The following is a 51649-nucleotide window of genomic DNA, read 5'->3' on the forward strand; positions in this document are numbered from 1 at the left end:
CCACCGGATCGAGGGCCAGGTGGTCTTCCCGGCCGCCGGGTACCTGGAGATGGCCGCCCAGGCCGTCCGGGCGCTCACCGGCGGCACTGAGGTGGTGCTGGCCGAGGTCGAACTGAGCCGGGCGCTGTTCCTCTCCGAGACCGAGCCGGTCCCCGTCCAGCTCGGCTACGCGCCCGAGGACGCCCGCTTCACCATCGCCTCCACCCCGACCGGCGGCGAGCCCGCCGTGCACGCGAGCGGCCGGGTCCGCACCGGCCAGCGCCGCGCCCACGGGCCCGCACCGGACTTCGACGCGCTGCGCGACCGGGGGCGTCGCCTCGACGGCCCCGACTGCTACCGGCGCCTGGCCGAGCGGGGCTACCACTACGGGCCCGCCTTCCAGGCCATCGCCGAGGTGTGGGCCGGTCCCGGCGAGGCGCTCGCCCTGATCCGCCCCACCCCGCGACTCGGCGCCGGAGCGGCCGACCACCACCTCCACCCGGTGCTGCTGGACGCCTGCTTCCAGACCCTGCTGACCACCCGGCTGCACGCCCCCGAGGGCGGCGGCGTCCGGCTGCCGGTCTCGATCGAGGAGGTCCGGCTCGACCCGGTCGGCGACCGGCCGCTGTGGGCGCACGCCACCGTCACCCGGGACAGCGGCGAGGAACTCGTCGGCGATCTCGCCCTCTACACCGAGGACGGCACCCCGCTCGGCCGGATCACCGGCTTCAAGGTCGCCGACGTCGCCCGGGCCTCCGCCTCGGTGGGCCTGGCGACCATCGACGGCTGGCTCACCGAACTGGCCTGGACACGGGCCCCGGCGGCGCCGCTCGACGCGTCGACCGGCGACCTGCTGCTGTTCGCCGACGGCGGCGGCCTCGCCGAGCGGCTGGCCGCCCTGGCGGCCGACCGCGGCGCCCGCTGCCACCTGGTCCGGCCCGGGAGCTCCTACGCGTTCGGCGACGGGGAGACGACGGTACGGCCCGACTCCGCCGAGGACCTCCAGCGGCTGTTCGCCGACCTGGACCCGGCGTACCGGACCGTCGTCCACCTGTGGAACCTCGACCTGCCCGCCCTCGACGCCGCCGAGCCCGGACAGCTCGACGGGCTCGCCACCCTCGGCGCCTACTCGCTGATCACCCTCGCCCAGGCGCTGCCCGCCGCCCGCCCGGACGGCCGGCTGCACATCGTCACCCGGGGCACCCAGGCCGCCGCGCCCGGGGACCGGGTCGAACCGCTCGGCGCCCCCGCCTGGGGCATCGGGCGGGTGCTGTGGCAGCAGGAACTCGTCGCCCAGCGTGGCGGCCTGGTCGACCTCGACCCCTCGCTCGACGCGCGGGACCAGGCCGAGGCGCTGCTCGCCGAACTCGCCGCCCGGGACGAGCAGGAGATCGCCCTGCGGGCCGGCGGCCGGCTCACCGGCCGGCTGCGCCGCGCCGAGGGCCTCACCCGGCCGCTGCCGCCGGTCCTGCGCCCCGACGGCGGCTACCTGGTCACCGGCGCCTTCGGCGCGCTCGGCCGGCTGCTCTGCCGCACCCTGGTCAAGCGCGGCGCCCGGCGGCTGATCCTGGTCGGCCGCACCGCCCTGCCCGAGCGCGCCGAGTGGCAGAGCGTCGACGCGGCGAGCCCCGCCGGGGAGCGGATCGCCTTCCTGCGCGAACTGGAGGCGCTCGGCGCCGAACCGCTGCTCGCCCCGGTGGACGTCACCGACGAGACCGCCCTCGCGGCCTGGCTCGCCGACTACCGGCAGCGCCGATTCCCGCCGATCCGCGGGGTGTTCCACCTCGCCGGGCAGGTCCGGGACACCCTTCTGGCGCAGATGGACCGGGCGGCCTTCGACGCCGGATACAGCCCCAAGGTGGTCGGCGGCCACCTGCTGCACCGGCTGCTGCGCGCCGAACCGCTCGACCACTTCGTGCTGTTCGCCTCGGTCGCCTCGCTGCTCACCACCGCCGGACAGACCAACTACGCGGCCGGGAACGCCTTCCTGGACGCCCTGGCCCACCACCGCCGCCGCGACGGCCTGCCCGCGCTCAGCCTGGACTGGGGCCCCTGGGCCACCGGCATGATCGAGGAACTGGGCCTGGTCGCCCACTACCGTGACGCGCGCGGCATGAGCTCGCTGCCGCCGGAGGCCGGAACCGCCGTGCTGGAGCGTGTCCTCGGGCAGGACCGGGCCCAGCTGCTGGTCGCCACCGTGGTCGACTGGCCGACCTTCCTGGCCTGGTACCCGGCCCCGCCGCCGCTGGTCGCCGAACTCGCGGCGAGCGCCGCCGAGCGGGCCCCGGCCGAGACCGGCGGCTTCCTGGACGCCTACCGCGCCGCCGACCAGGGGAGCCGGTGGGAGCTGGTCACCGAGCGGTTCACCGCCGCCGCCGTGGCCGTGCTGCGGATCGGCGCCGAGCGGATCTCCGAGGACACCAAACTCGCCGCGCACGGCCTGGACTCGCTGCTCGCCATGGAGCTGCGGGCCCGGGTGCACGGCGAACTCGGCGTCGCCCTCCCGGTGGTGGCGCTGCTCAGCAACGGCACCGTCGGCGACCTGGTCGACCTGCTCACCGCGGGCCTGGCCGACCAGCTCGCCGCCGAGGGGAGCCCGGAGCAGGCCGAGGTCGAGCTGTACAGCGACGAGTCCCGCTACCCGCTCACCCACAACCAGCAGGCGCTGTGGTTCCTGCGCCAGCTGCACCCGGACGGCTTCGCGTACAACATCGGCGGCGCGGTCGAGGTGCGCGCCGAACTCGACCCGGAGCTGGTCTTCGCCGCCTTCGCCTTCCTGGTCGCCCGCCATCCCGGGCTGCGCGCCGCCTTCACCGCCGAGCAGGGCCGCCCCGTCCAGCACATCCGCGGCGAGGTCGTCGTCGACACCGGGCTGTTCGACGTGGAGGGCCGTCCCTGGGAGGAGATCCACGAGCTGATCGTCCGCGAGTACCGACGCCCGTACGACCTGGCCGAGGACCCGCTGGTGCGGCTGCGGCTGTTCCGGCGCGGGCCGGACCGCTGGGTGCTGATGAAGGCCGTCCACCACATCGTCTCGGACGCGATCTCCACCTTCACCTTCATCGAGGAGCTGTTCGAGGTCTACGAGGCGCTGCGCCGAGGCCGCACCCCCGAACTGCCCCCGGTGGCCGCCCGCTACCTGGACTTCCTCAACCACCAGAACCGCTTCCTGGCCGGTCCGCAGGCGCAGCGGATGCTCGACTACTGGCGCGGGCACCTGCCGGCCGAGATGCCGGCGCTGGCGCTGCCCACCGACAAGCCGCGCCCGGCGGTGCAGACCCACAACGGGGCCTCCGAGTTCTTCCGGCTGGACGCCGAACTGACGGGCCGGGTCCACGGGTTGGCCCGCGCGCACAACGCCACCCCGTTCATGGTGCTGCTCAGCGCCTACTACCTGCTGCTGCACCGCTGGTCCGGGCAGTCGGACATCGTGGTCGGCAGCCCGGTGACCGGGCGCACCCAGGAGGATTTCGCCTCCGTCTACGGCTACTTCGTCAACCCGCTGCCGCTGCACGTGAGCCTGACCGGGGAGCCGACCGTGGCCGACCTGCTGGCCCGGGTGCGGGAGAGCGTGCTCGGCGGGCTGGACAACCAGGAGTACCCGTTCCCGCTGCTGGTCGAACAGTTGGGGCTGCAGCACGACCCGAGCCGCTCCGCGGTGTTCCAGGCGATGTTCATCCTGCTCACCCACAAGGTCGCCGTGGAGCGCTTCGGCTACCGCCTGGAGTACATCGAACTCCCGGAGGAGGAAGGGCAGTTCGACCTGACCCTGTCCGCCTACGAGGACCGGTCGGACGGCTGCTTCCACTGCGTGTTCAAGTACAACTCAGACCTCTTCGAGCCCGCCACCGTGCGGCGGCTGGCCGCGCACTACCGCAACCTCCTGGAGGCCATGACCCGGGCCGCCGAGGACGAGCCGGTCGGCCGGCTGCGGATGCTGGATGCGGCCGAACGCCGGCGCATCCTCACCGAGTTCAGCGGCGCCGAGCGGCGGATCGACCACGAGGTGCCGGTGCCCGAGCTGATCGCCAAGGTCGCCGCCGAGCACCCGGAGGCCGTCGCGGTGGTCGCCCCCGGCCGGGACCCGGTGCGGCGGCTCAGCTACGGCGAACTGGACCGGCGCTCCCAGCGCACCGCCGCACGGCTGCGCGAACTGGGCGTCGGCGAGGGCTCGGTGGTCGCGGTCTGCCTGGACAAGTCACCCGAGCTGATCACCACCCTGCTGGCGATCTGGCGGGCCGGCGCCGCCTACCTGCCGCTCGACCCCGGGCACCCGGCCGACCGGCTGGCCTACCAGGTGGCCGACGCCGGGGCGGCCCTGGTCGTGGTGGACGAGCGCCGCCCGCTCGCGGCCGACCTGCCCGCACCGCTGGTCACCCTGGAGGAGCTGGAACGGCCCGCCACCGCCGACGGGCCGCTGCCCGCCGCCGACCCGGACCGGCCCGCGTACGTGATCCACACCTCCGGCTCCACCGGCCGCCCCAAGGGCGTACGGGTCGACCACCGCAACCTGGCCGCGGTCACGGCCGGCTGGCGCGAGCAGTACCGGCTGGACACCGAGGCCCGGGTGCACCTGCAGATGGCCGGGACCGCCTTCGACGTGTTCTCCGGCGACCTCGCCCGGGCGCTCAGCACCGGCGGCACCCTCGTGCTGGTCGACCGCGAACTGCTCTTCGACACCGCCCGGCTGTACCGGGTGATGCGCGAGGAGGCCGTGGACTGCGGCGAGTTCGTGCCCGCCGTCGCCCGTGCCCTGCTGACCCACTGCGAACGCGAGGGCGTCGGGCTGGACTTCCTGCGGCTGCTGATCGTCGGCTCCGACTCCTGGAAGGCCGCCGAGCACCAGCGGCTGCGCGCCCTGTGCGGGCCGGGGACCAGGCTGGTCAACTCCTACGGCCTGACCGAGGCCACCGTCGACTCCAGCTACTACGAGGGCGCCGCCGAGGAGCTGGAACCGGGCCGGATGGTCCCGATCGGCCGACCCTTCCCGAACAGCGCGCTGTACATCCTCGACCGCTACGGCGAGCCCGTCCCGGCCGGGGTGCCCGGCGAGCTGTGGATCGGCGGCGCGGGCGTCGCCGCCGGCTACCCGAACGACCCGGAGCAGACCGAACGGCGCTTCACCACCCTGGAGTTCGACGGCACCCCGCTGCGGCTCTACCGCACCGGCGACCTCGGCCACTGGGACGCCGAGGGCACCGCACACCTGCTCGGCCGGATCGACAACCAGGTCAAGGTACGCGGCCACCGGATCGAACCCGGTGAGATCGAGGCCCACCTCACCGCCCGGCCCGAAATCGCCCAGGCCTGCGTGGCGGTCCGGCAGGACGCCACGGGCGAATCCGTCCTGGCCGCCTACCTGGTGCCCGCCGAGGGCGTCGAGCCGGACCGCCGCGAACTGCGCCGCCACCTCGCCGAGCACCTGCCCACCGTGATGATCCCCTCCTATCTCACCGAACTGCCCGCCCTACCGCTCACCCCCAACGGCAAGGTCGACCTCGCCGCCCTGCCGGAGCCCAAGGCCGACACCGGCGGCGAACGGCACGAACCACCCGTCACCCTCTACGAGGTCCGGGTCGCCGAGCGCTGGAAGAACCTGCTCGGCCTCGAAGAGGTCGGCCTCCAGCACGACTTCTTCGAACTGGGCGGCAGCTCGATCCGGCTGATCGAGCTGATCCACCACCTGCAGACCGAGTTCAACATCGGCATCCCGGTCGGCCTGCTGTTCAAGGTCACCACCCTGCACGGCATGGCCCGCACCGTCGAGCAGATCATCACCGGCGAGGTGGCCGGCGGCGAACCCCACCTGTGGTTCAACCCCGAGGCGCCCGAGGACCGCACGGTCTTCTGCTTCCCGCCGGCCGGCGGCCACGGCCTGGTCTACCGGCAGCTCGCCGCTCACCTGCCCGAGCACCGGGTCGCCGCCTTCAACTACCTGACCGGCGAGGACAAGACCGCCCGCTACGCCGACCTGGTCGAGGCGCTGCACGAGTCCGGACCGTACGTCCTGCTCGGCTACTCGCTCGGCGGCAACCTCGCCTTCGAGGTGGCCAAGGAACTGGAGCGGCGCGGCCGCACGGTCGGTTCGGTGCTGCTGGTGGACGCCTACCGGACCCTGGAGGCCTTCGACCTGGGCGAGGAGCACGTGGCCGTCTTCGAACGGGAACTGCGCGAGCACCTGCACCGGCACACCGGCTCGCGGATCGTCGCCCAGAAGACCCTCGAACAGGCCCGGGACTACCTGGAGTTCTGCAGCCGCACCCCCAACACGGGCACGGTGAACGCCCCACTGGACGTGCTCTGCGAGCGCGAGCGCCTCGGCGTGCACGTGGGCGGTGAGAGCGGCTCCTGGCACGGCGCCTCCGCCACCGGCACGGCGGTGTACGTCGGCCACGGCAGCCACGCCGAGATGCTCGACGGCGAGTTCGCCGCACGCAACGCCGAACTGGCGGGCGTCATCCTGGCCGGAGGCACCGCCGATGGCCGCGGCTGACCGCGGGCCGGACTGGACCACCGGGGAGCGGGCCGACGACGGCCCGCCCCGGGTGATCGTGATCGGGGCCGGCCTGGCCGGCCTCGCCACCGGCTGCTACGCGCAGATGAGCGGGCTGGAGACCCGGATCTTCGAGAAGCACGTGCTGCCCGGTGGCTGCTGCACCGCCTGGTCCCGGCACGGCTACCTGTTCGACTACTGCATCGACTGGCTGATCGGCACCGCCGAGGGCACCGGAGCCCACCAGGTCTGGCGCGAACTCGGCGCCCTGGACGGCAAGTCGGTGACCCACTTCGACACCTTCAACCGGGTCGTCGACGAGCACGGCCGGGCCGTCACCTTCTACGGCGACCCGGACCGGCTGGAGGCCCACCTGCTGGCCCTCGCCCCCGGCGACGCCGCGCCGATCCGGGCCTTCTGCAAGGACCTGCGCCGCTTCGCCGCGATCGACCTGCCCTGGGACCTCACCCCGCCGCCGCTGCGCACCACGGCCGAACGGCTGCGCACCCTGCGCACCGTACTGCCCGCCTTCCGGCTGTTCTGGCGCACCGCGACCACCCCGATGAGCGGCTTCGCCGAGCGCTTCCAGGACCCGCTGCTGCGGCGGGCCTTCCCCAACATGTTCCTGCAGGAGCCGGCCGGATTCCCGCTGCTGCCGTACCTGTACACCCTGGCCGCCGCGCACACCGGCAACGCGGGCTTCCCGCAGGGCGGTTCACTCGGACTGGCCCGCTCGGTGGAGGAGCGGTACACCTCGCTCGGCGGGGTGATCGGCTACCGCTGCCGGGTGGACCGGATCCTGGTCGAGGACGGGCGTGCCGTCGGCGTCGAACTGCGCGACGGCTCACGGCACTTCGCCGACCACGTGGTGGCCGCCTGCGACGGCCCGACGGTGCTCGACCGGCTGTTGGAGGGCCGCTACTCCAGCCCGGCCACCGACCGGCTCTACGGTGAACTGCTGGACAAGCCCGGCAACCTCTACCCGGCCGTGGTCTCGGCCTTCGTCGGCGTCGACGGCCCGCTGCCGGCGGACGAGCCGCACAGCACCACCTACCTGCTCCCGCCCGAGCAGGGCGCCCGGCTGCCCGGCTCGCTCCAGCACAGCCTGGTGGTGCAGCTGCGCTCCACCTACGCGGACGGCTTCGCGCCACCCGGCAAGTCGGTGCTCCACTGCACCTACTTCAGTGACTACCGCTCCTGGAAGGACCTGCGGATCCGCGACCGCCGGGCCTACCGGGCCCGCAAACAGGACGTCGCCGCGTTCGTCCGGGAGTTCCTGACCCGGACCTACCCCGGGCTCGGCGAGCGGATCGAACTGGTCGACGTCGCCTCGCCGGTGACCACCGAGCGCTTCACCGGCAACACCTACGGCAGCATCCTCGCCTGGCAGGCCTTCTCCGAGGCCGAGGAGAGCGCCAACCGCCTGGTCAACCGGGACCGGATGCGGCTGCCGGGTCTCAGCGGCTTCTCCATGGCCGGGCAGTGGGCCTCGCTCGGCGGCCTGATCCGCGCCGCCACCAGCGGCCGGTACGCCGCCCAGTACCTCTGCCGGGAACTCGGCCGGCCGTTCCGGGCCTGGCCCAGCGACAACCGGGAACCCTGGCACGCGGGAAAGTGGGGCCGCCTGCCGCACCTCGACCGGGCCACCGTGGGCCGGATGACCGTCGGAGGGCCGGAATGACGGGGACGAGCAGCAGTCGGCAGAGCGTGGTCATCATCGGCGGAGGCCTCGGCGGCCTGTCCACCGGCTGCTACGCGCAGATGAACGGCTACCGCACCCAGGTCCTGGAGATGCACGAGCTGCCCGGCGGCTGCTGCACCGCCTGGGACCGCGGGGAGTTCACCTTCGACTGCTGCGTCAGCTGGCTGCTGGGCAGCGGGCCCGGCAACGAGATGCACCGGATCTGGCTCGAACTCGGCGCCCTGCAGGGCAAGCGGATGCGCAACTTCGACGTCTTCAACGTGGTGCGCACCCGGGACGGGCAGGCGGTCTACTTCTACTCCGACCCGGACCGGCTGGAGGCCCACCTGCTGGACCTCGCCCCGGAGGACGCCCGGCGGATCCGGCAGTTCTGCGCCGGACTGCGCAAGTTCCGGGTGGCGCTGGCGCGTTACCCCTTCCTCAAGCCGGTCGGGCTGATGGGCCGGTGGGAGCGCTGGCGGATGCTCGCCTCCTTCCTGCCGTACGTCAACGTGATCCGGCGCTCGATCTCGGTGCTGATGACCGACTACTCGGCGCGGTTCCGCAGCCCGCTGCTGCGCGAGGCGTTCAACTTCGTGCTGTACGAGAAGCACCCCAACTTCCCGGTGCTGCCGACGTACTTCCAACTCGCCTCGCACGCCGGGCAGTCGGCCGGCGTGCCGGAGGGCGGCTCGCTCGGCCTGGCCCGCTCGATCGAGCAGCGCTACCGGCGGCTCGGCGGCGGGATCACCTACAACGCCAAGGTGACCGAGATCCTCGTCGAGCGGGACACGGCGGTCGGGGTCAGGCTGAGCGACGGCCGGGAGGTGCGGGCCGACATCGTGGTGGCGGCCTGCGACGGGCGGACCACGATGATGGACCTGCTCAAGGGCCGCTACCTGAACGACACCTACCGCCGGCTGTACACCAAGACGCTCGCCGAGCCGGGCATGGTCTTCCCCGGCTACCTGACCGTCTTCCTCGGGCTGCGCCGCCCCTTCCCGGCGGGCGACCCGTGCACCACCTACCTGCTGGAGGAGGAGTTCGCGGCGCGGCTCACCGGCATCCGGCACCCCAGCATCAACATCCAGTTCCGCAGCCGCCACTACCCGGAGCTGTCGCCCGACGCGACCACCGTCGTGTACGCCAGCTACTTCTGCGACATCGCCCCCTGGCGGGAGTTGAGCACCGGACCGGAGCAGGCGCCCCGGCTGCGGCGCGGCGAGGAGCTGCACACCCTGCCGGTCGGCCGGGGCAGGGAGTACCAGCGGGAGAAGCGCCGGGTGCGCGACGCCGTCATCGAGTTCCTGGACCGGCACCACCCGGGGCTGAGGGACGCGGTGGCCGTCAAGGACGTCTCCACCCCGCTCACCCAGGTCCGCTACACCGGCAACTACGACGGCACGGTGCTCGGTTGGCAGCCCTTCGTGGAGAGCGGGGAGACCCTGGAGGAGGAGATCAGGCGCAACGGGCCGGGGCTGCCGGGCCTGGCCAACTTCTACCTCTCCGGGGTCTGGGCGACCACCGGCGGTCTGATCCGCGCGGCGGCCGCGGGCCGGCACGTCGTCCAGTTCATCTGCCGCGACGACCGCAGGCCGTTCACCGCCGCGGTGGACGACAGCGCGCCGTTGCCCACCCTGATCACCGAACCGGTCGGGCCCGACGACCGGCAGTTTGGAGTCACCTCTTGAGGATCGAGAAGTGGATCGTCCACGAGCACGTCGACGGCGTGCCGGACGTGGACCGGATGTACCGCAAGGTCGTCGAGGAGGTGGACGTCCGGCTCGCCGAGGACGAGATGCTGCTGCGCACCCGCTACGTCTCGGTGGATCCGTACCTCCAGGGGATCGCGCTGGACACCCCGGTCGGCGACCCCATGGGCGCCGACTCGATCATGGAGGTGGTGGAGGCCGGGCCGGCCGCGCGGTTCGCGGTGGGCGACCTGGTCCAGGGCTTCGGCGGCTGGTGCAGCCATGTGGTCAGCAACGGCGCCCCCAGGCTCTGGCAGACCGGCACCTTCCCGATGGTCTTCCCGGCCTACCGGCGACTGGACCGCGCGCACTACGACGAACAGTTGCCGATCACCACCGCCCTCGGGCTGCTGGGCGGGCCCGGGATGACGGCCTGGGGGACGGTGGAGAAGTTCCTCGACGTGCGACCCGGTATGACGGTGCTGGTCAGCGGGGCCAGCGGCGCGGTCGGCTCGGTGGTCGGCCAGCTCGCCAAGCACCGCGGCGCGCGGGTGATCGGCACCACGGCGACCCCGTCCAAGGTCGACCGCCTGCTGGAGCTGGGCTTCGACGAGGTGCTGCACTACCGCGACGGCGACGACCCGGAACGGGTGGCCAAGGAGCTGGTCGGGTTCGCCCCGGACGGGATCGACCGTTACTTCGACAGCCTGGGCGGCGGGCTCACCGACGCGGTGTTCGGGATGCTCGCGGTGGACAGCCGGGTGGCGGTCTGCTGGCAGTGGGGGAGTCAGGTGGGCGGCGAGTGGGCGGGGCCCCGGCTGCTACCGATGATCATGTTCCCGCGCACCGTGATCCGCGGCATCTTCTCGCTGGAGTGGTTCACCGAGGAGAACTGGTCGGCGCTGCGGCGGGACCTCGGGGCGCTGGTCCGCAGCGGGGACCTGAGGTACCAGCAGACCGTCCACCAGGGGTTCGACAGCATTCCGGCGGCGTACCGGAGCCTGTACACCGACCGCTCGGCGAGCCGGGGGAAGGTGCTGGTCGAGGTCTGAGCGGACGGCTCCCGCTGAGCGGGGTTCGGTTCCCGCTGACAGAGTTTCAGTGTAGCGATTGACTAGTGTTCTACTAGACCATAACAATTCAGGGGCAGGCCTCAACGATGCGAGGAGATGCCCCGTGATCGAATTCCATGTGGACCGGGCGGACAGCCTCCCGGCCTACGCGCAGCTCGTACGACAGGTGCGGGAGGCGCTCAGGCTGGGTGTACTGAAGCCCGGGGACCGCCTCCCGGCCGTGCGGGACGTCGTCGTCTCGTGCACGGTCAACGCCAACACCGTGCTCAAGGCCTACAAGGAACTGGAGCACGTCGGCTTGGTCGAGGCCCGCCAGGGCTCCGGCACCTTCGTCACCGGCTCGCTCGGCGCCGTCGACCCGCACGACATGGCGCGGCTGCGCACCGGGCTCGCCCGCTGGGTCGCCGAGGCCCGCCAGGCGGGGCTGGAGGACGAGGACGTCAAGGCCCTGGTCACCGCCGTGCTCACCGAGGAGCAGGCCGCCGCCGAGCGGGCCGGCCGGCACGGGGTGCAGGCGTGATCGCCGTCGAACCGGCCCTGACGGTGCGCGGGCTGACCAAGAGGTACCGGGGCGTCACCGCCCTGGACGACTGCACCTTCACCCTCCCGGCCGGCGGGGTGATCGCCCTGGTCGGCGCCAACGGCGCCGGGAAGTCGACCCTGATGAGCATCGTCAGCGGCATGCTCAAGCCCACGGCCGGGGAGTACGCGGTCGGCGGCCGGGTCGTCCTGCTCGCCCAGGACAAGCCGCTCTACCGCGACTTCAGCGTCGCCGACATGCTGAACTTCGGCCGGCACACCAACCGGGTGTGGGACCAGCCGCGTGCGCTCGCCTGGCTGGAGCGCTTCAATATCCCGCTCGACCGCCGCTGCGGCAAGCTCTCCGGCGGGCAGCAGGCCCAGGTGGCGCTGGCCGTCGCGCTCGGCTCCTGCCCCTCGCTGCTCCTGCTGGACGAGCCGCTGGCCAACCTCGACCCGGTCGCCCGCAAGGCCGTCACCGGCGAACTGCTCGGCGAGGTCGCCGAGACCGGGATGACCGTCCTGCTCTCCACCCACGTGGTGGCCGAACTCGCCGGGGTGGGCGACCACTTGCTGCTGCTCTCGCACGGCCGCAACATCCTCGACGGCGACGCCGAGGACCTGCTCGCCCAGCACCTGCGGCTGACCGGCCCGCGGGCAGACCGGCCGCCGGTCGAGGGGGAGATCGTGCACGAGACCCACACCGCCCGGCAGTCCACCTTCACGGTGCGCACCCTGCTCGGCGCGGCGACCCCGCTGGAGGCCCCCGGCTGGACCGGCCACCCCGTCACCCTGGAGGACGTCGTGCTCGCGTACCTCAAGACCTCGCTCGGGGAGACCGGACGATGAGCGCCCCGACCACCACCCCGCCGCCCGCCGCGACCCGGCCCGCCCCCGCCGCCCGTGGCAACCTGTGGCGCGGCATCCTCTGGCTCGCCTGGCGCCAGCACCGCACCGTGCTGATCGGCGCCGCCGTCACGACGGCCGTCATGCTGACCTGGATGGCCGTCAACGCCTCCGACCTGCAGAGCGCGATCGACCTGTGCCACGGGCCGGACTGCGCCAAGGCCGTCGCCGACGAGCGGCTCGGCCGGATCAGGGACGGCGCCGACATCGCCGGCTACCAGCTGAACCTGGTGGTCTTCCTGCCCGCGATGCTCGGTATGTTCATCGGGGCGCCGCTGCTGTCCCGGGAGTACGAGCAGCGCACGCTGATGCTGGCCTGGTCCCAGGACATCACCCCGATGCGCTGGCTGTTCGGCAAACTCGCCGTGATCGGCACCGTCATCGCAGGGCTGGCCGCCGCGCTCGCCGCCGAGTGCCTGCACGTCGCCCAGCTGGTCCACCTTGCCGACCGGCGCAGCCTGTTCGAGGGGACGCTGTTCCAGGCCGGCGGCTGGATGCCGCTCACGCTCGGCCTCGCCTGGGGGATGTTCGGCGTGGCGGTGGGCGCGGCGCTGCGGCGGGTGCTGCCCTCGCTGGTCGTGGTGCTCGGCTCCTTCGCCGGGCGCACCACGCTGATGGAGCAGGTGCGGCCGCACCTGATGGACCCGGTGACGCGGACGATCCCGCTGGGGCCGGACCGGGGCGCGGGCGGCGACCCGTTCGTCCCGGTGCCCAACGAGCTGGTGCTGGACGGCGGCAAGGCGCCCTTCGTGGACGCGGCCGGGCAGGTCCACCCGTACGGCGAGGTGATGTCGCAGGCCTGCGGCAGCATCCCGGACGGGCGGGGGGACGCCTTCTTCTCCTGTCTGAAGCAGCACGGGTTCGTCGGCATGCAGCAGAGCCTGCAGCCGGAGGGTCGGCTGGGGACCTTCCACCTGATCGAGAACGGGATCAACCTGACGCTGTTCGTGGTGTCGCTGGCGGTCACCTGGTGGCTGGTGCGGCGGGGGCGGGCCGCGGCGTAGTCGCGGGGTCTTGGGCGCAGCGCTAGCCGGTGATGCCCGCGGCGCGCAGGCGGCGTTCGACCTGCGCCCACTCGGGGGTGACCGGGGCGGTCGGACGGGTGTCCATGGCCTTGTCCTTGAAGCCGCTGGAGGTGGACACGCAGACCACCGGGCCGTCGCCCAGGGCCTCCTCACCGAGGCTGCGCAGTCCGGCCAGGCCGGCTGCCGAGGACAGCTCGGCCCACAGGCCGGCGCGGGCCAGTTCGCGCTGGGCGTCGGCGAGTTGGCGGTCGTCGACGGTCAGTGCCCGGCCACCGCTCGCACGCACCGCGACCACGCCCCGGTAGCCGCTGACCGGGGAGGCGATCGAGTAGGCGTCGCTCGGGCCGACCGTCACGTGGGCGGCCGGGACGCCTCGGGCGAGCGCCCGGTGCAGCGGGCCGGAGGCCGCGGACTCGCAGGAGAAGACGCGCGGCACCCGGTCGGCCAGTCCGAGGCGGTGCAGCTCGGCGAAGCCCTTCCAGACGCCGAACAGCAGCTCGCCGTACCCGGTCGGCACGAACACCGCGCTCGGCACGCCCACGTCCTGGAAGATCTCGTACGCCACGGTCTTGTAGCCCTCGGGGCCGTACGGGTGACCGGTGTGGGTGGTGGTCAGGTTGCTGACCGGATGCAGGCCGAAGCGCTCGACCACCTGACGCAGCAACGGCCAGCGCGCCTCCCACGGCACCGGCAGCACCACGGCGCCGTAGGCGTTGAGGAAGGCGTCCACGGCGGGCGGCGCGTCGGGGCCGGTGAAGACGACGCAGGGCAGTCCGGCGCGGGCGGCGTAGGCGGCCGCCGAGGCGCCGTGGTTGCCGGAGGACGCCACCGCGATGCCGGGCGCGCCGACACCGACGGCGGCGCTGGTGGTGCAGCGGTTCAGTCGGTCCTTGTGGCTCCAGGTGGGATTGCGGGACTCGTCCTTGAGGTAGACGTCCGGCTGGATCTCCACCAGCGGGGTGGCGCCCTCGCCGAGGCCCGGCGCGAGCAGCGGCGGCAGCAGCGGCGCCCAGCGCTCCAGGCCGCCGCGGGTCTTGACGGGGGCGAACAGGTTGGCCGGGTCGAGCTTGTCGTAGGCGTAGTCGACCTCGACGGGGTAGGAGACGTCCTCCGTGCTGGTCTGCGGGCAGCCTTCGGTGAGCGGTGGCCAGAGCGGGTAGTCGAGGTCGGGGTCGCCGAGAGAGCGCTGACCGGTTGCGAGGGAGTCGTCTGGTGTCATGTAAGTACCCTAGCCGGGCTTCGGGTGCTACAGGAGGAGTTTCTGGCTGCGGGGCGGCGGGGCACACTCATCCGGACATTGACGGCGGGGTAGGAGTCGGAGGGCGTGATGGACAGCGGTATGCGGGCGATGGTCGACGCGGTGGACGAGGCGCGGCGGCAGTTGCGGGAGAACGCGTTGCCGAAGGCGCGGGAGCGCGGGCGGGACAAGGTCCCGGCGGCGGACGAGCCCGTGATGCTGGGCGCGCTCGCCGATCTGGTGGAGGTCGCGGCGGAGCTGGCGGCGGCCCTCTCCGACCGGATGGCCACGCATGAGAGCCCGCCGTTCTACAACGGGGCGGGTAGCCGCCTCAGGGATCAGGCCCGCTATCTGCGGGAGGCCGAGCAGAAGGTCGCCGAGCGGCTGGGCTGAGCGCGCGACGGCCGCCGACGTCCTCCAGGGCGCCGGCGGCCGGTTCGCCGCCTCAGCGGTGGCTGGTGAACTGCACCACCTGCTGGTAGGTCGGCCGGTTCTGCCAGGTGGTCTTGTCGTCCGTCACCCCGCCCAGCGGCCGCTGGATGATGGTGTCGGCGCACCACTGGTCGCCCGCCGAGCAGTCCCCGTCGCCCGGGTAGACCTGGGAGGGGGTCTGGGCGGCGGCCTGCTTGAGGGTGTTCAGCAGTACGCCCCGGCAGGCCGTCAGGTCGCCCCCGCCGCAGAACGGACGGGCCAGCGGGCCGGCCACCGGGTCGCCGAGGACGGACCGCAGGTCCTTGTCCAGGTAGCTCCACCAGCCGTACTGGAAGGCCGAACCCTTGTGCGGAATGGACTCGTTGGCGCTCGCCGGGCCGCCGGCCGTGGCGCCGGTCTGGCCGCCGGAGGGCGACTCGTTGATCTGCAGTGCGCCGGTCAGCGCGGTGAACAGCTGGTCGCCGAGCCCGGGCCGCATGACGCCGTCGGCGACCAGCGGCCACCAGGCATCCATCACCCGGATCGCGGCCGCGTCCGCGTAGGTGTGGCTGCCGGGTGAGGTCTCCTTCCGTTGCCCGCCGTCGGCGAGCCAGGCCTCCAGCTGCTGGAGCGCGGTGAGAGTGGCCGGGTCGGTGACCGGACCACTGCGCAGGACCTGGATCAGGTCGGGCAGGACGTCCTCGGCCCGCAGGTCGGTGAGGGCGGCGCTCTCCATGGCCTGGGTGAGCGAGACCCGGCCGGCCTTGCCGCCGTTGCCGAGCAGGGCCTTGACCCGGTCGTCGAGCAGGTTCCCGCGGTGCACCGAGCCGTTGCCGAAGCCGGCGGCGGTGTAGCCGTCGGCCTGCTTGTTGTTCCAGGAGATGTAGTAGTCCTGGTTGACGGACTGCGGGTGCTCGGCCGGCGGGGTGTACCGGGCGGTGTTGGTGGCCGGGTCGAAGCCGGCCCACTCGTAGGCGGGTTGGGCGAGCACCGGCAGACCGGCGTCGACGCCGGGGGCGCGCACCGGGTTGCTGCCGGAGTTGTAGTACGCGATGTCGCGGGAGTCGGCGTAGAACCAGTTGAAGGTGTAGTTGATGTCCTGCGCCGCCTGCTGGAAGCTCGGTGCGTCGTGCACCGCGCCGGGGTCGTTCAACTCCTGGAAGCCGATGATGGAATCGGCCTCGTGCCGGTAGGTGGAGCGCAGCGAGGTGAACGCGACGGGTGCGCCGCCGACGGTGCCCCGGGCGGTCACCAGGCCGTAGTCGGAGCGGTACATCACCAGGGTGTAGGAGCCGGCGGGGGTGGAGTCGGCGGTGGTCGGGCTCCACGCGTTCTTGCGTTCCAGCCGGTCGAAGGGCAGGCACTGGCCGTGCCAGAGGTAGGAGTTGGCGGCCGTGGTGACCGGCGAGCCGTCGGTGGTGCAGAGCGGGACGGCGTAGGTGTCGGTGATGTCCTGCCCGGCCGAGGTGGCGCTCCAGGCGTAGTCCTGGCCGCGGCCGAGCTGCACGTAGAAGCTCAGGCCGGCGAAGGCCGCGCCGCGCGCGCTGATCCCGGGGCCCTGGATCTCCTCCAGCATCAGCAACTGCGGGGCGAAGTAGCCGGTTTGCGGGCCGAACACGGCGACAGGGTGGCCGTCGTCGGTGTGCGCGCCGGAGACCAGCAGGGCGTTGGACATGCCGTGCTTGGCGGTGAGCAGGTTGCCGGGGAGGGCGCCGTTCGCGGCGGTCGTCGCCGCCCCCGCCGAGCCGGTGGCGTCGTAGATCATCCGCTCGGGCACCACCGAGCCGGGGTCGGGCAGCGCCTGGCCCTGCGGCTGGTCGGGCACGGTGGCGTACGGGAAGCTCTGCCCGTCGTGCAGGGTCTGCACCGCCTCCGGGTCGTCGGCCTCGCGCAGCGACTTCCATACCGCGTCCCCGGCGTCCTTGCCGTAGCGCGCCTCGGCGGCCGACTTGACCTGGGCGGAGGCGAGTTCGTTGCCGCCGCCCGCGCCGAACAGCGCACCGACCACGGAGGCCAGGGCGACCAGGTCGGTCAGCTTGAACGGCTCGATCGAACCGGCGTTGGTGATCGGGTCGACGTGCCCGGTGAGGTCGTACTCGCCGGGGAAGGTGCGGCCGTTGTACGCCTGCGTGACGTACTGGTTGACCCCGTCGAGGTAGGCGTTGGCGTCGGCGAGCGCCTGGGCGGCCCGGCCGCCGCGGGCGGCGAGGGCGTCGATCTGCTGCTGCAACTCGGCCTCGGTGTACGGCGCGGCCTGCCAGAAGCTCTGCTCCAGCTGGCGGTTGGCGGCCGCGCCGCCCGCGAAGCCGGACAGCTGGCCGCGGCCGACGTGCCGGAACAGGTCCATCACCCAGAGTCGGTCCTGCGCGGCGGCGTAGCCGGCGCCGAACTCGGTGCCGTACCGGGTGGTGCCGGTGATGTGCGGGACGCCCGCGGCCTTGTCGCGCACGATCGTGACGTCCGGGCGCGGGGTGGTGGTGCTGGCCACCTGGTCGGCCGGCACGCCGAAGGAGGCGTCGTTGAAGAAGTCGCGTAGCCCGGCCTCGGTGAGCCCGGGATAGCCGGAGGTCAGGGCCGCGTAGGGGCCGAGCTGGTCGTCGGTGTGCGCGGGGCGGCTGCCGAACATCCGGTTGAGCAGGATCTCGGCGAGGGTGGCGTTGCCGTTCTCGCCGGGCGGGAGGATGTCGGTGCAGCGGCCGCCGCAGTAGTCGGTGGCGGCGGCTGCGGCGGTGTTGGTGCCGGTGGGGACCGCGGTGGCGGTGGTGGGGGTGGTGAGGGCTGCGGTGACGAGCAGGGCCGACGCGAGGGCGGCGGCCGGGAAGCGGAGGCGGTGGGGGCGTGGGCGCAAGGCGAGCTCCTCCGTCGAAGCCACGGGGAGTCGACGGTAGGGGTGCTACTGGACGGTTGGCTAGTGGCGTGCATGCCATTTCGTGATTGCTGCGCCGGAGTTGACGGTCCGCAGGGGGTGCGGGTCGGCCGATCGTCGGTGTCGTCGGCTATGGTCGCTCGCGTCGGTGGAAGATCGTCCGTCAATCGGCGGGGGAGGAGGGTGAGCAGGGGTGGAGGCAGACGTGGAGGTCGCGGGGCTCAAGGAGTTGCCGGACGGGCTGACCCATGGGCCCAGTCGGGAACTGCTCGCCGCCGGGGAGCTGTGCTGGTCCTACGCGCACCTGGACCTGCGGGACTCGGGCGCCGATCCGCTTGAGCCCGCCTCGACTCGGTGGGAGGGGTGCGCCGTCCAGGGGGCCGAGGGCCTGTACGTGCTGGGCGAGGCGCGCTACGAGACCTGGTCGGTCCACGGGCCGGTCGCGGTGCTGCTGGACGGCGCCGGCGGCGAGGTGTACCTGGCCCGCCCGGACGACGACGGTGTGCTCCAGCGGGACTTGCTGGCCAGCGGCCCGGACACCCTGATCGCCCTGGTGACGGCGATCGAGGCCGTCACCTCGGCCGCGGCCGGCGAGTACGACCTCGACGAGGGGGACGCGGAGCCGCCGCGCCGTCCGGCCACGGTCACGGAGGTCGTGCGGGTCGTCCGGGAGGAGTTGCGCGAGGCCGATCCGGAGCTGTTCCGGCGGACGGACGGTCAGCCCGCCCACTGGGAGACGGCGCTGCGGATCCGAGCCCTCGGTTGGGGTGCCAAGACCGGCGAGGACGGTGCGCTGGCGTACGAGCTCGATCCGTCGCTGGTCGAGGACCTCGCGACGATCGAGGGCGAGGGCGCGGTCCGCCGCTTCGCCGAGGACGAGCTGCCCGAGCAGCTCACCCACGGCCCGACGCGGCGCCTGCTCACCGAGGTCGGACTGCCCGTCTCCGGCCGGTGCCTGCTCGACGTCGATGCCGAGGGCCCGCTGGGCACGCTGGCGGAGGACTACCCGGAGAACTACGAGCTGGACGAGGACGGCGACATGTCCACCCGTCCGCACCAGGGGGAGTTCCTGGCGGTCGGCGGGTGGATGTACGACTTCGTGGTCGCCCTCGACGGCGCCACCGGGCAGGTCGAACTGCCCGACTGGTGGGACGACGGCGATCCGGCGGCGTACCTGCACCGCGATCTGTCCGCGTTGCTGTACGTGCTCTGGACCTTCGAGCGCCTGCGGGCGCAGCGGCGCGAGGCGGAGCGCCCGCAGCCGGCGGGGACCTGGTCGGTGTTCGACCCGTGTGAACTGCTGGACGGCGCGGCGGAGGAGACCCTGCGGGCCCTGGACCCGGTGGCCTTCGCGAGCGATCGCCACTTCTGGCCGATACGGGTGGATGACGGGCACATGGGTGGCTTGCTGGAGTAGTGGTTTGCGTCGGCAGCCGATCGGCTCGGCTGCCGACCGCAGGCCCCGCCGGGCCGTCAGTCCGGCAGGTGCAGGGCCGGGTCGGCCGGGCCCTGGGTGAGGCGGGTGAAGCGGACCTGGAGGCCGTCGCGCTCGGGGGAGCAGCAGAACGGGCCGGCGGCCGCGGGCGCGTCGGGGGCGAGGGGTGCGAGGCGGACCAGGCGCCAGGGGCCGTCCTCGCAGCGGGCGCGGATGGTGACGGCGTCGCCGGTGCGGCTGGCGCGGACGGTGACGGGGCGGCCGTGCCAGTCGGGGACGGGGGCGAGGGACCAGTCGGAGAGGCCGTGGGTGACGACCGCGCCGAGGTGGGGGAGGCCGTCGCTCATCTCGACTCCGGCCTTGATCCACGTCCGGGGGTCGACCCGGATCAGCAGGCCGGCCTGGTCGTAGAGGGCGGCGAAGTCGGCGATGAAGGTGACCTCGGTGGCGCTGCCCGGCGGGAAGTCGGTGAGCAGTGCGTGGCCGTCGTCGCGGACGAAGCCGTAGCCGGTGGTGCGCCAGAAGTCGCTGCGGCCGCAGGCGGTGACCAGGAGGTCGGTGCCGTCGGTGTGCGTGTGCTCGGGCGGGTTGAGCCAGCTGCCCTCGTGCCAGGGGATGTCGCGGGGCGGGTGCATCGGGCCGTCCTTTCACCGATTGCCGCAAGTTTCGGAAAGAACATCCAAGCACTCGCCCCGCGGCCGGGGGAGGGGTGGGTCCGGGCGTGAGCATCAGCCGGATCGGGTTGCCCTCCTTGTGCTTCAAGGCCTCGACCGGCTTGATGCGGCGGCTACCCGGTGGTGGGGCCGTCCTGGTCGGACTGGCTGACGGCCGCCAACAGGTGGGCCACCAGGGGGTTCCGGTCGTGCCGGCGCCAGGCGACGGCCACCCGGGTGCGGGCGGTGCCGGGCTCGATCCGGCGGAAGGCGACGCCCTTGAGCCGGATGCGGCGGATGCTCGCCGGGGCGAGCGAGACGCCGAGGCCGGCCTCCACCAGCGCGCACACCGTCTGCCACTCCACCGCGTGCTGCCCGATCCGCGGGGTGAAGCCCGCCGCGGTGCACAGGCCGGTGATCCGGTCGTACAGCTGCGGGCCGGCCGCGCGGGGGAGCAGGACGAACGGAGATCCCGCCAACTGGGCGACCCGGACGGTCCGTTGGGAGGCGAGCGGATGTCCGGACGGCAACACGGCGACGAAGGGCTCGCTGAGGACGGTCCGGAAGCGGAGCTCGGTGTCGGTGTCCGGCGGTTCGCGCAGCAGACCGAGGTCGATGCTCCGGTCGTGCAGGGCGGCGAGCTGCGGCGCCGTGGTCATCTCGCGGATGTCCAGGTGCACGCCCGGGTGCCGCCCCCGGAAGGTGTGCAGCAGGCCGGGCAGGACGGTGAGCGCGAGCGAGGCGGAGAAGCCGATCCGCAGCCGTCCGGTCTCGCCGCTACCGACGGCGCGGGCGGCGGCCAGGCCGTCCGCGAGCTCGGTCAGCACCCGCCGTGCGGCGGGCAGCAGTTCCCGGCCGGCCGCCGTCAGCGTGATGCCGCCGGGTTCGCGGTGGAACAGCGGATGCCCGACCTTCTCCTCCAAGCGGCGGATCTGCTGGCTCAGCGGGGGCTGGGCGATGCCCAGCCGGGCGGCCGCGTGGCCGAAGTGGAGTTCCTCGGCGAGGACGGTGAAGGCGTACAGCTGGGGGAGGGGGAGTTCGGGGCGCTGCTCCATACGCCTAGGGATATCACGTCATGCTGATCGGTGTATTGGACATATCAGCGCAGGCCACCTAGCGTTCCGCGCATGACAGAGCGACGTGCGATCCTCAGTGGCTCGACCTTCGAGGAGCAGATCGGCTACGCCCGCGCCGTGGTGGTCGGCGACTGGGTGCATGTGTCCGGCACGACCGGGTTCGACTACACCACCATGACGATCTCCGAGGACGTGGTGGAGCAGGCCGAGCAGTGCCTGCGCACCATCGGGGAGGCGTTGGCCGAGGCGGGGTGCGGCTTCGCCGATGTGGTGCGGGTGCGCTACCTGCTGCCCGAGCGCGCAGACTTCGAGCCCTGCTGGCCGGTGCTGCGCCGCTGCTTCGGGGACGTTCGGCCGGCCGCCACGATGATGGTGTGCGGTCTGGCGGACCCTCGGATGAGGATCGAGATCGAGGTGGACGCGCGGCGGGCCGTCTGACAGCAGGCCGCCGCTCCCCGTAACGGACCCGTCGGGTTTCGGCGACGGGCCCGGACCGACCGTCGGCGTCGGATCCGGGCCCGTCGTCGGTGGGGCGTCAGGCTCGGCCCGCCAGGCGGGCGGTGAGGACCTCGGTGTCCGGGAGGAACCAGATGTGGCCGGCCGCGTTGGACTCGTGGACCAGCGAGCGCAGTGCCGAACTGGCCTCCAGGTGGCGGGAGATGTCACCGATGACGACCAGCCGGACATGGTAGTTGACGAACTTCTGCATGACCTCGCCGGCGAAACCGGTGCTCAGGACGAAGAACCGGTCGTCCAGCCGGTCGGCGGGGACGGCGACGATCTCGGCGCCGACGTAGGTCGCGCCGATGAGATCCAGTGCATCCTGCACGGTGGTGATCGCGGGCCCGGCAGGGTCGCACACGAGCACCTTCACCCCGCTCAGTTCCTGCACTGTGTCTGCCATGGCGGTCTCCTGCCGATCGGGCGTGATGATCCGGGTGGGATCATCCGTGTACGAGCCTCAATCTAGGGGAGGAGGCCCGGCGCCCGGAACCGATTTACCGCCCGCCGCGGCTATCGTCGGGCCCGGCTGCGGCCGGTGGGCGGTGCAACGCGCACCCGCTGGGTGGCGGGCGCCTTCTCGATGTCGTCCAGCTGGTCGAGGATGGTGGCACGCAGGTCCTCGTCGTTCTCGAAGCAGTGGTCGTTGAACAGGGTGTAGCCCGTCCACATCAGGTTGGCGCACACCCGGGCCGGGACCCGCCCGGTCTGGGCGCCCATGCCGACCAGCGCCACCGAGCGGATGCTGCCCGGCGCCAGCAGGTTCTGCCGGTGCACGGCCTGGAAGGCGGCCGCGCAGGCGAGCGCCACGTTCAGCGTCTCGCTCACGTTCTGCGAAGACGACTGCATCGTGGGTGCCGAGATCAGGAACTTCGGGTTGACCGCCCCGGAGGGCACGCAGACCGCGCTGCCCACCGGCAGCGTGCCCGCGTACTTGCTGCGTATCGCCCGCTGCACCTTCAGTTGGATGCCCGCCCCCAGGTGTCGCTTGATGGCCGCGTCCGTCCCGCCGTCCATCCGGCCGCCGGAGTTGGTCGGGCTGACCCAGGCGTCGACTTCCTCGGTCAGGATCGAGCCGTGCCGGATCTCGATGCCGGGGGTGTCGGCGAAGGCCGCCCGCCACGACTCGACCACCGTCGCGTTGAGGTCCGTCAGCACCACCCTGAGCGGGGACTGCGCGCGGTCCGTCGTCATGCTGCAACTCCTGTCGTTCGTCGAGCTGTTTCCCGCTGTCGATCAGGACGTTAGCGCGCACCACTGACAATCCGTCCGGCGCCGGCCGGCCGCCGGGGACTGTCGGTCCCGGCTGCTAGGAATGTGCTGTCCGTCGGAGAGCTGACGGACAGTCAGACTTCATTTCCCGTGATCCGATCCAGCCGGAGTACCACCATGAGCGCTGCCGACACCCCCACTCCCGCCACCCAGTCCGACCCGAACGACCCGCTGGCCCTCGCGGAGCTCTTCCAGGGCGGCGGCGAGCCGTGGCTCCCGCTGCTGAAGCCGGTCATCGAGGCGCAGTCCGAGGCCGCCTCGTTCATCGGCCCGGGCCGCAGTCCGGAGGTCGTGCCCGTCCGCGAGCTGACCTTCCAGGCGCTCAAGCCGCACGCCCCGCACAAGTGGAAGGTCGTGGTCTTCGGCCAGAACCCGTACCCGCGGCCGGAGAGCGCCACCGGCATCGCCATGTTCGACAACACCTTCCACGACTGGAAGGACAGCCAGTTCGGCCGGGTGGTCAGCATCCGCTGCATCATCAAGGCCGCGGCGATGTGGAAGTACGGCATCCCCAAGAAGACGCCGATCGCCGACATACGGGCGCTGCTGAAGAAGGAGGAGACCGTCCAGCCGCCGGAGTGGTTCCAGGCGATGCTGACCCAGGGCGTGCTGCTGCTGAACGCGGCGCTCACCGCCAGCGCCGACGGCGGAATGGGCCCGGACCGGCACACCGGGTTCTGGCGGCCGGTGGCCGAGCGGATCATCGAGGAGATCCTCCGGGCCAAGCAGCAGGCCGACGAGGAGGACCGGGGCGTCGTCTTCGCCTGGTGGGGCGCGCACGCGCGCAGCCTGAAGAACGTCGTGCTGCGGCTGCAGAAGAAGTACCCCGAGGTCGAGGTGCGCCACATCGACCACGCCAACCCGGCCGCCCAGGGCGACATCTTCTGCGACGGGGACCACTTCGCCACCGTGAACGCCGCGCTCGCCTCGCTCGGCGCGGAGGAGATCGACTGGCTCCCCAGCGCGGGCTGGAACGCCGACACGGCGCAGCACGGCGGCGCCGACGGAGGCGTCGCCGAGCGGATGGGCGCGTTCATCGCCTCCACCATGGAGCTGCACCAGCTGTATCTGGACCGACTCGCCGGCGTCAAGGACGAGGGCCTCGAACTCCCGGCGATCAGCGGGGTGTTCGACACGCCGATGATGGACTTCCGCGACGCCGTGGCTCCGGTGGCCGAGCTGCTCCGGGGCCTGGACCGGCACGTCGCGCTGTCGCACGACTTCGGCGAGCGGCGTGCGGACGAGGGGGCGTCCGGCCTGTCCGCCGACGCGATCGCCGCGCTCTACCTCTACACCTGCGAGTCCGCGTTCTACCGGGAGATCAACGCGGTGCTGCGTTCGCCGGACCGCAGCCGGCTGGTGCCGTACCTGCCGTACCTGCGGCTGCTGTTCGCGGCGGTCTCGCAGCTGCCGGCGCGCACCGAGCCGCTCTGGCGCGGGGTCTCGCTGGACCTGCGCAAGCAGTACCCGCTCGGCCGGACGGTGACGTGGTGGGGCGTGTCCTCCTGCACCTCCAAGCTCGGGGTGGCTCAGTCCTTCCTGGGCAGCCGGGGCAAGCGGACGCTGTTCGAGGTGCGCCCGCTGCGCGCGGCGGGCATCCAGCGGTTCTCGGCGTTCACGGGGGAGGAGGAGTTCATCCTGCTGCCGGGCACCCAGCTGGAGGTCACGGACGTGCGGACCCAGCGCGGCGGGCTGTGCACCGTGACGCTGACCGAGCTCGCGGAGGAGCCGCTGGTGTCCTGAGCCGATGTCCTGCGTCGAGCGCGGCCCACTGTTCTATAACCTAGTTAGGATCTTTACTTGGTTAAGTTATGATGGCTCCTCCGAACAGCAGCCGAGCCGACCACGGGGGAAGCGATGACGTCCAGAACCACGGGCCTCGACGCAGAGCTGGCGCGTGAGCGGGCCTACGTCGAGGCCTGCCGGGCGGCGATGGCCTGGCAGGTGGCGGACGCCGGCCACCAGGTCGTCGCCGGAGAGGACGTCTCGGGCGACGGCGCGAGCGCCGAGGCACTCGGCCGCTACCTGCGGACCCGCGCCAAGCGGATGCGGGAGCTGCCGGACAGCCCGTCCTTCTTCGGCCGCCTCGACTTCGACGACGCGCCCGGGGCCGGGGACCACCGAGGGCAGCGTTACTACGTGGGCCGCCGGCGCATCTCCGAGGACCCGACCGTGCCGCCGCTGGTGGTCGACTGGCGGGCCCCGGTATCCCGGGCGTTCTACCGGGCGAGCGCCCACGAGCCGCTCGGGCTCGCGTGCCGCCGCCGGTTCGGCTGGGCGCCGGGGAGCCCGGGCGCGCCGGAGGACCTGACCGGCCTGGAGGACGAGCACCTCGGCCGTGCCGAGGAGGGCGGGCCCAGCGGCATCCTGGCCGCCGAGATCGAGCGCCCCCGCACCGGGCCGATGCGCGACATCGTCGCGACCATCCAGCCGGAGCAGGACGAACTGGTCCGCGGCGAGCTCGGTGAGTCCGTCTGCGTCCAGGGCGCCCCCGGCAGCGGCAAGACCGCCGTCGGCCTGCACCGCGCCGCCTACCTGCTGTACAGCTTCCCGCAGCGGATCCAACGCAGCGGCCTACTGGTCATCGGCCCCAACCGGACCTTCCTGCGCTACATCGCCGAGGTGCTCCCCGCACTCGGTGAGCTGGACGTCTCCCAGCGCACAGTGGAGGACCTGGTCGCCGCCGGCCGCACGGTCGCCGCGGTGGACGGCGACCGGGCCGCCGCGATCAAGCAGGACGCGCGGATGGCCGAAGTGCTGCGCCGGGCGCTGTACGGCCGGATCCGGGCCGCCGGCTCCGAACCACTGGTCGTCCCGGACGGCTCCTACCGTTGGCGGGTGCCCGCGGAGAGGCTCGACCGGACGGTCGCCGAGATCCGCGAACAGGCGCCGCCGTACGCCGTCGGCCGGGAGAACGTCCGCACCCGGGTGATGGAGCTGATCCGGGACCAGGCCGAGCGGCGCTCCGGCGTCCAGAACGCCGCCTGGCAGCGGAAGGTCGGCCGCTGCAGGCCGGTCGCGGCCTTCCTGGAGACCGCCTGGCCCGCGCTGCGCCCGGAGGCCGTGGTGGCCGCCCTGCTCGGCGACCCCGTCGTGCTGGCCGAGGCGGCCGACGGACTGCTCTCGCCCGAGGAACAGGCGGCGATCCTGTGGCGGAAGCCACCGCGCTCGGAACGGAGCGCCAAGTGGTCCGAGCACGACCTCGTCCTCCTCGACGAGGTGGCCGGCCTGATCGAGCGCCCGGCGAGCTTCGGTCACGTGGTGGTGGACGAGGCCCAGGACCTCTCCCCGATGCAGTGCCGGGCGATCGCCCGCCGTAGCACCTTCGGCTCCCTCACCGTCCTCGGCGACCTCGCCCAGGCCACCGCCCCCTGGTCGGCCCGCAGTTGGACCGAGCAGCTGGCCCACCTCGGCAAACCGCAGGCCACCCTGGTGCCACTGACCACCGGCTTCCGGGTCCCGGCCGCCGTGATGACGCTCGCCAACCGGCTGCTCGGCGCGCTCGACGTCGACGTGCCGCCGGCGGTGTCGCTGCGCCGGGACGGAGACGTGGCGATCCGGGCGGTGGACGACCTGGACGACCTGGACGAGGCGGTGGCGGTCGCGGCGCGCGCCGCGCTGGAACGGGAGGGCTCGATCGCGGTGATCGCCGCCGACGGCGCGGCGGCGCGAATCGCCGCCGCACTGGGAACCGCCGGGATCCCGAGCGCCTCCGCCGAGGAGGTCGGCGGCACGGCCCGGGTGACGGTGCTTCCGGCCTCGCTGGCCAAGGGACTCGAGTACGACCACGTGATCGTCCTGGAACCGGCCGCCATCGCCGAGGCCGAGCCGCGCGGACTGCACCGGCTCTACGTGGTGCTGACCCGGGCGGTGTCCCGGCTGGACATCCTGCACTCCCGTCCGCTTCCGGCGCAGCTGACCGCAGGGTGAACCGGTGCCCCCACCGGCCCGGACCCGGTCGTCGCCTCCGAACCGCCTCCGAACCGCCGGCGGATCCGGCGGAGGCGACGACCGGGCGAGGCGGGTGGTGGATCAGAGCACCCGGCGCAGCCGGCCGTGCCCGTCCTCCGCGCGCCCGTACTGGATGTCCAGGAGGTGTTCGTGGATGGCGAGGGTCTGCTTCCCCGGGGGCGCCGGTGCCGATGGTGAACTCGTAGCCCTGGCCCTTGAACGCCGTGATCGGGGTGATCACGGCGCCGGTGCCGGTGGCGAAGACCTCGGTGGCCGTGCCGTCGACGGCGCCGGTGCGCAACTCCGTGAGGGTGATGGCGCGTTCCACCGGGGTGAGGGCGAACTCGGCGGCCAGGGCGAGGACCGAGTCGCGGGTCACGCCGTCCAGGATGGTGCCGAGCCCGGGGGTGACCAGCTCGCCGTAGGAGGTGACCAGGCAGAGGTTCATCGTGCCGGACTCCTCCAGGTCGCCCTCGCCGCCGGTGTCGTCCAGGAACAGCACCTGGTCGCAGCCGTGCTGCCTGGCCTCCATCTGGGCGCCAGGCTGGAGGCGTAGTTGCCGCCGCACTTGGCCGCGCCGGTGCCGCCCCGGCCCGCGCGGGTGTACTCGCCGCTGACCCACAGGGTGATGCCGGTGACGCCGGAGGGGAAGTACGGCCCGGCCGGGCAGGCGATGACCGAGTAGGTGACGTGGTCGGCCGGCCGGACACCGAGGAAGGACTCCGAGGCGAACATGAACGGCCGCAGGTAGAGGCTGCCCTCGCCGTCGGCGCCCGGCACCCAGGCCTCGTCCGCGCGCACCAGCTCCTCGACGCTGGTGAGGAAGTCCTGCTCGGACAGCCCCGCCCGCCGGAGCAGGGGTGGGGTCAGCCGACGGCGGGGATGTCGTGGGTGGCGCAGTGGATGCCGCCACCGCCGGCCGCGATGGCGTCGATCTTCACCGGGACGATCTCCCGGCCCGGGAAGTACTGCTTGAGGATCTGCTGCGCCCGGTCGTCGGCCCGGGCGTCGCCGAACTTCGGCAGATAGACGCCCTTCGAGCCGATGTAGAAGTTCATGTACGAGGAGACGAAGGCGTCGCCGCGCCCGGTGATCTTGTCCGGGTCGGGCTGCTGCAGCTCCACCACCTGCAGCTGCTTGCCCGTCGCGTCGACGGCGTTCTTGAGCACGCCGCGGGCCTGGTCGGCCGAGCGGGACCAGACGTCCGCCGGGCTGCCGGGGAAGGCCTGGTCGAGCAGGACCACGCCGGGGGCGACGAAGCGGGTCAGGCAGTCGACGTGGGCGTCGGTGATGTCCTTGCCCTTGACGCCCGCCAGCCAGATCACCTTGGTCACGCCGAGGACCTTCTTCAGCTCCGCCTCGACCTGGTCACGGCTCATCCCCGGGTTGCGGTTGTCGTTGACCACCGAGCTCTCGGTGACCAGCAGGGTGCCCTGGCCGTCGGTCTCGAAGGAGCCGCCCTCGGCGACCAGCCGGGTCTCGACGCGCTCCACGCCGTACTTGGCCAGCACCGTCCGGGCGACCTTGGAGTCGTTGCCGCGCTGCTGCTTGCCGCCCCAGCCGTTGAAGTTGAAGTCGACGCCCTTGACCTTGCCGCCCTCCCCCACGAACACCGGCAGGGTGTCGCGGGCCCACAGGTCGTCGACGGCGATCGGCACCACCTCGACCGCCGAGCCGCAGGCCTTCTGGGCGGCGTCCTTCTGCTCGGGGCGGGCCATCAGGACGACGGGCTCGCGCGCCGCGATCGCCTGGGCGAGGCCCGCGACGTCCCGGCGGACGTCCGGGAGCTGGTCGCCCCAGACGCTCTCGGAGGCGGGCCAGGACATCACCGTGCGCAGGTGCTTCTCCCACTCGGCGCCGAAGCGGCGGGCGCCGGCGCCGCCCGGGGCGGTCCCGCCGGGCTGGGGGGAGGCCGAGGCGGCGTCCCCGGCGTCGAGGTCGTCCAGTTCGTTGCAGGCGGTCAGGCCGAGGGCGAGGACGCCCGCGCCGGCCAGGGAGCGTATCAGGGTACGGCGGGACATGGCGGTGGTCATACGGCTGCTCCGGCTGAGGGTCGGGGTCGGCGAGGGAGGATGCGGGTGTGGAGCGGGATCACGGCAGCGGCTCGTGCATGGTCGAGCAGTGGATGCCGCCGCCCCCGGTCATCAGCCGGTCGACGTCGAGCTGCACCACCTCCCGGCCGGGGAAGGCCGCGCGTTGACCAGGCTGCTCTCGGTGGCCATCACCGTGCCGTCGACCGCCGTACCCGTCCCGGCGGAACACCGGCGCGATGTCGCGCATCCACAGGTCGTCGGTGGGGATCGCGGTGATCACCTCCACCGCGGAGCCGCACCGGGCCCGGGCCTTGTCCGCGGTCCAGTCGTCGGGGGCGCACATGACCACCGGCTCGAACTCGGCGACGGTGCGGGCGATCAGGGCGATGTCCTCCTGGACGCCGCCCAGGCGCAGCCCCCAGACACCGCGGCGGGAGGGCCAGGACATCCAGGTCCGCGCGTGCGGGACGTCGTCCGCGGGCACCCGGGGGTACGCCTCGGTGGAACGGTCATCGCGGTAGTGGCTCATGAGGGTCTCCAGATCGTGCGACGGTGCCGGGAAGGGCGCGCGGGGCCGTCAGGTCCACTCTTCGCGCCGCAACGCACCGGCGCACCACGGGACCGGGCCGGCGGCAGCGCCCCTCCTGCGGGTTCAGGCTCGCATTGACTGAAAAATCAGTCAAACTCATCGGCGTGCCATGACTCCTCCCATGGGGAGGCCGCACGGAGCGTGACGATCCGCCCGGGGCGGAACCCGATCAGGCGCCGAGCCGGGCCACCTCGGCGTCGATCGCGTCGACCATGAGCGTGCGGGCGTGCGCCAGCGGCAGGCTCCCGCTGAGCCAGCGCGTGCTCAGCCCCTCCAGCAGCGCGGTCAGCCGCTCGGCGGCGCCGGCCAGCGCGACCGCCGAGGACATCGGTCGCACGACGCCGAGCAGTTCGGCGATCTCCTGGACCCAGATCCGGGTGGCCCGCGCGAGGTCCTCGCGCAGGGTTTCGTCGAACACCGCGCTCGCCCGCAGCTCTCCCCAGGCGGTGCTGTTCTCCCGTACCTCGACCGTTTCCTGGAGCTCCAGCAGTAGTGTCTGCTCCAGCTCCTCGCGCGCGGTCAGCGGCGGTGCGTCCGCCGCGCGTTCGGTCGTGTAGCGCTCCGCCCGGTCGTTGATGAACTCCAGCGTCTGCCGGAGGATCCCCGTGCGGTCCTTGAAGTGGTAGTAGATGAGCGCGGTGGACACACCGGCCTCCGCGGCGAGCTCCTCCACCCGCAGCCCACGCACCCCGCGCCGGGCGATCACGCGCGCGGCTGCTTCCAGGATCGACGTTTTACGACTGGCCACGATCCACCACCTTACCCGGGCGGCCCCGGCCAGGATCGGTCCGCCTGTCTGAAGAGCCGGTCAGCCCCGGTGCGGCTGCCCCGGGGCGATGGGGCCCAGCCATGGAAGATCAGAACTGATCAGCTGTCAATTACCGTGCAGCACTATTGTTTTGCTGAGATGAATCCTGCTGGCTTCGCCGTGTGCCCTCGCCCTGCCGGTCGATTCTCGCGGAGCCGTGGACGCGCTCCGGCCCCGCTGCTGAATGCCGAATCCGCCGCGTCGAGGGTCTTCCGCCGGGCGCTTCCGGCCTGCCGGCCGCGACGACGCCCGTACCGCCCGCCTGGGACCGGGTCTGCTGCTCTCCTGACGGCTCAGGAGAGCAGCAGGGCCGTCACAGCCGCTCGGGGACGGGGTTGCCCACGGCCTCGATGGCCCGGCGCACCGGCACCTTCACCAGCACCGCGAAGCCGATCACGAAGAACACCAGCAGCGAGATGATCGCCGAGCGGTAGCTGCCGGTGATCTGGTACGCGAGGCCGAAGACCAGCGGGCCCATCCAGCTGGTGCCGCGGTCGCTGACCTTGTACAGGCTGAAGTACTCGGCCTCCCGGCCCGCCGGGATCAGGTGCGAGAACAGCGAACGGGAGAGCGCCTGGCTGCCGCCGAGCACCAGGCCGATCATGCAGGCCAGGGCGTAGAACCAGGCCGGCTGGTGGGCGGGCATGAAGTAGCCGAGGGCCAGGGTGATCACCCAGCCGACCAGCGAGCCGAGGATGGTCTTCTTGGCGCCGTACCGCTGGGCGATCCGGCCGAGCAGCAGTGCGCCGCCGATCGCCACGATCTGGACCATCAGCACGGCGGTGACCAGCGAGGTCTGGGTCATGCCGAGCTCCTCGCTGCCGAACAGCGAAGCCTGCGAGACGACGGTCTGGATGCCGTCGTTGTAGCAGAGGAAGGCGGCCAGGTAGAGCAGCGTCAGCGGGTGCTTGCGCATGCCCTTCAGGGTGCGGCCGAGTTCGCGCAGGCTGCCGGCGGCGGGCTGGTCGGCCGCGGCGCGGCTGGGCGCGACGCCGGCCCGGGAGGGCAGCCGCAGCAGCGGGACGACGGTGAACAGCGCCCACCACAGGCCGGCCGAGGCCAGGCAGATCCGCACGGCGGTGCCGGAGGACAGTCCCAGCGCGTCGCAGTTCTGGAACAGCGCCAGGTTGGCGATCAGCAGCAGCCCGCCGCCCGCGTAGCCGTAGGCCCACCCCTTGGAGGAGACCTTGTCGCGCTCGTCGGGGGAGGCCAGGCCCGGCAGGTAGGCGTAGGAGAGCGCGACCGACACCGCGTACGAGATGTTGGCGACCACCAGCAGCGCGCCGCCGAGCAGGTAGCGGTCGCCGTCGAGGAGGAACATCCCCATCGTGGCGAGCGCGCCGACGTACGCGAAGCCGCACATCAGCTCCTTGTGCCGTCCGGTGCGGTCGGCGACCGTGCCGGTCAGCAACATCACCGCGACCGAGATCAGCACGGAGAAGGAGACCGTGTAGGGGAAGAACGATCCTGCCCGGATCGACAGGCCGAGCGGGTGCACGTCGCCGGACGCGTCGGCGGCCTTCTTGGCCACCTCGGTCAGGTACGGCCCGAGGAACACCGTCAGGACGGTGGCGGAGAAGGCCGCGTTGGCCCAGTCGTTGATGTACCAGCCGAATTGCATCCGGCGCAGGGAGCGGCCGTCGTCGGCGCTCGCCGGGGGGCCCGCGACGTGGTCCTGCAGGTGGTCCGTGCTGCTCATACGGCTCCTATCGCCGTGCTGGAGCCGGTGCTGCCGTCCGTCCAGCAGCCGCGCTCGCTGAGGACGTCCCGAAGAACGTCGATGCGATCGGCCATGATGCCATCCACGCCGAGGTCCAGGAGAGCCCTGATCCGTGTGGGATCGTCCACAGTCCAGACGTGAACCTGCAGGCCGAGCCGGTGTGCGGTCCGGACGAAGGCCCGGTCGACCACCCGCACGCCCTGGTGCCGCTCCGGCACCTGCGCGCAGATCCCCGCGTACGGTGCCCCGCGTCCGCGCGACAGCGCCCCGGGCAGCACCAGCTCGCCGAGCGAGCGCAGCCGCAGCCGCGCCACCTCGCGCGGCCCGAGCGAGGTGGCCAGCCGGGGCCCGGCGGCGGCCCGGACGGCGGCCAGGCGGCTGTCGGAGAAGCCGCCGACGCAGACCCGGTCCCAGGCGTCGGTCCGGCGGATCGCCTCGACCAGTGGCCCGACGGCCGGCGCCGCCTTGACGTCGATGTTGAACCGCGCCCCCGGGAACGCCTCGAGCAGGTCTTCCAGCAGCGGCACCGGCTCGGTCCCGCCGATCCGGGCCCGCCTGACGCTCTCCCAGGGCAGCTCCGCCACCGCCCCGCTCCGGTCGGTGACCCGGTCGAGCCGGGAGTCGTGGAAGGCCACCAGCACTCCGTCGGCGGTGGCGTGCACATCCGTTTCGAGGTACCGGTACCCGAGCGCCACGGCCGCCTCGAACGCGGCGAGCGAGTTCTCGGGGTGCCCGAGTTCACCACCCCGGTGCGCGAAGGCGAGCGGCCCCGGATGATCGAGGAAGGGGTGGGGGTGGGGGTGCATGTGCTGCTCCGAGCTGCGGGGACAGAAGCGGGCGCCGCCCGTTCCGCCGCCGTCCCGGACCCGCGCGCGTTACAGTATTACGCACCCTGTCAAGCGGTAACGATCAGTGCCCCACGCTCCCCGGGGGAGGGTGGGGCACTGGTGCGGGGCGCTCAGGGGTGGGTGATGAGCACGTCGTTCGGGCGGCCCAGCGAGCTGCCGTCACGCAGGATCACCTCATCGGTGAGCTTCGGCACGGTGACCGGCGAGGGCGGCAGCGGAGCCGCCGGGGGAGTGGGCCGGGGCGCCGGCGGCAGGATGACCTGGCTGCCGAACGCGGGCGGCTTGGGCATGACGGCGCCGGTGCCCGAGAGGTCGACCAGGTCCGCGAGGCCACCGTCGTCGTCCACCCGCGGCACGCCCAGCGGCGGCAGGCCGAGCAACTGGATGGCGGTCTTGGGCAGGCTGACGTGGGAGCACCAGCGCGAGTCGATGCCCGGGCGGACCCGGCCGCCGAACATCAGCAGCGGCACCCGGGGCCCGTAGGCGACCTGGACGCCGTCGGCGGTGTACTCCACGTTCGGGGTGTCGACGTGGTCGTCGAAGCCGCCCCAGTCGTCCCAGGTCAGCATGAACACCGTCTCGTCCCAGGAGCCGGCCTGCACCACCGCGTCGACGGCCTGCCAGACCGCGTCCATGCCGAGCGACACGTCGGCCGTGGGGTGCTCGTCGTAGGGGCCGTCGTGCCACACCATCGACAGGGCCGGCAGCTTCCCGGCGCCCGCGTCGTTGAGGAACTGCTGCGAGGGCTTGGCCGACCGCACGATGTTCGCGGACCCCTTGAGCTGCTGATAGAACTCCACCGGGTACCCGGTGGCGCCGGTGTAGGCCTTCCAACTCAGGTTGTTGTCCTGGGCGTGCCCGGGCAGCGAGGGCAGGTCCCAGACCGGCTGGCTGTTGTGCGGAGGGTTGCGCAGCGTCGGGGACTGACCGCCGGTGATGAGCAGGTGGTTGGGCGTGGAGTTGGTGCCGAAGCCCGAGCAGTGGTTCTCCAGGAACGCGCCGGAGGCCGCGAGCCAGGCGTAGAACGGCAGATCGGCGGTGGTGTCGAACTGCACGTGCGCGGCGGTGCTGCCCTGCTGGGTGAGCCAGCGGTAGTAGGCGTGCCGGTCGTGCGACGGGTCGGCCACCGGGGGGTTGGGCGTGATCGGCCAGCCGGTGGCGACGTTGGCGCCGTAGGGCGCCATGGAGAGGAAGTAGTTGTCGGTGGTGTGGTTCTCCTGAACCATGATCACCACGTGCTTGATCAGACCTGCCGGGGACGTCATGGGGCACTCTCCGCACAACGGGCTTACGTGGACGACCCATTGACGCACGCTCATTCGCCGCGGCCCCGGCTCGCGGGGCCGTCACTCACTGCAACGGCCCAAGCCGCTCCCCGAAGTGCCGGGCCGGCGGCCGCCGTCGGCGGCCCGCCGACTCGACGAGTGGCACTGCGGCGGACCGGCTATGCGCCCAGCACCTGCACCCGGGTGTCCGTGGGGAAGCCGGCGATCGGGCCGGCCTGCCGGGCGAACTCGGTGATGGCGGCGAACTGGTCCTCCGCCAGCCGGAAGTCGAGGGTCTTGAAGTAGCGCTCCAACGAGGCAGCGTCGAACGGTTCCCAGCACGCGGCCTGTTCGGCGATCTCGGGGAGGTGCTCCAGGGACAGGTCGCGGGCGGCGAGCAGGGAGCGGTGCACCTGGCGGACCAGTTCGGGGTGGCGGACCAGGTAGTCGCGGCGGACGGCCCAGACCGCGAAGACGAACGGCAGCCCGGTCCAGTCCTTCCACATCTGCCCGAGGTCGTGGACGCGCAGGCCCAGCCGCTCGGCCTGGTGCAGCGACGCCGTCAGCGCGACGTCCCCGATGACCACGGCCGCGTCCGCCTCCCGCATCATCGCTTCCAGGTCGGGCTGGTGGACCTCGTACCGCGGCGTGACCCGGTACTGCTCGGTGAGCAGGAGCCTGGCCAGGCACACCGACGTCCTGGATGTGGAGCCGAGCGCCACCCGGGCGCCGTCCAGCCGGTCCAGCGGCAGCCGGGAGACGATCGAGCAGGACATCACCGGGCCGTCGCAGCCCACCGCCAGCCCGGGCAGCACCACCAGCTGGTCGGCGTTGCGCAGGAACTCGACCAGGCTGATCGGCGAGATGTCGAGGTCCCCGCGGACCAGCCCGTCGTTCAACTCGTCGGGGGTCCTTCTGGCCAGTTCGAGGTCCAGCAGGGCACTGGTCCGGGCCAGCCCCCAGTACACGGGCAGTGAGTTGAGGAACCGGATGTGTCCGACCCGGGGACGACGGACGGCGGTGCTCGGTGTTGTCTCCACCATCGGAGAGTAGCCCCGTGCCACCCGGACGACGCCGAGGGGGCCACGCGAACGAGTGGCCCCCTCGACCGCTTCTCACCGGTGATTCCGATGTTCGCTCAGATGGTCGGGACGTTCGCGAGGTCGCGGGCCTCGGCCAGCCGTTCCTGGGCCTCGGCCATGTCCTCGGCGGTCGGGGCGTCGTCCTGGGTGAGCTCGAAGCGCCAGTAGCCGCTGAAGTCGATCGACGTCTTGTCCAGCCCCCGGTCGGAGACGAGGTGCCGGCGCAGCGCTCGGACGGCGCCCGACTCGCCGGCCAGCCAGGCGAAGGGGCGGCCGGCCGGGAACTCGGCCGCGCGGACGGTGTCGACCAGGATGTCGCTCCGGCCGGCCTGGACGCCGTCGCGGTACAGCCAGTGGACGGTGACGTCGCCCCGGGTGTCGAAGTCCTGCCGCTCGGCGGCATCGGCGACCTCGATGTAGGCGATCGCCCGGGCCCCTGCGGGCAGGGCCTCGATCAGGGTGCCGATGGCGGGCAGGGCGGTCTCGTCTCCGGCGAGCAGGAGCCAGTCGGAGGCCTCGATCGAGGTGGCGAGCGGGACCGGTCGGGAGTAGATCGCGGAGGGGCCCACCATCCCCAGCCGGTCGCCGGGCTGGGCGGAGCCGGCCCAGCCGGTGGCGGGGCCGGTGTCGCCGTGCAGGACGAAGTCGATCGTCAGCGAGGTGCTGCCGGGTCGGCGGTCGCGGATGGTGAGGCTGCGCATCCACGGCCGCTCGTGCTCGGGGATGGCGAGGAACGCCTGGTACCAGCTGGTCGCGTCGTCCTCCTGCTCGGGGAGGACGGGGGAGCGCTGGCCGGCCCGGGGGAAGCAGAGCTTGACCTGCTGGTCGGGGGTCCGGCCGACGGTGTCGTCCAGCCGGTCGGCGACGAAGGTCACCCGGGCCATGTGGGGCGTGATGCGGGTGATGTCGGTGACCTGGATGAAGGAGACGGGGAGGTCCGCCATCGAATACCCTCCGATCGCTTCGGGATATCCAGTACGGCCGGGTGCCGACTGGTGCCCTTATGGTGTAAAGAGTTGACTCGCGGAGGTTACTTTATGGAGTAAGGGGTTGCAAGGTGGCGGTCCTTGCCGGGCAGGGTGGCGTCCGCCGCTCGACGTGGAACCGGGGCAGTTCACGATTCCCTGTCTGGAAGCCGAGGCGCGGGAGACTTTTGTGGTCGGTCTTTCCCTAGTTCTCGACGGAATCGACGCGGCGGTGCGGAGGGGTGGTCAGTGCAGTAATCCTGTGAAGGCGATCAACGCGACCGCCTCATACCGGTCGGTCGCCCGGTGGCCCGTACGGCGGTCCGCCGCCGCCCCGCCGGCCGGGGGCGGACCGCCCGCAGCGGGGCGAAACCCGGTCGGGTCCTCATTCGCCTTCGGTGAACGCTTCGCGCAGCCGGGCCTCCTCCTCCGCCGAGAGGTTCGTCTCCAGGAGTTCGGCGTGCCAGCCTTCGAACGCGGACCTGACTCGGTCGAGCACGGCGTCCGAGCTGAGGACGAACAGCGCGGAGGTGCCGGGGGTCACCTTCTCCCGCACCTGTCTGATGAAGTCCTCGTCGATGCCGAGGTGAGCGAGGTGACCCCCCAGCGCGCCTCCGGCCGCGCCCACCGCCGCGCCGAGAAGGGGGACGAAGAAGATCATTCCGAGGAGAAAGCCCCAGAAGGCCCCGCCCAGGGCGCCCATGCCGGTCAGGTCGCTCAGGTGGCGGGTCCGGGGCTTCCTGGCACTTCCCGGCCAGGTGATCACGGCGCCGTCCTGGACCTTGATCAGCTCCTGGCGCTGCAGCTTCTTCAGGGTGTCGAGGGCTTCGTCGGCTCCGCTCGCCGTGGGGAAGCGCCATACCGTCAGGGTCGCCATCATGGCCTCCGATCGCAGGGGAACGTACGACGGCCCATCCTCGGCCCGGGCCGCGGGCGCCGCCACGCACGGCCGCGGGAAGGGCGACCCGGACCCACCGGAAGAGCGCGTTCGCCGGGCACTCATGGGTGGGCCGCACGGAAGGACTCCGTCCGATTGACGTGGGTGCCGGGGGACCGCAGCGTGGCAGGTAGCGCTCTCCCGTGCCGGTCGATACCGGCTGGTCAAGCCGCTGCGGCAAGAGTCGCTGAAGGGCCGGACCGGCTGCCCCCGCCGGGGCCCGGCCGGAACCCCTCCCCACGGATCAGGAACTGGTGCAGGCGATGTCGGACGGACGGGCGGCCAAGCGCATTGCGAAGTTCATCAAGCCGCTGCGGGTGAAGCCGGGGTCGCGGGTGGACCTCGCGGCGGACTTCGATCCCCGGTACAAGGCGGGCATGAACAAGCGCGAGGGCGTGGAGCTGCTGCGCACCGGTGTGTCACTGCTCTCGGAGTACCAGGCGCGGCTGGCCGCCCAGGACACCTACGGAGTCCTGCTCTGCCTCCAGGCGCTCGACGCCGGCGGGAAGGACGGCACGATCCGTCATGTCATGAGCGGGGTGAATCCGCAGGGCGTCCATGTGAGCAGCTTCAAGGTCCCCTCCGCGGAGGAGCTCGACCACGACTTCCTGTGGCGGTACGCGCAGCGGCTCCCGGCACGTGGGGACATCGGGATCTTCAACCGGTCGCACTACGAGGAGGTCCTCGTGGTGCGTGTCCACCCGGAGAACCTCGACCGGCAGAAGCTGCCGGAGGAGGCGAAGGGCCAGGGAGTCTGGCTCCGCCGCTACCGGGAGATCAACGACTGGGAGCGCTACCTCACCGACAACGGGATCAAGGTCGTGAAGATCTTCCTGAACCTTTCCAAGGAAGAACAGCGCACCCGCTTCCTGAAACGGATCGACCTGCCCGAGAAGAACTGGAAGTTCTCCGCGGCCGACATCCGCGAGCGCGAGCGGTGGGACGACTACCAGGAGGCGTTCTCCGACATGCTGTCGGCCACGAGCACGCCGCGGGCGCCCTGGTACGTCGTGCCGGCCGACCGCAAGTGGTTCGCGCGCATCTGCGCGGCGGCGGTGCTCGCGCACACGCTGATCGGGATCGATCCGCACTACCCCACGGTCGACGAGCAGGCCGGGAAGGAACTCCTCGCAGCCAAGCGCCGACTGGAGAAGGAGGCTCCCGAGGGTGCCGCGCGTGACCCGTACGCGGCGAACCGCCGGACCGACTGACGCCCCGGCGGACCGGTCCCGGATCTCGAGGGGTGAAGATGGCGGAGCAGGCTGGGCCGTCCGGCCCGCAGGAGTCCCCCGACCCCTGGTACGCGCGTCCTCCCCAGGAGGTCGCGTCCTCGCTCGGGGTGGATCCGGCGACCGGGCTCACCGCGGCCCGGGCGGCCGAACTGCTCGCCTCGACCGGGCCGAACGCGCTGCCCGAGGAGAAGCCGAGGCCCGGCTGGCTGCGCTTCCTCGACCAGTACCGCAGCTACATGCAGATCATCCTGGTGGTGTCGGCGGTGGTCTCGCTGGCGATCAAGGAGCGGAGCACCGCGGTCCTGCTGCTCGCCCTGACCCTGTTCAACGCGGTCGTCGGCCTGCGGCAGGAGGGCAAGGCGGAGAGCGCGATGAACGCGCTGAAGTCGATGATGAAGGCGACCGCGCGGGTGCGGCGGGACGCAACGGAGGCGGAGATCCCGGCTGCACAGCTGGTGGTGGGCGACGTGGTGCTCGTCTCGGCGGGCGACGAGGTCCCGGCGGACGGACGGATCGTCGAGGCCAGCACGCGGCAGATCGACGAGTCGGCGCTGACCGGTGAGAGCGTCCCCGCCGTGAAGGACGCCGGCACGCTGACGGCCGAGCGGCTGGGTCCGGGTGACCAGACCAACATGGCGTTCATGAACACCCCGGTCACGCACGGCAGCGGACTGCTCGTCATCACCGCGACGGGCGCCGACACCGAGCTGGGCAGGATCTCCGGGATGCTGTCGGCGACCGAGAGGGAACAGTCGCCGCTCACCAGGGAGCTCGACACCCTGACGATAAACCAGATGACGGTCGTGGAGGTGCTCAGCCCCACCGACCGCTACACCGTCTCCGGCACCGGATACCGCCTCGACGGGAGGATCCACCACGCCGCGGGCTCCTCGGCGGCCATCGAGGACGCCGTGCTGCCGTACCTGATGGCGAACGACGCGAAACTGGTCGACGGCGAGGTCGTCGGCGACCCGACCAAGGGCGCACTGCTCGTCCTCGGCCACAAGGCCGGGCTGGACATCGAGGCCACCCGGGAACGCCTTCCCCGGCTCGCCACGCTGCCCTTCGACCCGGGCTACAAGCTGATGGCCAGCTTCAACGAGGCGAAGGATGCGGACGGCCGGGCGGTGGTGCGGTGCAAGTACATCCGGTTCGTCCTCGTGCTCCTGGTGACGTTCGTGCTGACCTTCCTCGGTGCCACGGTCTTCAACCTCGCGGCGGGGGAGCCGTTCACTCCGGCGCAGGTCCTGTGGATCCACTTCGTCGTCAACGCCCCGTTCGGCTTCGCCCTGGGCTTCGACCGGAAGAGCCCCGGTCTGATGCGGCGCACCCCGCGCCCGCGCGGGGAGACGGTGCTGACCAGGTCCGTCGTGATCACCGTCGGACTCGCCGGGCTGGCCGTCACGGTCGCGCTGCTCTCGCTGATCAAGCTGGGCGAGGTGCACTACCGCAGCGTGCACGTCGGCAACTCGATCGCGTTCACCGCTTTCGCGCTCTGCCTGATCGTGGCGGCCTACGAATGCCGCAGCGAGCGCGAGTCGGTGCTGACCGTCCGCACTTTCGACAGCCGGCAGATGAACCTGGCGGCCCTGGCGGAGTTCGTCCTGGCGGTGCTGGTCACCCAGACGGACGCGTTCCGCCGGATCCTCGGGACCACGGACATCAACGCCCGTCAGTTCGGGTGGGCCCTGCTGGCCGCGGTCGCGCTCCTGCTGCTGTGGGAGCTGGGCAAGTCCCTGGCCCGCAGGTCGGGGGCCGCCCGCGGTGGGGCGGTGACCGCCCCCAGCCCGTGACGATGTCCGGGAGGAGTCCTGAGGCCGTGCGACGGAAGGAGAGCCATGTCTGCCGGTGGTCCCGACCGAGGGCGGCGCCGCTTGGTGCCGCCCCTGCCGGGACTCGCGGTGCTCCGCGGCTACCGGCGTGACTGGCTGCGGGGCGACCTGTTGGCCGGTGCCACGGTGGTGGCCTACCTCGTGCCCCAGGTCATGGCGTATGCGAGCGTGGCGGGACTGCCGCCCGTCACCGGACTGTGGGCCATCCTGCCCGCGATCGTGCTGTACGCCCTCGTCGGCTCGTCCCGGCTGCTGTCGGTCGGGCCCGAGTCGACCACGGCGCTGATGACCGCCACCGTGATCGGGCCGCTGGCCGACGGCGACACCGGCCGCTACGCCGTCCTCGCCGCGAGCCTCGCCGTGGTGGTCGGCCTGCTGTGCGTGCTCGCGTGGCTGGCCAGGCTCGGCTTCGTCGCCGACCTGCTCTCGCGACCGGTGCTGATCGGCTACCTCGCCGGCGTGGCACTGATCATGATCGTGGACCAGTCGTCCAAGCTCACCGGGGTCGACGTGCACGGGGAAGGGTTCTTCCCGCAGCTGAAGTCGTTCGCGTCGAACGTCACCGAGGCCAACCTGCCGACGGTCACCTTCAGCGCCGCCACGCTGCTCTTCCTCCTCCTGGTGGCCCGTCTCCTCCCGCGCCTGCCCGGCCCCCTCCTGGCCGTCGTGCTCGGCACCGCGATCTCGGCGGCGTTCTCGCTCAAGGACCACGGCATCGCCGTGATCGGGGAGATTCCGGCCGGACTGCCCCACCCCAAGCTGCCGGATCCGACCCAGCTGCACCGGGTCCTGCTCCCGGCGGCGGGCATCCTGCTGGTGGGCTACACCGACTTCATCCTCACCGCGCGTGCCTTCGAGACACCGGGCGAGGCTCGGAGGCCGGACGCCAACCAGGAGCTGCTGGGCCTCGGCGCCGTCAATCTCGGCGCCGGCTTCTTCCAGGGCTTCCCGGTGAGCAGCAGCGCCAGCCGTACCGCTCTGGCCCAGTCGGCGGGAGGGAGTAGCCAGGTGTACGCGCTCACGGCCGGCGTCGGGGTGGTCGCCGTGCTGCTGTTCCTCAGTCCGCTGCTGCACGACACACCGGACGCCGTGCTGGGTGCCCTGGTCGTGTTCGCCGCGCTCCGGATGATCGACATCGCCGGTTTCCGCAGGCTGGCGTCCTTCCGGCGCCGGGAACTGCTGCTGGCGCTGGGATGCCTGGTCGGCGTGCTGACCCTGGACATCCTCTACGGCGTGCTCGTCGCGGTGGGGCTGTCGGTGGTCGAACTGCTCAGCCGGGTCGCGCGGCCGCACGACGCCGTGCTCGGCGTGGTGCCGGGCGTGGCCGGGATGCACGACGTCGACGACTACCCCGAGGCACGGACCGTCCCCGGCCTCCTGGTCTACCGCTACGACTCCCCGTTGTTCTTCGCCAACGCGGAGAACCTCCGGCTCCGCGCGCTGGCGGCCCTGGCCGAACAGCCGGAGCCGGTGCGGTGGTTCGTCCTCAACACCGAGGCGAACGTCGAGGTGGACATCACCGCGTTGGACTCGCTGGACGCCCTGCGGCTCGAACTGGCCGCCCGCGGAGTCGTGTTCGCGCTGGCCCGGGTCAAGCAGGACCTGCGCGACGACCTTGACGCGTACGGCCTGAGCGAGTCCGTCGGCGCCGACCGGATCTTCCCCACCCTGCCCACAGCAGTGGCCGCCTACCGATCCTGGGCGCGGGGCGATGGACCGCCGAACGACGCATCACCTCCATGACCGGTGTGAGCCCGGCCCGTCCGGCGACACGGAGGCCTCACCGTGAACCATCCACGGGAGCTCCGGGATGCGGTGACCTGGAGACGGCGGTGAGCATGGAGGAGCGGCTGTCTACCAAGGCAGGCACCGGGGGTCCGCCGTGTCCAGCGATGCTCGAGCGGACCCTGATCATCGTCGGGTTCGTCCTCGCCGTGGCCGGCATCGCCGTCCTGATCGGCCTGGTCGCCGGCTCCCCGAGCGCCTGGGCGTTCGCTCCCGGTCTGCTGCTGATCGGCCTCGGCCTGGGCGTCATGCTCACCCCGTCCGTGAACGTGGTCCAGTCCGCCTTCCACGAGGAACGGCAGGGTGAGATCTCCGGCCTGTCCCGGAGCATCTCCAACCTCGGCTCCACCTTCGGCACCGCCATCGCCGGCACCATCCTCGTCGCCAATCTCACCCACCACGCCTACGCCGCCGCCATGGCCACCCTGGCCGTCGCCGCCCTCGCCACCGCCACCCGGCTCCCCCGCACCACCCCGACCGCGAACGCCCCGGCCGACGCCCCGACCCGACCGCGAACGTGAACCCCGACCGCGGGGTCACGTCCGCCGTCTGCGCGGCCCTCGTCCCGGCAGACGGCGGGCCCGGTGTCCCGCGGTGGGGTGCCAGCGCGATCGCACGTCCTGGACCAGCTGCTCCCACTCGTGGCGGACCTCGTCGTCCGGGGGGCGGTCACCACGACGGACGCGGCCCAGTTCGTCGTGTACCTCTCGTCCCAGTGCCGCGGATCCGACGATGGTGACCATCGCGCCGAACAGGGCCGACAGCGTCGCGAAGACCGCGCCCGCCGAGCCGTAGCGGCTGGCCTCCGAGCTGAACAGACGGGGCAGGTAGAGCGTCGCGCCCACCGCGTAGACGGCTGTGAGCGCGGCCGCGATGGCGCCGAACGGTGCCAGGGCTGCGGGGCCGATGCGCCTGGCGGACAGGATCCACCCGGTCCAGACCAGGAACGCCCAGGTCAGTGGCGCCATCAGCAGCGCTGCCCCCAGGCCGTACCGCCCGCGGTCGAGGACGGCGTGCAGCGAGATGTCGGCCATCAGGTAAGCCAGCAGGCCGAGGATCCAACGCAAGTCGTTCGGGGTGTTGCGCACGCTGCGCGGTCTGAGGTCCCAGGTCTGCTCGAACATCCGCTGCACCGCCCGGCTGAAACTCAGCAGCGAGATCATCAGGAAGAGGGCGCTCAGGAGGTCGACGCTCGAGTCCGCGCCGGCGGACGGCGACAGGACGTTCTGGACGGCCTGGGCTCCGCCGTCGGTGAGCCCGTAGCGTTTGACGATGTGCTCGGCGACATCGTTCAGCCCGAGGCGATCGAGGATCATGCCGCAGAGAATCGCCAGCGGGACCATGGCCGCCAGCGCAGCGGACGCCAGGGCCATGGCCCGGTCGAAACCGGCTACCTGCTGGAACCGTCTGACGACGCGCAGCACGAACGCCGGACGCAGCCAGAACGTCATCGCCGCAAGGGCGATCTCACGTTTGTGTCGAACCGTCCTGTCCTTCCACGCTCGCGAGATGACCACGCGAGCCTAGCCGGGCGGGTTCCCGTCCGCCCGGCTCCGACACCGCCCCCGCATGTCGCCACGTCCGGGCCTCGGGGCCCGGACGGCCGAGGCCGTCCGCGAGCGCGTCGGCACCGCGCTGCCGGGTACGGTTCGCTGATGCGCGTTCCCGGCCGGGCCGGGCGACGGAGAGGGCTGTGGCATCGGCCCGCCCCGCCCCGCCCCGCCGCGAACGCGGCGCCGATCACGTGATCGGTTCGCGCGCCGGCGGCCGATGCCGTCTCGGCCGGGTGTCGCCGCAGCCGCACCCGGCGCGATCGGGCCTGACGTGAGAGTGGCCGGGATCGGTGTGAGACTTGGGCACGGAAGGGGTGATCCCCGTGTCGGACCCACCGCACGCGTCCACCGGTCCCGACACCGCTGTCGACGAGGCTCGGCTGGAAGCGTTGATCATCGAGGCGCAGACGGCTTTGCCGGTCGAACTGCCCGCCCTGGCGAACCGGTGCGCCGCGGCCCTCGGCCTGGACACCGCGCTCATCTACCTCGTCGACCTGCAGCAACGGCTGCTCGTCCCACTCGACGAGGCCATGGACACGCTGCCGGTGGACCGCTCGCCGGCCGGCTGGGCGTACCGCAGGGTCTCCCCGCAGGTGGCCGCCGACGGCGCGGGCGTGGTCGTCTGGATGCCGCTGGTCGACGGCGCGGAGCGGCTGGGCGTGCTGGCGGTGCGGACCGCCGCGCTCGACGGGGTGCGGATGCGCCGCAGTCGGATGCTGGCCCATCTGGTCGCCATGCTGATCACCTCCAAGCGCACCTACAGTGACTGGCTCGCCTCCCTCGCCCGCACCGCGACCATGGGGTTGCCCGCCGAGATGCTGCGGGCCTTCCTGCCGCCCCACACCGTCGGCAGCAGGCGGTGCGTTTCGACCGCGGTCCTGGAACCGGCGTACGACGTCGCCGGCGACGCCTTCGACCACTCGGTGATCAAGAACGTGCTGCACACCATGATCCTCGACTCCATGGGGCACGATCTGACCGCCGGCCTGACCACGTCGGTCGCCATGGCGGCGGCGCGCAACGCCCGCCGCGCCGGCGGCGCCCCGGCCGACATCGTCGCCTCCGTCGACCAAGCGCTCGCCCGGTGGCTGCCCGACCACTTCTGCACCGGCGTGCTGTGCCGGCTCGACGCGGAGACCGGGGTGCTGCACTGGGTCAACTGCGGTCACCCACCGCCGCTGCTGATCCGTGCCGAGCGGGTGCTCCACGGAGCGCTGGACAGCCCCTCGCAGCCCCCGATCGGTCTGGTCGGCCACCTCGCCCCGGAAACCCGGCAGGTCCACGAGACGACACTGGAACCGGGCGACCGTGTCCTGCTCTACACCGACGGCGTCGTGGAGGCACGCGACACGGACGGTGAGGAGTTCGGCCTCGACCAGTTCACCGACTTCATCATCCGCTCCTCGGCCGCCGGCCAGCGCCCGGCCGAGGTGCTGCGGCTGCTCATCCACGCGATCCTCGACCACCAGCGCAACCGCCTGCGGGACGACGCGACCATCCTGCTCTTCGAATGGCGCCCGCAGCACCCGTGACGCGCTGTCGCGGACGTGCTGTCGCACCGATCCGCTGTTGTCCGCCGCCCTCGGACGCCACCTGCCGCCCTCACTCCCGGCCGTCGGCGCGGCTGGCCAGGGGCTCAGGGGACGATCTTCACCGACGCGGCCCGTGGGTGGTGGAGCCGGTGGAGGCCGGCGTAGGCGGGGCTGCGGGCGAGGAGTTCCTCGTGGGTGCCGTGGGCGGAGAGCAGGCCCTGTTCGAGCAGGACGATCTGGTCGGCGTCGCGGACCGTGAGCAGGTTGTGCGAGATGATGATCGTCGTGCGGCCGGCCATCAGCACACGCAGCGGGCCCATGATCCGCCGGGCCGACTCGGCGTCCAGGCCAGTGGTGGGTTCGTCCAGGACGAGGACGGGTGCGTCCCGGATCATCGCGCGGGCGATGGCCAGACGCTGGCGCTGGCCGCCGGAGAGAAGTCGTCCGCGCTGGCCGACCACGGTGTCGTAGCCGTCGGGCAGCAGGCTGACGAACCCGTGGGCGTCCGCCGCCCTGGCGGCCGCCACGATCTCGGCCTCGGTCGCCTCCGGGCGCCCGTAGGCGATGTTCTCCCGGACGGTGCCGTGGAAGACCAGGGTCTCCTGCAGGACCACGGCGACGTTCTCGCGCAGCTCGGTGAGCGACAGCTCGCGCAGATCGACACCGTCGAGCCGCACCGAGCCGACGCTCGGGTCGTAGAAGCGGAGCAGCAGCTTGGCGACGGTGGACTTCCCCGCGCCGCTGGCACCGACCAGGGCCAGCGTCTTCCCCGGAGCCACCCCGAAGGACACCCCGGACAGCGCGGGCGTCGCCGCCTCCGGGTAGCTGAAGGTCACGTCGTCGAACTCGATCCCGCCGTGGGCCCGGCCGATCGCCCGCGGGGTCGGGGGAGCGGCGACCTGCGGTCGCTGGTCGAGCAGTTCGATGATCCGCTCGGCGGCGGCGGAAGCGCTGTAGAAGGCGTTGCCGAGCCCGGACATGCTCCGGATCGGGCTGTAGAGCTGGCTCAGCAGTGCGAGAAAGACCATCAGGCCGCCGAGGGTGAGCCGGCCACGGACCAGTTCCCAGGTCCCAAGGCCCATCACCGCCAGGCCGCCGATCAGCTCGATGAACTCGACCGTCGGTCCGTAGAGCGCTCCGATCCGGGTCGAGGCCATCGCGGCGTGGTACCGGCCGACGCTCTCGCGCTGAAACCTGGAGTGCTCCCAGTCCTGGCGGTTGTACGCCTGGACGAGCGCGATGTTGCCGAGCGACTCCTCGGTGACCGCGCTGATCGAACCGCCGCGCCGACGGCGTTCGCGCGAGGCCGCCTGGATCAGCTTGGCGAAGCGGCGGGCGGTGAGGAAGAACAACGGCGCGGCGACCAGTGCGGTCAGCGTCAGGTCCCAGCTCAGCACCAGCAGGAGGCCGACGAAGACGCCCAGCCGCGCCAGCTGGCCGATCGCGGTGACGATCCCGGAGAGCAGGAAGGTCTCGACCGCGTCGACGTCGCCGGTCACCCGGGACAGCACGTCGCCGAGCTGCCGCCGCTCGAAGAAGCCCAGTGACAGGCCCTGGACGTGCCGGAACACGTCCGATCGCAGGATGAGCAGGAAGCGCTCGCTGACCCAGGTCGAGGTCACCTGGCCGGCGAAGCTCAGCGTTCCGGAGAACAGGGTCAGCCCGGCGTAGGCGAGGGCGACCGGCAGGAACAGACTCAGCCTGTGCGGGATGAGCATGTCGTCGATCACGATCTTGAACAGCCAGATCTCCGCCGCCTCGATCACCGGGCCCACGGAGACCAGGACCAGCAGCACCACCAGCCAGCGGCGGCCGCCCTTGGTGTACGGCCAGAAGCGCCGGAACACCTCCCGGAGCGGGACCGGCGGTGCGGCGGCGACCAGGGCGTCGGAGCTCTCGACGACGAGCAGCCCTCGCAGAACCTCTCGAAGGGTCCGTTTTCGCGTCATCTCACGGTCTTCCCGCTCGCTGCCCGGCACCGGTCACCCCGCGGAGCCCCGCTCCGAGCCTGGGACCCTCCGGGTGGCGCGGGCCGGACGGACCGGTCGGGCGATCGACAGGCCGGGCACGCAACATGCCCGGCCTGCTCTCGCAACGGATCGGAGGGCGTTCAGCCACTGCGGACGTCAGCGACCGCAGCCGCCGCCGCCCCAGTTGCCCCAGTCGCCACGGCCGCCACGGCCGAAGTCGTCACGGCCGAAGTCGCCGCGGCCGAAGTCGTCGCCGCGGCCGAAGTCGCCGCCGCCGCCGCGACCGAAGTCGTCGCCGCCGCCGCGACCGAAGTCGCCGCCGCCGCCGCGACCGAAGTCGCCGCCGCCGCCGCTGTTGAACCTGCCGAGGCTACGGAGGTTTCCGACGAGTCCCATGATCAAACCTTCCTACGATTCCCCCCTCAAACCATCGTCAATCCGAGCCGATGGGATCGGCAAGCGCAATCCAGGAAAAATTGAAGATTTAAAAAACTGCCAGCAGTCTAGTGATTTTTTAAGTAAAAAAATATCAAATCTTTGGCTGACTCAAAGTGAGAGATCGCGTGCGGTGAGCTGCGGTGCTGCGGCTGTCAACCGCGCCATGCGACCCCATGGGGGTATGGAGGTGGAGGTGGCCTGCCGTGGCCGGCTCGTCCGCGCCACGGCAGGTCCGCCCGGCCCGCGGACGTGCCGGACCGCGACCGACCGTTCGCGCCCCCTGTGCCGTGGCCGATGGGCTGCTGGAGTGATGTGCGGCGACATGGCCGTCAACGTGGTCGTGAATGGTTTGCGGAGCCATTTCCCGCATCGCATGATCGGCTGTGTTCGGTCTTTTTCGGTCTCGGGCGGTCGGTGTGGTGTCCCGTGCGCCCCTTCCGGCCGGTCACGCGGGCGCCCGGGGCTCGGGAGTCTTGGTCCACGTCAGAGAGGGGCGGCATGTCGCAACGCTTCGGCAGGACCCGCTGGAAGCGCTTCGCCGTCATCCTGCTGCCGTCTCTCGCGGCCACCGCGGCCCTCGTGGCCGGGGTGGCCGAGAACGCGCTCGCCGCGTCGTTCCTCATCTCGGGGGAGGAGTTCAAGCTCTCCGCCGACGAGCTCAACGGTGAAGGCTTCAGTCTGTACGGCACGGTGGACCTCACCCGCGAGCACGACCCGGTGCCGGTCATGGTGACGGGGTTCGAGTCCGCCACGATCCGCGGGCTCTGCCAGTCCGCCGTCTTCCCGATCCCGGTGCTCGGCCCCTTCACGCTGCGGCTCACCGGTGGCGAGCGGGCGGCCACCGCGAAGGGGTTCTTCATCGACGCGAAGCACTTGGCGGCCGACCAGTCGAGCGCCCATCGCCTCGACATCGGGGTCGCCGCCGGAGCGCTCACCGAAGGCGAAATCAGCCGGGGTGATCGGGACTCGCACTTCTTCAACCCCAACGGCCTGGCGCAGCAGGCACGTTCGATCAATCTGACCGGCGTGCGGGTGACTGCGGTCGCGGTGTCGGCCGGCAGCTTCGATGTTCCCGGGCTGGGCGTGTCGCTGGTGCGCGGCCGGGTTGAGTGCTTCTGACCCGCCGACCCGATACCCCGATGGCCCGTCTCAATCGCACTGATCGCACAGGGAGTCGCCACGTGTGGAACAGAACCACGGCCCCGTGGTCCCGGCCGCGCGAGGCGATCGCCACGGCCCGGCGGGAGTTCCGGGTCTGGCGCGGCACCCGCCCCTTCTGGGCCGGCCTGCTGACGTTCGTCGGCGGCCTGCCGATCCTCTACTTCCCCTTCCCCTACACCCACCTCAGCCTGGGCGGTCTCGGCCTGGCGCTCTCCACCACCGCGGGTGCGGGTTCGCTCCTCATCGGGAGCCTGCTGATCACGCTGGGTGTCACGCTCTGGCTCCAACAGCAGGTGAGGATCTTCGCCGGGGTCGCCGCGATCCTGCTCTCACTGCTCTCCGTGCCGGTCGCCAACTTCGGCGGCTTCTTCCTGGGCCTGCTGCCCGGGCTCATCGGCGGCTCGCTGGCCTGCGCCTGGGCTCCACCCTCCACGCACCCCGGGATCCTCGGCCGTCGAGACGCCGATGGTCACGCACGCGGCGCGGACGGTGATGGCGTCGGGCGCGGCGACGGTGGCCTGGCGGAGCCGGGGATTTCGGGGTGATCGCGAGAGGGCCCGTGCCACGCGGATCGCGCGGGCACGGGCCCTGTCGGGTCATCCGAGTGGTCCCTGTCCGGCCCCCGGGGTGAGGGGGAGGGTGGTCAAGGTCGCGGGTGTGGTGCTGGGGCCGAGGGGTCGGCTTAGTACCAGTGGTGGGTCTGCCAGAACGCCCAGGCGGCGTTCGGGCTGCCGTAGCGGGAGTTCATGTAGTCCAGCGTCCACTTGATCTGGGTGGCCGGGTTGGTCTTCCAGTCCGCGCCGGCGGAGGCCATCTTGGAGGCCGGCAGCGCCTGACCCAGACCGTACGAGCCCGAGCTCGGGTTGGTCGCCGTCACGCTCCAGCCGGACTCGTGCGAGACGATCTGGCTGAACGAGGCCAGCTGGTCCGCCGGCACCATCTGGGCGGCGATGGCCTGCGGGGAGGCGTCCGCGGCCGAGGCCACGGCGGGGACCACGGCGGCACCCAGGGCGGTCAGACCGGCGGCGCCGGCGAAAATAGCGGCAGAGGTACGCATACGCATCGTGAAACTGGGCATGTAGACCTAGACCTCAATCGGGTTGGGCCGAGTCACGCCCCGTCCTGGACCGTGGCCGGACAGGGGCCATAGCGGTCGCAGGGGCGTGACTTGGCAGTGAGCCGTTCACCGGCGGGACAGGAGCCGGTGTGGCTGGATGCAGCAATTGTTGCCAGGTGGGATCGGTTATCGACAAGACCCCCTTGTTACGATCCGCTGTCGTATTCAGGGGTTGGCCGGCATTGATCCGCAGGGCGGGTTGTGTCGGCGGTTAACGGTGCTGAGCTGGGCGAATGTCGCGGTCGGGGGCGGCGGGCGGCGTCGGGAACAGCCACTATCGCCCGTCGTCGACCTTTTCAGGTGTGAGCGGGATCACGGTTTATGTCATGGTTTGCCCGATTTGCCGGTTGCTGACCGAGTCGCCGCCCGTGCTCTGAGTGCAGGCGATCTTCCCGGGCTGAGACCCGCGTCACAGGCGGATGCGCGCCCCCACGCGCCGTCGGCGCGATCCGAGTCCGCGAGATCGCCGACCCGCCCGCGGTGTGTTCGGCCGTCCAGCGGCTTCGCGCATGCACATGTGCGGGCGGGGTGGCAGCGTGGAAGGGGTCATGATCCGGATGCGCGGGGACGGCCTGGATGCACGGAGTGGACAGCCATGCCCATGGGGGTGCGGAACCGGGCGGACCGGGGGAACACCGGTCCGCCCGGGGTGGGCCGCGCTCGCGGCTGCGGGTGCGCAGCGTCGCCGGGCAGGTCTTCCTGTGGATGTTGGTCGTGGTGGTGCTGCTGGTCGCCGCGGCGCTGACGGCATTCATCCTGCAGGCCCGGAGGTACGCCACGAGTGATGCCGAGCACCGCACACGCGCCGCGGCCATCACCTTGGCGCAGGTCCCCACGGTGGTGGACGCTCTGGACACCGCCGACCCGACCGCGGTGCTGCAGCCGCTGGCCCTGGACATCACGAAGAAGGGCGGCTTCGACTACGTCGTGATCGCCAGCCCCGAGGGGATCCGCTACGCCCAGACCGCCCAGCCCGAGCTGATCGGACAGCACCTCATCGGCCCGTACCAGCTGGCCCTCAAGGGACCGATCACCATCAGCTTCACCGCGCCCATCGGACGGGTCGTGGAAAGCAGCGCGCCGGTCACCAGACCGGACGGTTCGGTCGCCGGCCTGGTCCAGGTCGGCTACACCGTCTCGCACGCGGGCAGTGCGGTGAGTCGACAGCTGCCGGTCCTGTTCGGCGGCGCGATCGCCGCGGTCGCCGTGGGCACGGGCGGGGCGGTGCTGGTGCGCCGGCGGCTGCGCCGCCAGACGCACGGTCTGGGCCCGGCCGAGATGACGCGGATGTACGAGCATCACGACGCGGTGCTGCACGCGGTCCGGGAGGGTGTGCTGATCGTCGCCGGGGACGGACGGGCGCTGTTGGCGAACGATGAGGCGCGGCGTCTGCTGGAGCTGCCACCCAAGGTGGAGGGACGGCCGGTCGCCGAGCTCGGGCTCGATCCCGGGCTGGCCGAGTTGCTGGCGTCCGGGCGGGCCGCCACCGACGAGGTGCACCCGGCCGGGGAACGGCTGCTCGCCGTGAACAACCGTCCCACCGCGCCGTTCGGCGGCGGGCCCGGCAGCGTCGCGACCGTCCGGGACACCACCGAGCTGCGGGCGCTGGCCGGGCAGGCCGAGGCGGCGCGGGCCCGGCTGAAGCTGCTGTACGACGCGGGGCTCCGGGTGGGTACCACCCTGGACGTGGTGCGCACCGCGCAGGAGCTGGCGGATACGGCGGTTCCCCGGTTCGCGGATTTCGCCACGGTCGAGCTGGCCGAGGCGGTGCTGCGCGGTGACGAGCCGCTGCCGGGCACGGGCCTGGCGGGCGGCCCGCGGATCCGCCGCGTGGCCGCCGGCGGCATCCGCGAGGACCGGCCGTTCTACCCGGTGGGCTCGCAGATCAGCCCGCTGCCCGGCACACCGGAGGCCATCGCCCTGGAGGACGGGCGCGCCGCGCTCGCCGCCGACCTGCACCAGGCGCAGGCCTGGCGGGCGCGTGACCCGCAGACCGCCGACCGGATCCTGGCG

39 protein-coding genes and 2 pseudogenes (1 of these 41 only partly in view) are annotated in these 51649 nt (G+C 72.1%); 20 read left to right on the top strand and 21 right to left on the bottom strand.

Translation table 11 applies throughout. From position 1 onward, the window contains the following. From ACH4E7_RS24730 to ACH4E7_RS24760, 7 genes are all read left to right on the top strand, one after another. Positions 1-6472: the 3' portion of an amino acid adenylation domain-containing protein gene (locus tag ACH4E7_RS24730; protein ID WP_396251209.1), read on the top strand. The gene continues 2786 nt to the left of window position 1, outside the view; the window shows 6472 of its 9258 coding nt (coding positions 2787-9258); the start codon falls outside the window, past its left edge; its stop codon occupies positions 6470-6472. Next, complete coding sequence (locus tag ACH4E7_RS24735; protein WP_396251210.1) at positions 6459-8153, top strand: phytoene desaturase family protein; 1695 nt, start codon at positions 6459-6461, stop codon at positions 8151-8153. Before ACH4E7_RS24730 ends, ACH4E7_RS24735 begins: the two co-directional genes overlap by 14 nt. Next, positions 8150-9844 carry a phytoene desaturase family protein gene (locus ACH4E7_RS24740; RefSeq protein WP_396251211.1) on the top strand — a complete coding sequence of 565 codons (1695 nt, stop codon included), beginning with the start codon at positions 8150-8152 and terminating at the stop codon, positions 9842-9844. The genes ACH4E7_RS24735 and ACH4E7_RS24740 overlap by 4 nt, the downstream gene beginning before the upstream one ends. After that, on the top strand, positions 9841-10896 hold the full coding sequence (locus ACH4E7_RS24745) for an MDR family NADP-dependent oxidoreductase (protein ID WP_396251212.1): 1056 nt from the start codon (positions 9841-9843) through the stop codon (positions 10894-10896). Before ACH4E7_RS24740 ends, ACH4E7_RS24745 begins: the two co-directional genes overlap by 4 nt. Positions 10897-11020: 124 nt before the next feature. Further along, positions 11021-11437, top strand: a complete 417-nt coding sequence (locus ACH4E7_RS24750) for a GntR family transcriptional regulator (protein WP_396251213.1) — start codon at positions 11021-11023, stop codon at positions 11435-11437. Further along, positions 11434-12285: an ABC transporter ATP-binding protein gene (locus ACH4E7_RS24755; protein ID WP_396251214.1), complete on the top strand. Its 852-nt coding sequence runs from the start codon at positions 11434-11436 to the stop codon at positions 12283-12285. Before ACH4E7_RS24750 ends, ACH4E7_RS24755 begins: the two co-directional genes overlap by 4 nt. Further along, on the top strand, positions 12282-13346 hold the full coding sequence (locus tag ACH4E7_RS24760) for a hypothetical protein (RefSeq protein WP_396251215.1): 1065 nt from the start codon (positions 12282-12284) through the stop codon (positions 13344-13346). Before ACH4E7_RS24755 ends, ACH4E7_RS24760 begins: the two co-directional genes overlap by 4 nt. A 22-nt stretch (positions 13347-13368) precedes the next feature. Here ACH4E7_RS24760 and ACH4E7_RS24765 read toward each other — a convergent pair whose 3' ends face one another. Then, positions 13369-14586 carry a pyridoxal-phosphate dependent enzyme gene (locus ACH4E7_RS24765; RefSeq protein WP_396251216.1) on the bottom strand — a complete coding sequence of 406 codons (1218 nt, stop codon included), beginning with the start codon at positions 14584-14586 and terminating at the stop codon, positions 13369-13371. 105 nt (positions 14587-14691) lie between these two features. Here ACH4E7_RS24765 and ACH4E7_RS24770 point away from each other — a divergent pair, with 105 nt between their 5' ends. Continuing rightward, positions 14692-14997 (top strand): hypothetical protein, encoded by a 306-nt coding sequence (locus tag ACH4E7_RS24770; protein ID WP_396251217.1) that lies wholly within the window; start codon positions 14692-14694, stop codon positions 14995-14997. Positions 14998-15049: 52 nt separating this feature from the next. Here the strand turns inward: ACH4E7_RS24770 and ACH4E7_RS24775 are convergent, their stop codons facing one another. Then, positions 15050-17863 carry a penicillin acylase family protein gene (locus ACH4E7_RS24775; protein ID WP_396251218.1) on the bottom strand — a complete coding sequence of 938 codons (2814 nt, stop codon included), beginning with the start codon at positions 17861-17863 and terminating at the stop codon, positions 15050-15052. A gap of 211 nt (positions 17864-18074) precedes the next feature. Between ACH4E7_RS24775 and ACH4E7_RS24780 the strand changes: the two genes are divergently transcribed. Next, a complete protein-coding gene (locus ACH4E7_RS24780; protein WP_396251219.1) occupies positions 18075-19298 on the top strand; it encodes an SUKH-4 family immunity protein in 1224 nt (407 codons plus the stop codon). 56 nt (positions 19299-19354) lie between these two features. Here ACH4E7_RS24780 and ACH4E7_RS24785 read toward each other — a convergent pair whose 3' ends face one another. Then, positions 19355-19951: a DUF1349 domain-containing protein gene (locus tag ACH4E7_RS24785; RefSeq protein WP_396251220.1), complete on the bottom strand. Its 597-nt coding sequence runs from the start codon at positions 19949-19951 to the stop codon at positions 19355-19357. Positions 19952-20103: 152 nt separating this feature from the next. Continuing rightward, a complete protein-coding gene (locus tag ACH4E7_RS24790; protein WP_396251221.1) occupies positions 20104-21024 on the bottom strand; it encodes a LysR family transcriptional regulator in 921 nt (306 codons plus the stop codon). A gap of 72 nt (positions 21025-21096) precedes the next feature. On the opposite strand from ACH4E7_RS24790, the gene ACH4E7_RS24795 reads away from it, so the two are divergent. Further along, entirely contained in the window at positions 21097-21483 is a 387-nt protein-coding gene (locus ACH4E7_RS24795; protein WP_396251222.1) for a RidA family protein, read from the top strand. Between the two features lie 97 nt (positions 21484-21580). Here the strand turns inward: ACH4E7_RS24795 and ACH4E7_RS24800 are convergent, their stop codons facing one another. Continuing rightward, on the bottom strand, positions 21581-21949 hold the full coding sequence (locus ACH4E7_RS24800; RefSeq protein WP_396251223.1) for a DUF4180 domain-containing protein: 369 nt from the start codon (positions 21947-21949) through the stop codon (positions 21581-21583). A gap of 110 nt (positions 21950-22059) precedes the next feature. Beyond that, entirely contained in the window at positions 22060-22740 is a 681-nt protein-coding gene (locus ACH4E7_RS24805; RefSeq protein WP_396251224.1) for a macro domain-containing protein, read from the bottom strand. A 195-nt stretch (positions 22741-22935) separates the two neighbouring features. Here ACH4E7_RS24805 and ACH4E7_RS24810 point away from each other — a divergent pair, with 195 nt between their 5' ends. Together ACH4E7_RS24810 and ACH4E7_RS24815 are read left to right on the top strand one after the other, a co-directional pair. Continuing rightward, complete coding sequence (locus ACH4E7_RS24810) at positions 22936-24561, top strand: ADP-ribosyltransferase domain-containing protein (protein WP_396251225.1); 1626 nt, start codon at positions 22936-22938, stop codon at positions 24559-24561. 114 nt (positions 24562-24675) lie between these two features. Next, positions 24676-26748, top strand: coding sequence for a HelD family protein (locus tag ACH4E7_RS24815; RefSeq protein ID WP_396251226.1), 2073 nt, complete (start codon positions 24676-24678; stop codon positions 26746-26748). A 301-nt stretch (positions 26749-27049) separates the two neighbouring features. Here the strand turns inward: ACH4E7_RS24815 and ACH4E7_RS24820 are convergent. From ACH4E7_RS24820 to ACH4E7_RS24870, 11 genes and pseudogenes are all read right to left on the bottom strand, one after another. Then, positions 27050-27301: pseudogene (locus ACH4E7_RS24820) on the bottom strand (aminotransferase class IV); the annotation flags it as partial. After that, positions 27214-27570, bottom strand: a complete 357-nt coding sequence (locus ACH4E7_RS24825; protein ID WP_396251227.1) for a hypothetical protein — start codon at positions 27568-27570, stop codon at positions 27214-27216. The gene ACH4E7_RS24825 and the pseudogene ACH4E7_RS24820, both read right to left, overlap by 88 nt. 65 nt (positions 27571-27635) lie before the next feature. Further along, the gene (locus ACH4E7_RS24830) at positions 27636-28790 is read right to left on the bottom strand and encodes an agmatine/peptidylarginine deiminase (protein WP_396251228.1); all 1155 of its coding nucleotides are present in this window, start codon (positions 28788-28790) and stop codon (positions 27636-27638) included. A 70-nt stretch (positions 28791-28860) separates the two neighbouring features. Beyond that, a complete protein-coding gene (locus ACH4E7_RS24835) occupies positions 28861-29331 on the bottom strand; it encodes an agmatine deiminase family protein (RefSeq protein ID WP_396251229.1) in 471 nt (156 codons plus the stop codon). Between the two features lie 229 nt (positions 29332-29560). Next, the gene (locus tag ACH4E7_RS24840) at positions 29561-30139 is read right to left on the bottom strand and encodes a TetR/AcrR family transcriptional regulator (protein ID WP_396251230.1); all 579 of its coding nucleotides are present in this window, start codon (positions 30137-30139) and stop codon (positions 29561-29563) included. A 373-nt stretch (positions 30140-30512) separates the two neighbouring features. After that, positions 30513-31898: an MFS transporter gene (locus ACH4E7_RS24845; RefSeq protein WP_396251231.1), complete on the bottom strand. Its 1386-nt coding sequence runs from the start codon at positions 31896-31898 to the stop codon at positions 30513-30515. Beyond that, positions 31895-32725, bottom strand: a complete 831-nt coding sequence (locus ACH4E7_RS24850; RefSeq protein WP_396251232.1) for a glycerophosphodiester phosphodiesterase — start codon at positions 32723-32725, stop codon at positions 31895-31897. The genes ACH4E7_RS24845 and ACH4E7_RS24850 overlap by 4 nt, the downstream gene beginning before the upstream one ends. 152 nt (positions 32726-32877) lie before the next feature. Then, positions 32878-34032, bottom strand: coding sequence for an alkaline phosphatase family protein (locus ACH4E7_RS24855; RefSeq protein ID WP_396251233.1), 1155 nt, complete (start codon positions 34030-34032; stop codon positions 32878-32880). Positions 34033-34211: 179 nt separating this feature from the next. Beyond that, positions 34212-35075, bottom strand: a complete 864-nt coding sequence (locus ACH4E7_RS24860; protein WP_396251234.1) for a menaquinone biosynthetic enzyme MqnA/MqnD family protein — start codon at positions 35073-35075, stop codon at positions 34212-34214. Between the two features lie 95 nt (positions 35076-35170). After that, positions 35171-36058, bottom strand: coding sequence for a siderophore-interacting protein (locus tag ACH4E7_RS24865; RefSeq protein ID WP_396251235.1), 888 nt, complete (start codon positions 36056-36058; stop codon positions 35171-35173). Positions 36059-36464: 406 nt separating this feature from the next. Next, entirely contained in the window at positions 36465-36959 is a 495-nt protein-coding gene (locus tag ACH4E7_RS24870) for a DUF1269 domain-containing protein (RefSeq protein WP_396251236.1), read from the bottom strand. A 320-nt stretch (positions 36960-37279) separates the two neighbouring features. Between ACH4E7_RS24870 and ACH4E7_RS24875 the strand changes: the two genes are divergently transcribed. The 4 genes from ACH4E7_RS24875 to ACH4E7_RS24890 all read left to right on the top strand — a co-directional run bounded on the left by ACH4E7_RS24875 (position 37280) and on the right by ACH4E7_RS24890 (position 42386). Beyond that, on the top strand, positions 37280-38227 hold the full coding sequence (locus tag ACH4E7_RS24875) for a polyphosphate kinase 2 family protein (protein WP_396251237.1): 948 nt from the start codon (positions 37280-37282) through the stop codon (positions 38225-38227). A 38-nt stretch (positions 38228-38265) separates the two neighbouring features. Next, positions 38266-40041, top strand: coding sequence for an HAD-IC family P-type ATPase (locus ACH4E7_RS24880; protein WP_396251238.1), 1776 nt, complete (start codon positions 38266-38268; stop codon positions 40039-40041). Positions 40042-40086: 45 nt separating this feature from the next. Further along, positions 40087-41823, top strand: a complete 1737-nt coding sequence (locus ACH4E7_RS24885; protein ID WP_396251239.1) for a SulP family inorganic anion transporter — start codon at positions 40087-40089, stop codon at positions 41821-41823. A 149-nt stretch (positions 41824-41972) separates the two neighbouring features. Next, entirely contained in the window at positions 41973-42386 is a 414-nt protein-coding gene (locus tag ACH4E7_RS24890) for an MFS transporter (protein WP_396251241.1), read from the top strand. Between the two features lie 15 nt (positions 42387-42401). Here the strand turns inward: ACH4E7_RS24890 and ACH4E7_RS24895 are convergent, their stop codons facing one another. Then, positions 42402-43316 carry a hypothetical protein gene (locus ACH4E7_RS24895; RefSeq protein WP_396251242.1) on the bottom strand — a complete coding sequence of 305 codons (915 nt, stop codon included), beginning with the start codon at positions 43314-43316 and terminating at the stop codon, positions 42402-42404. A gap of 416 nt (positions 43317-43732) precedes the next feature. Between ACH4E7_RS24895 and ACH4E7_RS24900 the strand changes: the two genes are divergently transcribed. Beyond that, complete coding sequence (locus ACH4E7_RS24900) at positions 43733-44950, top strand: PP2C family protein-serine/threonine phosphatase (RefSeq protein WP_396251243.1); 1218 nt, start codon at positions 43733-43735, stop codon at positions 44948-44950. A 104-nt stretch (positions 44951-45054) separates the two neighbouring features. On the opposite strand, the gene ACH4E7_RS24905 is transcribed toward ACH4E7_RS24900, so the two are convergent. Together ACH4E7_RS24905 and ACH4E7_RS24910 are read right to left on the bottom strand one after the other, a co-directional pair. Beyond that, positions 45055-46899 carry an ABC transporter ATP-binding protein gene (locus ACH4E7_RS24905; protein ID WP_396251244.1) on the bottom strand — a complete coding sequence of 615 codons (1845 nt, stop codon included), beginning with the start codon at positions 46897-46899 and terminating at the stop codon, positions 45055-45057. A gap of 177 nt (positions 46900-47076) precedes the next feature. After that, complete coding sequence (locus ACH4E7_RS24910) at positions 47077-47316, bottom strand: hypothetical protein (protein ID WP_396251245.1); 240 nt, start codon at positions 47314-47316, stop codon at positions 47077-47079. A 630-nt stretch (positions 47317-47946) separates the two neighbouring features. Between ACH4E7_RS24910 and ACH4E7_RS24915 the strand changes: the two genes are divergently transcribed. Together ACH4E7_RS24915 and ACH4E7_RS24920 are read left to right on the top strand one after the other, a co-directional pair. Beyond that, positions 47947-48477, top strand: a complete 531-nt coding sequence (locus ACH4E7_RS24915; protein ID WP_396251246.1) for a DUF6230 family protein — start codon at positions 47947-47949, stop codon at positions 48475-48477. 62 nt (positions 48478-48539) lie between these two features. After that, the gene (locus ACH4E7_RS24920; RefSeq protein WP_396251247.1) at positions 48540-49064 is read left to right on the top strand and encodes a DUF6114 domain-containing protein; all 525 of its coding nucleotides are present in this window, start codon (positions 48540-48542) and stop codon (positions 49062-49064) included. A 137-nt stretch (positions 49065-49201) separates the two neighbouring features. Here the strand turns inward: ACH4E7_RS24920 and ACH4E7_RS24925 are convergent, their stop codons facing one another. Continuing rightward, entirely contained in the window at positions 49202-49597 is a 396-nt protein-coding gene (locus tag ACH4E7_RS24925; RefSeq protein ID WP_396251248.1) for a lytic transglycosylase domain-containing protein, read from the bottom strand. A 615-nt stretch (positions 49598-50212) separates the two neighbouring features. On the opposite strand from ACH4E7_RS24925, the pseudogene ACH4E7_RS24930 reads away from it, so the two are divergent. Continuing rightward, a pseudogene (locus ACH4E7_RS24930) lies at positions 50213-51649 on the top strand (histidine kinase); the annotation flags it as partial.

Origin of the sequence: Kitasatospora sp. NPDC018058 (assembly GCF_044327205.1) — a bacterium.
In the GTDB taxonomy this organism is placed as follows: Bacteria; Actinomycetota; Actinomycetes; order Streptomycetales; family Streptomycetaceae; genus Kitasatospora.

Bases quoted from the DNA above. Each gene is read 5' to 3' on its own strand.
- ACH4E7_RS24805 (WP_396251224.1), bottom strand. From the start codon at position 22,740: ATGACGACGGACCGCGCGCAGTCCCCGCTCAGGGTGGTGCTGACGGAC.
- ACH4E7_RS24795 (WP_396251222.1), top strand. From the start codon at position 21,097: ATGACAGAGCGACGTGCGATCCTCAGTGGCTCGACCTTCGAGGAGCAG.
- ACH4E7_RS24865 (WP_396251235.1), bottom strand. From the start codon at position 36,058: ATGGCGGACCTCCCCGTCTCCTTCATCCAGGTCACCGACATCACCCGC.
- ACH4E7_RS24925 (WP_396251248.1), bottom strand. From the start codon at position 49,597: ATGCCCAGTTTCACGATGCGTATGCGTACCTCTGCCGCTATTTTCGCC.
- ACH4E7_RS24895 (WP_396251242.1), bottom strand. From the start codon at position 43,316: ATGACGTTCTGGCTGCGTCCGGCGTTCGTGCTGCGCGTCGTCAGACGG.
- ACH4E7_RS24760 (WP_396251215.1), top strand. From the start codon at position 12,282: ATGAGCGCCCCGACCACCACCCCGCCGCCCGCCGCGACCCGGCCCGCC.
- ACH4E7_RS24735 (WP_396251210.1), top strand. From the start codon at position 6,459: ATGGCCGCGGCTGACCGCGGGCCGGACTGGACCACCGGGGAGCGGGCC.
- ACH4E7_RS24870 (WP_396251236.1), bottom strand. From the start codon at position 36,959: ATGATGGCGACCCTGACGGTATGGCGCTTCCCCACGGCGAGCGGAGCC.
- ACH4E7_RS24830 (WP_396251228.1), bottom strand. From the start codon at position 28,790: ATGTCCCGCCGTACCCTGATACGCTCCCTGGCCGGCGCGGGCGTCCTC.
- ACH4E7_RS24855 (WP_396251233.1), bottom strand. From the start codon at position 34,032: ATGACGTCCCCGGCAGGTCTGATCAAGCACGTGGTGATCATGGTTCAG.
- ACH4E7_RS24845 (WP_396251231.1), bottom strand. From the start codon at position 31,898: ATGAGCAGCACGGACCACCTGCAGGACCACGTCGCGGGCCCCCCGGCG.
- ACH4E7_RS24880 (WP_396251238.1), top strand. From the start codon at position 38,266: ATGGCGGAGCAGGCTGGGCCGTCCGGCCCGCAGGAGTCCCCCGACCCC.
- ACH4E7_RS24835 (WP_396251229.1), bottom strand. From the start codon at position 29,331: ATGAGCCACTACCGCGATGACCGTTCCACCGAGGCGTACCCCCGGGTG.
- ACH4E7_RS24810 (WP_396251225.1), top strand. From the start codon at position 22,936: ATGAGCGCTGCCGACACCCCCACTCCCGCCACCCAGTCCGACCCGAAC.
- ACH4E7_RS24890 (WP_396251241.1), top strand. From the start codon at position 41,973: ATGCTCGAGCGGACCCTGATCATCGTCGGGTTCGTCCTCGCCGTGGCC.
- ACH4E7_RS24790 (WP_396251221.1), bottom strand. From the start codon at position 21,024: ATGGAGCAGCGCCCCGAACTCCCCCTCCCCCAGCTGTACGCCTTCACC.
- ACH4E7_RS24740 (WP_396251211.1), top strand. From the start codon at position 8,150: ATGACGGGGACGAGCAGCAGTCGGCAGAGCGTGGTCATCATCGGCGGA.
- ACH4E7_RS24785 (WP_396251220.1), bottom strand. From the start codon at position 19,951: ATGCACCCGCCCCGCGACATCCCCTGGCACGAGGGCAGCTGGCTCAAC.
- ACH4E7_RS24860 (WP_396251234.1), bottom strand. From the start codon at position 35,075: ATGGTGGAGACAACACCGAGCACCGCCGTCCGTCGTCCCCGGGTCGGA.
- ACH4E7_RS24905 (WP_396251244.1), bottom strand. From the start codon at position 46,899: ATGACGCGAAAACGGACCCTTCGAGAGGTTCTGCGAGGGCTGCTCGTC.
- ACH4E7_RS24850 (WP_396251232.1), bottom strand. From the start codon at position 32,725: ATGCACCCCCACCCCCACCCCTTCCTCGATCATCCGGGGCCGCTCGCC.
- ACH4E7_RS24765 (WP_396251216.1), bottom strand. From the start codon at position 14,586: ATGACACCAGACGACTCCCTCGCAACCGGTCAGCGCTCTCTCGGCGAC.
- ACH4E7_RS24800 (WP_396251223.1), bottom strand. From the start codon at position 21,949: ATGGCAGACACAGTGCAGGAACTGAGCGGGGTGAAGGTGCTCGTGTGC.
- ACH4E7_RS24815 (WP_396251226.1), top strand. From the start codon at position 24,676: ATGACGTCCAGAACCACGGGCCTCGACGCAGAGCTGGCGCGTGAGCGG.
- ACH4E7_RS24885 (WP_396251239.1), top strand. From the start codon at position 40,087: ATGTCTGCCGGTGGTCCCGACCGAGGGCGGCGCCGCTTGGTGCCGCCC.
- ACH4E7_RS24910 (WP_396251245.1), bottom strand. From the start codon at position 47,316: ATGGGACTCGTCGGAAACCTCCGTAGCCTCGGCAGGTTCAACAGCGGC.
- ACH4E7_RS24875 (WP_396251237.1), top strand. From the start codon at position 37,280: ATGTCGGACGGACGGGCGGCCAAGCGCATTGCGAAGTTCATCAAGCCG.